We start from the raw sequence: 57,671 nt of genomic DNA on the forward strand, positions 1-57,671 counted from the left end.
CTTCATGGAATGACGTTTAGTGCTACAATGTGGTACCCGAATATTGAATCCCTTTGCATGAAGTATCGGGTTTTTGCATTAGATACAATTGGAGATGTGGGAAAAGGAAAAGTCACAAAAATAATGAAAACCCGTCAAGATACAGTTGATTGGCTTAACGATGTTCTTTACGGGCTAAAGATAACTTCTGCTCTGTTTGCTGGGCACTCAATGGGTGGTTGGCTGTCGATGAATTACGCCATTTTTGCACCAGAGAAGGTGAGAAAGCTTATTTTATTTGCTCCCGCTTCGGGAATCAGTAAAATAACTCCTAAGTTTTTTCTCAAAGTGTTTCCTGCCATTTTGTTTCCATCAGAATCAAGAATTCAGAAAGAAATTCATTGGTTTGTCAGTCCGAGCTTTCAACCGGATGAAAAGGCGGAGAAAGTTTTCCGCCAATTTACCGTTTCCGGTACGAACTGTGTGCCTTGCCAACAAGTGAAGCCCATTGTTTTCCCGGAACAAGAACTTCAAAATCTTTCGACTGAGACATTGCTTCTCGTTGGCGAAGATGAGGTCATTTATAATCCGGAAAAAATGCTAAAAAAAGCAGAACGACTGTTACCTAATGTAACAACAAAGATGATTCCGAAGGCTGGTCATGGCCTGACGATCGAACAATATGAAAAAGTGAACGAGGCTGTTATGTCGTTTTTACTTCAATGATAGAGGAAATTGAGGCTGCAAAAAATGAAATGGAGATTAGCATTTTCAATACCACAGGTTTCCCGTGATAAGCAACTTCTTTTAAAAAAACATATATTTACTGAGAACCTAAAACGATGCAAGCTTTTTGCTAGTATCGTTATTTTATTTGAAATCATCCTTATTATGATGAATTTGTCATCCGATCATGGCAAACTTCTCATCAATACATATTTAATCTTATATTTCCTTTTGTTAGGTATGAGCATCTTAATGCTTATCTATATCCACTGGTTTGAAAAAAAGTCGTCGTATACGGAGCGGCAATACAGGTGGTTTAACATTGGTATACTGAGTTTTGTCAATTTCTTTTTGGTATGGGGCGCTGCTGTAACATTGGTGGATCAAAAGAGTTATGGACATGTCATGGCTTTTGTTGTCAATTTTATGTGTGTTTCCATTCTTTTTCACGCTTCTAACCGGACAATCCTTATGATATATATTCCATCCATCCTGGTTTTACTTATTGGTTTACCTGTTTTTCAACATTCAGAAGCCATTTTACTGGGGCATTATGTCAATCTGTCCGTCTTTATATTTTTTTGCTGGCTCGCTTCTAGGATGTTGTATATTAGTAATAGCACCAATTTTTTAAATGAATGGCTCTTAACTGAGACGAATGAGAATCTTGCAGCTAAGAATGCAGAAATCGAAAGAATAAATAGGGAACTCGCAGACGTAAACATACAATTAAAGAAAATGGCTGTATTGGATGAGTTGACCAAAGTTCCAAACCGAAGAGGTTTCCAGCAATACATTCAAGAATGGCTGACCACTCATCAATCGCAACAAACTCTCACCATTATGATGCTGGATATTGATGCATTTAAATTGTTCAATGATCACTATGGTCATCTTGAAGGTGATAAAATTATTGAGTTGGTGGCACAAGCAATTCAAAACTGCATGGCATCATCAGCAGGCATTACTGCCCGCTATGGCGGTGAAGAGTTTGTCATAGCCGTATTCGACACGGCTAATGAGGATGTCTATCGACTAGCTGAAAAAATCAGAGCAACCATTTTGGAAATGGGGATTCCCCACGAATTTTCTCCGGTTGCAAACAGGGTCACTGCGAGTATTGGCTATGCCTCAGGTGAGGTAAGCAACGAGGATGAAATTCAGGAGTTAGTAGAAATGGCGGACCGTGCCCTCTATAAATCCAAGTCCAAGGGTAGAAATCGCGTGGAAGGAATTAGTGAGGGCTTGGCTTCACAGAACTGTTAGGATTTGAAAAGTTTTACGGCAAGATCGTTTAAGCTATCCCCAACAAAGATTCAACTTATTTTCATTTTTCTTAAAGGACGTGTGTCGCACCTTGGTTCAAACAGGAAATTCACTACTTAAGCAACCTTCCTTTGCAAAATATTGGATGGGACGGATTTTAACGTCAACTTCATTTCAAATGCTGTCCGTTGCAATCGGCTGGCAGATGTATGATATAACTCATGATGCATTTAGTCTTGGATTAGTTGGTCTCGCTCAGTTTATTCCGATGGTAATGCTGACATTGGTTGTCGGCCAGGCAGCCGACCATTTTGACCGCCGGAGAATTGTGTTTTTGTGCCAGCTAATAGAAGGTGCTGTGGCTGGACTATTGTTATATGGAAATTTTGCGGGCTGGATTGACCGCGAAAAAATCTTATTGGCTGCGGCAATTATCGGTGCATGTCGGGCATTCGAGGGCCCAACTTCCTCCGCTTTATTGCCGCAGCTTGTGTCAAAATCCATTCTGGCACAGGCCATATCATTAAGTACGATGGCAGGTCAGACCGCTCAAATCCTTGGGCCAACACTAGGTGGGGTTTTGTTTTCCTTTGGTCCTAACTTCGTTTACAGTACAGCAGCTGTTGCATTGTTTGCCTCGTCATTACTTACTTACCTCATACGGATTGAGCAGCCGCCTGTACGAAAAGCGGAGCCGATTAATTTACGGTCGATGCTTATGGGACTGGAATACGTTTATAAACATCCGGTAATCTTAGGTACCATTTCGCTTGACTTATTTGCTGTCTTATTGGGCGGGGCGACAGCCTTGTTACCAATCTTTGCACAGGATATTTTGCAGGTCGGTCCGTGGGGCTTGGGGTTAATGCGGACGGCACCAGCCGTAGGGGCCTTAATTGTCTCGATCTTTTTGGCTTATTTCCCACTTCAAAAAGCAGTTGGGCTTAAATTGTTTGGGGCTCTAGCCGTTTTTGGTGTGGCTACCATGCTTTTTGCCGTATCTACGAATTTGATTGTTTCGTTGTTTGCACTGCTGCTCATTGGGGGTTCGGATGTCATTAGTGTAGTCATTCGCTCATCGCTGGTACAGCTGCAGACACCTGATGAGATGAGGGGACGTGTGAATGCGGTCAATTCACTATTTATCGGGACCTCCAACCAGCTTGGTGAGTTTGAATCCGGAACATTAGCCGGTTTTCTCGGTCCGGTGCCTGCTGCGTTTATCGGAGGAATTGGGACCGTTATTATTGCTGGACTATGGATGTACCTATTTCCCTCAATTAGAAAAATTAAATCATTATCAGAAACCTAGTTTTCGATAAAATAAGACGATTCGGATGCCCGAATCGTCTTTTAATTTATGGTTATGCAGTTACCTTTGGTTTCTTTGCACCAGCATTCTTGTTGGTGAATTTACTGATGAATGGAATGACCCAGCGGTCTAAACCAATTCTTCCTGCATTGTAGCCTGCTGTTAAGATGATGAAGCCTAAGAAAATGTCTCTAGGGTTGTGAGAGACGGTTCCTGCTAAGAAGAACGCGAAGTTCATGAATAATCCGAAGAACATGGCAGCTGTTGTTAAGCAGCCTAGCAGTAATCCTAGACCAATTAATGTTTCGCCCCAAGGGACGATCGTGTTGAATACGTGGACGTTTGGCAACGCAACCCCTTTTAAGAAGCTGACATACCAGCCAAATACTACATCGCCTTCAGGCCCTTTTACAGGATTAGCGATGGCTCCTTTTAAGAAGCCAGAAGCATCGAAACCGCCAGTTAATTTGCCAAGTCCAGCTGTGAACCAAGAATAACCAAGATATAAACGTAAAATCGTAAGGATGATAGCAGCGTATTTGTTTTCTCTTAAAAATTTATTAAACATAAGTTTTGCACCCCTTAATTTCTTTTGTTTTTCTTTTTCTTTACACTATTAATATATAAGATTTAACTATAAAAAACATGGCAATAGTGATAAGTTCAAAGTTTGTTCGAAATGTTATGGCAAACTGTTGAACAAGAAGGAGTCTGGGTGCGCTTAATTGGGGGAAAGCGGCTTTAAAGGTGCCATTTCATTGGGCAATCTAGGGATATCTACAAATTTGATCGAGGTATCTACAAATTTTCCCGGATATCTACAAAATTCAAAAAGATATCAACAAATTGCCCAAGATTGTCTGCCAAGGCGTCGCAATAGCGCGTTAAAGCGCCGGGGGACAGGCCCCCTAGAAGGAAAATTCCCCCTTTATATGGAATAGATAGAGGCTGAAATTTATAAATTGATAGGAGCAAGCAAATGGTGCAGAATATGGATACAGTTAGTACGGAAGAGGAATTACGGTCCATTGTTGGATATTCTAGTGAATTAGTAAAAAACAAGGTAATTGACCATTTAGATCATCATTGCACAGATTTTATTTCCAAATCGCCATTTTTGGTTCTTTCTACATCTGATGAATTTGGAAATTGCGATGTTTCGCCAAGAGGGGATCACGTGGGTTTTGTCCAAGTATTGAATGAGAAACAATTAATCATTCCGGACCGGCCAGGGAACAAGAGAATCGATACAATGAGGAATATCTTGTCAAACCCGCGGGTCGGTCTGCTCTTTTTTATCCCAGGTTTAGGGGAGACTTTGCGAGTAAATGGAAAGGCTGTAATAGTGAAAGAAGAGAAATTGCTTGAAAATATGGCTGTTAAAGGGAAAAAGCCTCAGCTTGCGATTGGCGTGGAAGTGGAGGAGTGTTTTATTCATTGTGCAAAAGCTTTTAGACGGTCAGGGCTTTGGGAACCGCAGACCTGGGCAGATAAAGGGGAACTTCCTTCACCTTCCAAGATTCTATTCGATCACGCCAAACTGCCTGGGAGCAGTGTCGAATCGATTCAAAAAGGCCTAGAGGAGAGTTATTCAAAACGCCTTTATTAATGTCCCAGTCCCAATGTGGGTAAGAAGCATGAAAAATTGTTTTCCTGAATTGAAAGGTATACAATCAAATAGTTCCCACTAGCAGAAATTTTCGATTAACTATGCTAGTATAATGTTGAATAAACTATTGGAGGTAAAATATGGTACTCCCTAATTTTAATGAAAACTTACAAAAATATGCTCGCCTATTAGTAGCAAAAGGAATCAATGTTCAAGCAGGTGATTGGGTAAAAATGACCATTACGGTTGACCAAGCACCACTCGCCCGCTTAATTACGAAAGAAGCCTATGCATTGGGTGCTGAAAAAGTAATCGTGAAATGGTCTGACGACGAAATCACCAAACTAAATTACATAAACCAGTCTGTAGAAGTGCTGACAGACATTCCAGAATACGAAATCCAAGAATCAGAAGACCATGTCTTAAATCACCGCGTAAGCCGTTTATCAATTCTATCTAGTGACCCAGGCCTGCTGAATGAAGTTGATCCTGCCAAAATTGCGGCTTATCAAAATGTGGCCGGGAAAGCATTCAAGGCGCAGCGTGTTGCGACACAAAATGATGATTTGAAATGGACCGTCGCTGCTGCAGCAGGAGCCGGCTGGGCTGCAAAGGTATTCCCAGATTTGGCTACTACAGAAGAACAAGTCGATGCCCTATGGGATCAAATTTTCAAAACCTGCCGCGTTTACGAAGAAGATCCAGTTGCCGCATGGGATCAACACAAAGCAACATTAAATGAAAAAGCAGCAAAACTAAATGAAGTTCAATTTGATGCCCTGCATTACACAGCACCTGGAACGGATTTAACCTTGGGCTTGCCAAAGAATCATATTTGGATGAGCGCGGAAAGCAAGAATCCAAAAGGGGAAGAGTTTGTCGCCAACATGCCGACAGAGGAAGTTTATACTGCTCCTGATACCCGCCGCATGGATGGCGTGGTCCGCAGCACCAAACCGCTCAGCTATGCAGGTACATTAATTGAAGGCATTGAAGTGCATTTTGAAGATGGAAAGATAGTTGACATCTCTGCTGAAAAAGGAGACGAAACCATCAAAAAACTTGTTTTTGACAACGAAGGAGGAACTGGTTTAGGGGAAGTAGCACTAGTCCCAGATCCATCGCCAATTTCACAATCTGGCGTCATCTTCCTAAATACGCTGTTTGATGAAAATGCCTCCAACCACTTAGCAATTGGTGCAGCTTACCCTACTACCATTCAAGGTGGCACCAAAATGAGCGAAGAAGAATTACTTAAAAATGGCATGAATACATCTACAGTCCACGTCGACTTCATGATTGGTTCAGCCCAAATGAATATTGACGGTATCAAACAAGACGGCACCATAATTCCAGTCTTTCGCAATGGGGATTGGGCAATATAAATGAGACAAGGGGACGGTTCTTCTGCTTCAAAAGCTGAAGAACCGCCCCCTTTTGCTACTATAACTAATCGTTATCTTCCCACTTTGTAAATAAACTGCTGCTATTACTGTTATTGCAGCTGGTACAAAGTTGATGCTCAGCAGTGAAAAAGTCACTTCCAGAAAAAGCATGATATCCTTTTCCGCGGCAAACTGGGCATTTATTTTTTGCTTTGGCAGTTGAATTACGATTGAAAAACCCCATGAAAATCACCTCGTTACTAACTAATATGGAGCGTAAAGGTGCAATTATTCAGAGTACCAAAACAAAAAGACGATTCGAAACTTCGAACCGTCTTCGAAATGCTGTCTTTAAGCAGTTGCTTTAGATTTCTCTTGTGCTGCATTTTTGCCTGCAAATTTTCTGATGAATGGTACCACCCAACGGTCTAAACCAATTCTTCCTGCATTGTAGCCTGCAGTTAAGATAATGAAGCCTAAGAAAATGTCTCTAGGGTTGTGAGATACCGTTCCTGCTAAGAAGAACGCGAAGTTCATGAATAATCCGAAGAACATGGCAGCTGTTGTTAAGCAGCCTAGCAGCAATCCTAAACCAATTAATGTTTCGCCCCAAGGAACAATCGTGTTAAACACATGGACATTTGGCAACGCAATCCCTTTTAAGAAGCTGACATACCAGCCAAATACTACATCGCCTTCAGGCCCTTTTACTGGGTTGGCAATTGCCCCTTTCAAGAAGCCGGAAGCATCGAATCCTCCTGTTAATTTACCAAGTCCAGCTGTGAACCAAGAATAACCAAGATATAAACGTAAAGCCGTAAGAATGATAGCAGCGTATTTGTTTTCTCTTAAAAATTTGTTAAACATAAGCCTTGCACCCCTTAACTTTTCTTTTGTTTTTCTTTACACCATTAATATATAAAATTTGACGGTAAAAAACATGGCAATAGTGATATGTTCAAAGTTTGTTCGAAATGTTATGTCAAACTTTTGAACATCGGGGTAGAAACGGAAATTATGGAGGACATCTCCTAAAAAGCGCCACAACATAAACATTGTGACGCCCGAAATCAGACTGATTTTGATATTTTATTTTTTCGTTTATTAATAAAATAGATGCTGACTAAGACGATTAAAGTCAAAAGCAATACAAGATAGGGCAGCAAGGTTTGAACAGGGGATGGTCTGTCAACATTTCCGTCTTGAGACATTAAGCTCTTGCCAATGGCGTTATGGGCGGAGACTCGATAGACATATCGGCTGCCGTTTTCCAGTGGAGCTGTTTTATCGATAAAGTATGGTTCGTTAACATTCGTAGCGATTGGTTTATAATCGCTGCTAACTCCAAATATATTTACCTTTTTGCGGTAAATGGTATAGAAATCTGTGCCAAAGGAGGGATTCCATGTGATGGTAACAGAATCCTCGTTATTCCTGTCAGCTAATATCCAGTCGGGCACCTCTGGAGTGGTCGTCATTTTGGTATAAAAAGAATAGGTTCCTATTGGTGATTCCGTTTTACCAGTAATGGCGGAAACCTTCCAATAATAGCGGGAATCCGGTTCAAGGCTTTCAATATTCGTTGCCTCGGAAGGAACGGTATGATCTATGATGATATTTTTAAAATCAGGGTCTCTAGCAACCAAGAGATGATAACCGCCTGCATCGGATGCTGAATTCCATTTCAGTTCGACATGGGAGGGATTTACACCGGTCGCACCACTTTTTGGCTCCACCGTAATCGAAGAAGCCGGAATCACATGGAGCATCCGGGAGCCATGGGCGGGGAGACTCGCCGTAAAGTTTGTATATTTGGTCCCTAAATCTTGATGGCTCCACATGTCACGAACCTTAGCCGTGCCATCAATCCCTATATCTGACCAGTTCACACTCACCTCTTTTACTGTTTTGTCGGTATTGAATAGACCGATGTTATATGAACCATCTGGTAACGTTTGATAAAATACCTGGATGCCGAATTTATTGGATAAACGTTTCCCGGCCTTGCCGCTTTGGTTCGCAGCCAGTATTTCGTCATTGGTCAACAGGGCGATTCCGAAGTCGTCCAGTTTTGTCAGGTCGTTTCCAATCACAAAATGGGAAGCAGCTATGGCCCAAAGGGATACATAGGAACGTTTTTCTTCGTTTGTCAGCCCATCTTTACTTCCATTTGCGACATTTAGTGAGTCAAAGTCATTCCATCCGCCAGGACCTGCATGGGGCTGCCACTGGGCGGCATCAGAAAATCTTCTATAAACATGTTCCCAATCGGTAAGAGTAGGTTTTCCATAGCTTTCGACATCATGGTCCGTCCGCCAGCCATTCGATAATTGCTGCCAGGTAGACGAGTGTTTGATATCTAAGTTGTTAGATAGCTCTACATGGATTGACCTCCCTGTTTTCTTCAGGGCGTTTGCCCATGCCTCCACATCTGCAATATCTTGGTTGCGGACGCCGTCAATTTTTAAATAATCGACTCCGTAAGAAGCAAACAGGTTTGCCCATGAATCGATATACTCCTGCGCCCCGGGCTTTGAATAATCGATGGAATACATATTTTCAAAATTAAAATTAACTTTTTGACCTTTTCTGAAGTCGACGATATCTTTTGCATGGTAGGGTGTTCCTTGTATGGGAGTGTTATGGTCCACCGCTCCTTTAGGAATTCCAAGCGTGACGTAAAGTCCAAACCTTAAGCCCTTGCTATGGATATAATCTCCAACTGCTTTCATGCCGTTGGGAAATTTCTTGGGGTCTACCGCCCATCTGCCATATTGATCAACGGTAGTGGTCCAATCTAACATATAATAATCGTCTAGATTAACGTATTGATATCCGTGCTGTTTAAACTTCGCTGCCATGATATCTGCCGCGTCTTTGATTTTTTGTTCTGTCGGGTGCTTACGGATCGAACTCCAGCTGCTCCAGCCCATAAAAGGGCGCTCTGCCAAATCATTATAGGCGGAAGCCTCTGCTTCTTTTGGTTCTAGTATCGAATCTGGTAGATTACCACAAAGTAAAAAGGAGATTGATAACAAAGATGTAATGACTTTTTTTAGCATAGATTTTCCCCCAAAATTGATATAATCCGCTTACAACTCCAGACGGAATCACATCGTCATGAATAGGATGTGCTGTTGTTTAATAATTCTATATTAATATAGAAATCTGTTAATTTTAATGAACAATATGTTCCAGCAGAAATTCTTAATAAGAAAAAAGAGGACTGCTCCCTAAAAGCGGGTAACGAGTCCTCATTTTGATAAATATTTACTTTGTGTTGGGGATTAAACCATACTCTTTTCCCAGCCGCCTCGGATTTCAACGCCTGTTGCCTTTGCTGCTGTTTCTAATTCTTTTATTTCTGCTTCTGTTAGTTCAATATTGGAGGCAGCGACAGCTCCTTCAATGTGTTTTGGTTTGGTTACACCGATAATTGGCACTGTTCCTTTTGCAATCGACCAGGCAATCGCAATCTCAGCTGGATCTGCATCATGTTTGCTGCCGATTGTATTCATGACTTCAATTAATTGATCAAGTTTGGCTAAAACATCGGCATTGAATGCCTCTCCTCGTCTCGTACCAGCTTTAAACGGATTTTTGGAACTATAGGCCCCTGTTAAAGCGCCCTGTTCGAGTACCATATAGGAAAAGAAAACAATACCATGTTGATTACAATAATCAATTATGCCAGCTTCCTCCGATGAACGGTACAGCAGACTGTAATGGTTTTGTACAGCCGAAAGCTGCAGGCCTTCTTTTTCAAGAATGGATGATGCTAATTTTATTTCTTCCAAATTATGATTCGATACTCCAGCGTGCTTGATCTTGCCACTTTTCATCAGCGGGATGAGTTTCGCCGTCCATCTTTCCACATCGTTTGGATTGTGAATCCAATAAATGTCTGCATGGTCAACTCCTAGACGGGTTAAACTCTGGCTAAGCATGTCTTCCACTGCATGGTCTGGCAGCTCACCGCGCGGAGTAAACTTCGTAGAAATCAGGACCTCATGACTTTCTTTAATAAATTTACCTAAGATGGTTTCTGACGCTCCCATTCCATAAACAGCGGCCGTATCCCATAAATTAAATCCTGCGGCCATGGCTGCATCATAAACAGGTTTTAAATCTTCCTCCGTTAACTGGTTTCCAAAAACGGTATCGCCGCCATTTGCACCGGTTCCCCACGACCAGGTTCCAAGTGCAATGGAGGGAATTTTATCATTCTTTAACTTCACATATTTCACCTTTACTCCCACCTTCGTTAGTTTATTTCTTTATCATTATTACCATTAAAAGGATTAAGTACAAGAATGGAGCTTGATAAGTTAGAAAATGTAAAGGTGAGAGTAAAATAAAACCTTCCAATTCGAGGAGAATGGAAGGTTCACTTTTTAAAAGCTATTACGATAAACATATGCATCTTTAGGCTGACTGATTATTTTATAATCGGTTACCTTTAAAATCGGAATTCTCATTTTAAAAGGCTGGTAATACATCGTGTCTACGGTTCCGGTAACCTGGTACCACTGGTCATTTGGAATATGAACATCCTCTGGAAATTGGAGGAGCATTCCGAATACGCCAGAGTCAGCAATACAGTGAATGATACCAAACCGAAATAAGAAAATTTGATTGTTGTTCAATCTCGGGCCGTTGTATGAAAAACCCTTCATTGTCATGGTTTTATTGACAAATTCCCCAGAGTAGTTGTAGATAACCTCTAAGCCTTTTAAATAATCTTCATCTGTTAAGGTGATGTTGTCTTGTCCTTTATAGGATTTAAATTCCTTACTGACCAGCTCCAGAAATCCATCCTTGCCCAGGAATTGACTCATATCAGGGTTCAATATCTGATGCATTCCGTATTTATCAGCACCATCCTCGAGCGTTGGAAAATTAAAGCCTTTGGCATTGACTAATTTAGAGTCAAGGGTAGCCACAGGTAAAAGGACACCTGTAAGAGCGGGAATAATGACCATCGTATAGGATACAATCCTTTTAACTTTACCAAAAGAAGGCTTCCGGGATTCTTGTGTATGGTCGTGTTCGAATTCGTGACAATTTGCTTCCTTGACTGTTTTTTTATCAGACATATACCATCTGATTCCTTCGACAATGGTCAGGAAGAACAAGGCATAAATCATACTATAGGAAAGAAAGGAGTATTTCATATTGATATATTTCGAGATACTTCCAGACAGGTGCAAATAAAAAAATAAATAAGTAAATGCTAATAGAACAATGACACGGTACATTTCATTCCCCCCTTTACAATAAAAGTGATCCAATAAACACAAATGCTGAGATAAGAGATACCAGAAGAACCACAAATTTGGGTTTAAACGTTCCAAACATCATTAACAGGTTTTTGATATCCACCATGGCACCGAACACCAGGAATGTGACAATCGAGCTTTGTGAGAATGTGTTTCTGAACGAAGAAGCCACAAAGGCATCCGCTTCAGAACAAATCGATAGGATAAAAGCTAACGCCATCATGACAAGAACTGCTGCAACTTTAGTATGGCCAAGCGTAGCCAGGGTAGCGGTTGGGATATAGGTCTGCATGGCTGATGCAATTAAAGAACCCATAACCAAGAACTTCCCAACATTGAAAAACTCATCAATTGTATGGGTAATGACACTCCATAATTTTTGCTTTGTAGTTTGATTGGAATGGTCATGGACATGTGCGTGTTGGTCAGGGTTGATTTTTAATTGATTTTCTTTAATCACGAATGAAAGCACAATCCCCACTAAAATGGAAACCGCAATTGCAAAGCCTGAACGATACCAGACCATCGTCCAGCTGTTTCCGAAGGCAATATAAGTAGAGAACAAAACAATGGGATTAATAATGGGTCCCGTGAGCATAAATGAAATGGCTGCCGGGAGACCGACACCTTTTTCTACTAATCTTTTTGTAATCGGGATGATTCCACATTCACAGCCTGGAAATAATGCACCTACTAAACTAGCTGTAATGACGGAAAGAATTCGATTTTTCGGCATAATGCGCACAATCATATTTTCAGAGACAAATACTTCAATAAGCGCAGAAACAAAGGCACCAATGATAATAAAGGGGATCGCTTCTATTACGATACTGATAAATATTGTATTTAATTGCAATAATTGATCCATCGGAGTTCCTCCTGTTGTAAAAAAAGCAAACCTATTATATCAGATTTGCCATGAAAAGGAGTTATTTTTCAGTTTCCAAATCAGGAAAGAATCTTTATGTACAGAAAAAAAGGCAATTCAGGATTCCTGAATCGCCTTTTGTATGGTTACGCGGCAGCCTTTGGTTTTTCAGCGGCAGCATTCTTGTTAGTGAACTTTCTGATGAATGGAATGACCCAGCGGTCTAAACCGATTCTGCCAGCGTTGTAACCTGCAGTTAAGATGATGAAGCCTAAGAATATGTCTCTAGGGTTGTGAGATACTGTTCCGGCTAAGAAGAAAGCGAAGTTCATGAATAATCCGAAGAACATGGCAGCTGTTGTTAAGCAGCCTAAAAGCAATCCTAAACCGATTAAGGTTTCACCCCAAGGAACGATTGTGTTGAATACGTGGACGTTTGGCAACGCAATACCTTTTAAGAAGCTGACATACCAGCCGAATACTACATCGCCTTCAGGCCCTTTAACTGGGTTGGCAATGGCCCCTTTCAGGAAACCGGAAGCATCAAATCCGCCAGTTAATTTACCAAGTCCAGCTGTGAACCAAGAATAACCAAGATATAAACGTAAAACCGTAAGAATGATAGCAGCGTATTTGTTTTCTCTTAAAAATTTGTTAAACATAATTTGTTCCACCCCTTAAGTTCTTTTGTTTTTCTTTACACCATTAATATATATAATTTGACGGTAAAAAACATGGCAATAGTGATAAGTTCAAATTTTGTTCGAAATGTTATGACAAACTTTTGAACAGCTAACAGTTTTGAGATAAACTGGTAAAAAGAATGGGGAACCAACAAGAGGCAGGCGGGGAAATGAAGCAGTTGATGAAAAGGCTGATGGTTATTACTCTAGTGGTATTATCCATTATTGTATTGCTTGCAATTGGAGTCAGTATTTTTATACATAATGAATTGGAGAAGCGGACACATGAACGGATTTCTTATTATCAATCTATCAAAAGTGTTTTATTGCTAAATTTTGATAGTGATTCGGAAAACAAGCTTAAAGCAGATAGGAAAAAGTTTGATTATGGGGGAATCTCTATTTACTACCATGATAATTTTTCGGAAATCCTTCCTTTAACAAAAGAAACCATTGATTGGGCGAAAGCCAAAAATAGAGAGCTCTTTGGAGATATTAAAGAAAGACATGTAGATCTTATCGTGTTTGAGGACAGGGAGGAAATGAGTGAATTTGCGGATCTTCCGGATATATCCGGCTTTTATTCCGATTTTGATAGGTTAATGGCAATCAATTATAGTAACAAGGAATATATATTACAAAAGAATGAAACCCAATTGTATTTCTTTCAAAAGTCGATCCTGCACGAATACACTCACTATATTTTTCAACGAATGGTGGACAAATCTAAGGAAGGTATCTCAGCTTATCCAACCTGGTTTAACGAAGGAATCTCCGAATATGTCGGGAATGACCAAACAACCGTAGAGTATTCAATTTCAAAAGTAGTACCTTTTGACCAATTACATGACGGAACACAATGGCAGGAAGCAAGGAATCAAGAGGGGACAAACGTCTATGAGCAAAGTTACTTCGCTGTCAAATACCTAATAGATGCATTCGGGACAGACACCTTAAAACAAATCATTCAAACCACCAATCAAACCGGAGACTTTGAGACAAGTTTCAAAGAAGCAACAGGAATACCAACCAGCGAACTAGAAACCAAAATCACACAAATGCAGTAACGCTTTAAAGGAGTGGGGGACAGGCCCCCACTCCTTTAAAGCGTTGAAATATCTATGTTGTGGTTGTTTGTCCGTTTTTCTTGATTTTTAGTTCCAGTTTTTCGCTGATGAATGTGGAACCTAGTATGAGGATTCCACCTATTATTTGTATCCAGGTCATGCTTTCATTCAGAAATATTGCTGCGAAGATTACGGCAGAAATCGGATCGATGTAGCTAAGAACTGCTATGGTTTGCCCCTTTAATTCCTGAATGGATGTAAAGTATAAAAAGTAGGCTAATCCCGTGTGGATAATGCCAAGGATTAAAATGAAAACAATTGATGTGGAGTTTAACCCAGTAAAGTTGAGCTGACCTTTCCAACTGATATAGGGCAGCAGAACCAATGCAGCGGCCATCAATTGAATTAAGGTAATTTCAAAACCTGATAGATTTTTAATAAACTTATTCATTAAGATCACACTGGCATATAACGCGGCGGCCAATAGCCCGTAGGTGATGCCCAGCGTGTGGTTTGCCGAACTGTCCGCGCTTCCTGAACCCGGATTTACGATTAAAAATAAACCGATCATGGCTAGTATAATGCAGACAATCTTGCTTGCGGTCAGCTTTTCTTTCAGGACCCATGGAGCCAGAATCATCACGAACACCGGTGCAAAGTAATAGCTGATGGTGGCGTTAGAAATTGTCGTGTACCGATACGATTCAAATAGGAAAATCCAGTTAAGTCCAATGGCAGCGCCAGAAACCAGAAGCAAAACTGCGTTTTCTTTTAATGCTTTCATGGAAGGTTTGTGTTTAATTAGTAAACTGGCTAACAGAAGAAAGACACTTCCAATTACCCCTCGTAAAAAAGCTATTTCGCTTGAAGTTAAATCTATATTTTTAACAAAAAGTCCGATGCTCCCAAAAATGAGCATCGTTATCACCAATCTCATTTTCCCCTTCATGTTGTATCCCTCCTAATTTTTAATCCAATCATAAATTGGATTAATTCTCAACCTAATTTTTCAGTTATTCAGAAAAATAGAGAGGGCAGCCCTTATAGGCCCAATTATGAAATTTATGTTAACGGTTTCGAAAAAGCTGGATTGTTTTTTAAAACAGTAATATACTAGTATACAAGATGTTCTTGGTGTTAAATGCATCATGGGCAGGAAAACATATCTTTATTTGAAGCAAGGAATGTTTTTTATTCATATAAAAAAAGGAGAGTACATCATGGCAAACGTAGATTTAAAAGCAAAACCGTACTATCTTTCCGATTCTGATATCAAATGGGTAAAAGAAACCATTGAGTCTATGACTATTGAAGAAAAGATTGGCCAACTATTTATCAACATGGGATCCAGCCGTACTGAAGAATATCTTAAGGATGTTCTGGAAAACTATCATATCGCGGGTGTCCGCTACAATCCTGGTAAAGCAGAAGAAGTCTATGAGCAAAACAGAATTCTTCAAGAAAACAGCAAGATTCCGCTGCTTATCGCTGCCAATACAGAAGCAGGCGGGAATGGAGCTTGTACGGATGGAACGGAAGTAGGGGTGGAGGTTAAAATCGGAGCCGCCAATGATGTAAAATATGCTTACGAAATGGGCCGCGTTTCCGGCGTAGAAGCATCAGCCATCGGCTGCAACTGGAGCTTTGCCCCAATCGTGGATATTAACTACAATTGGCGCAACCCTATCATTTCAAGCCGTTCCTTTGGTTCCAATCCGGATAAAGTGCTGGAATTGAGTCTTGCTTACATGAAGGGAATTCAGGAAAGCGGAATTGCTCCTGCCGCCAAACACTGGCCGGGTGATGGAATGGATGAGCGCGACCAGCATTTATCTTTTAGTGTCAACAGCTTGTCCACCGAAGAATGGGACAAGACGTATGGCAAGGTTTATCAAGGATTAATAGACGCAGGGCTTCCTTCGATTATGGCCGGTCATATCCATATGCCTGCTTACCAGCGGTTCTTTAACCCTGATGTGAAGGATGAAGAATTATTGCCAGCCACACTTTCTAAAGAAATTACGACTGATCTGCTTCGCGGAAGGCTTGGCTTTAATGGTGTTGTTGTGACAGATGCAAGCCACATGTTAGGTCTGACTGGCGCCATGAAACGAAGCAAACTGCTTCCAACCGCCATATCTGCCGGATGTGATTTGTTCTTATTCTTTAATGATCCCGATGAAGATTTCGGATACATGATGGACGGCTATAGGGAAGGAATCATTACGGAAGACCGCTTGCAAGAAGCTTTAGAGCGAATTTTAGGCTTGAAAGCGATGCTGGGGCTTCATAAAAAGGCCAAAACAGAAATCCTCCCGCCAAAAGAAGAAGCTTTGGCCCAAATCGGTCTTCCGGAAAACAAAGCTTTATTCAAAGAAGTGGCTGACCAAGCCATTACTTTAGTAAAAGATAAACAAGATATCTGGCCGGTCACTCCTGAAAAGTTCAAACGGGTATTATTGGTGGATGTCAAAGGCGTGCAGGGCGGATTCGGCGCATTGATCGGAAGTAAAGACAAAGCTGTCGATATGATGAAAGAACTGTTAGAGGCCCAAGGTTTCGAAGTAACGGTTTGGGAATCCACAGAAGAGAGGATCATGAAGCTTCCGGAAGAAGAAAGAGGCGCAGCGATTGCCAATGTTTATGCACAAAAACGGCCGATTACGGAGTTGACGGATTATTATGATTTGATCATCAATATCGCCAATGTCAACCCAGGAACGGTTCAAAGAATCGTTTGGCCTGCAAGTAAAGGGACACCGGATATTCCATTCTATATCCATGAAGTACCAACTATTTTCATCTCTGTTCAATACCCATACCATTTGGCTGATGTGCCGCAAGTCAAGACATACATCAATGCGTACGACAGCAGAAAGCAAACGCTTGAGGTATTGGTTGAAAAATTAATGGGACGTTCTGAATTTAAAGGTGTTAGTCCTGTAGATGCGTTTTGCGGATTTGTGGATACGAGAATTTAATGCTTACTGAATTTACCGCGGGTTAACTCAAAAAAGCCCAAAATGAAAAAAGTATCATTCGTCTATATTGAGCGAATGATACTTTTTTATTTGATGTTAAAATTGGCCGCTACGAAGGAATGCTTTAAAATCTAAAATCGCCCATGTTGTAAAGCGCTTACAAACAGAAACACCCCAAGCATTCCCTCCTAGCAAAAAATGTTTACAATAACACCCAAAACATAAAGTACCGGCTCCACCTTCGCCCAATACCATGATAGCCACACACGCTATCCCCACTACCTCCACTATAAACCTCAAATATTAATAAACTATTACCGAAATATTAAGCTTTGTTTAGGGCTTGTCCCTGCTGCATCACCGCTTTACCTCGGTGGGGGCCTGTCCCCCGCCACAGTAAAGCGGTACCGTGCTGGGGGCCTGACCCCCTAGCTTAGCATTAGGCGGTCGTCGGCGAAGGGCGGTTGTTCGAGCCAGCCTTTTTTGATGATGAGTTTGCTGAAGGAGCCGAAGACGAGGAAGTCACCCATGATCGCACGTTCGCAATTGGCGGTGATATCTACTCGCATGCAGGCGGTTCCGGCTGCACCGTAATAGGTGATGGCTGCTGATATTAGGAAGCCTACATGGAAGGCAATCAGCCTGTCGGAGAACGGGCAGACAGTAGAGTTGGTAATTTCTGTGTCCAAGGTGCGGGGAGTATGGAAGTTTTCCTGTAATAGCAGGTTAGAGAAAACTCCAATATGCTTATTCTTAAGTTCTATACATTTATCCAAAAACTTATTAACATCTTTATCCTTGCAGGCTTGCCTAAAGGCAATAAAAAGAGCTTTGGATAGCCTGCTTTTCTCTAAATTGAAAAAGACGTTCCCCACTTCTATGGAGTTCATTTTCCTGCGCTCACCGAATACATCTGTCATGTACTGGAGATGGTTAATATATTGGACATTTTTTGGCGTCTCGAATAAAGGCGGTTTATCATAATAATTCTTCGCAATCAATAACTCTAGTGAGCGGTTATAAAGGTCCATTGTATCCAGATTGCATTGATAATAAAAATCCCTCATATCTTTTCGAATCGAAACGCTAAACGCAAGGCTGTATGATTGGGACCCGTGCTGGGTCATCGTATGTAGGTAAGACAAACAAAAAAGATCTGAAAGCAATGGAGGGGCATCATAGTTGGCATCCTTGTCTGTATACCCCTTAGGAACGGGGAAATTTTCTTTATTAAAAAAGTCTTGAAGTGTTTTAATATGCTGTTCAGACATTTCAAGAGCTGTCTGCAGCAGTTTATTTATCTCTTGATCCTTCACGATTCTAAGCATATATTTCGTAACGCAGACGGATAATGTTTCGCGGGCATAATGGGTCCATAGGTTTGTAATTTCAGGTGAGGTTAAACTTTTAGGATTGTTTTGCATGCGTATCCTTCCTTTACCATTACAGGCGCTTCCATTTCTGTGTTATTTTAACCTTGGAAGAATCATTTATGTGTTAAAATTGAGTTTATCGACTAAAACGTGAGATTGGAGGAAAGAGCAGGGCCATGATCGTTCCATTAAATCAAAAAACTATTCAAGATATGTGCGGCACCGTTTCCTTCAAACGCGGGGATTATTTTTACCGGAATAATAAAGTGCACTTTTACCAATACGATGAAAATCGCTTTAAAGCGATTGTAATAGGTGAAGAAGATTTCCTTGTCACCGTCCAAAGCGATGCTCGAGGTGGAATCCACACAGACTGTACCTGCCCGAAATTAGCTTCCTATCATAAAGACTGCCAGCACATTGCTGCCGTTTTGGTAGCAATTTATGACCATCAACGGAAAAAAACAACTCCTGCAATTGTTGACAAACCAGAAGTCCAACTAACAGAGGATTTCCTTACCATTTTTAAGACTTCGTCGAGGAAATCATCCGGTCCTTTGCGCCACTTTGAGCAAAGACATCAGTTAGAAACCACAATCACTTGCAAACCAGTTGAAATAGGCAAGGGTCAGTACTTGATTGGAATGGAACTAACTATTGGATTGGCCAAAGTTGAAAATATCCGGCGTTTCCTAAAGCAAATAAGCGAGGGAACGATTTCCCAAGTTGACAGTTCTTTTCAACTGGACCCTGAACAATTTTGTTTGCAAAGGGATGCCGATTTAGTGGTCCATCAGCTCATTCAAACCATGCGTGATGAACAGGTGTACGGAAGTTCAGCTGCAAACGAGGAGCGGCAAATGCTCCATGTGCCGCCATCTGCCTGGACACGGCTGTTGCCGCTGCTGCACAAGACGCAAAATGTATTCGTTGAGTACGGTGGACAGGCTTACGAAGGGCTGCAGGTCATAGATAAACTGCCCTTGCATTTTTCTCTTTTGAACACAGAGCACAAGGGATATCGATTGAACGTAAAAGGACTCGACCGCATGATACTCCTGGATTCCTATCAGGCTGTTCTATTTGAAGGGAACATTAAGCAATTCGACGTCCAAGATTTTCAGCGTCTTAAAGAAATGAAACAAATGCTCGAAGATTCCGGAACCGATCAAATACCTATACCAATTCAGCAAATCCAGTTTTTCTTAGAAACAGCAACACGGGACTTAAAAAGGATTGGACAAGTTACGGTATCTGATGCCGTATCCAAGCAGTGGCTGAAAACTCCATTGAAAGCAAAGCTATACCTCGATCGCGTGAACAACCTGTTTCTTGCCGGACTTGAATTCCATTATGAAAATTGGGTCATTAATCCATTGGAAGATAGGGACTTGCCCATAGGTAGCCTGGTAATCCGGGATGTGGATAAAGAAGAACAAATCCTAAAGCTGATGGAGGATAGTTCTTTCGCTAAGACAGATGGCGGTTATTTTTTGCATAATGAAGAGCTTGAGTATGAGTTCTTGATCCACGTGGTTCCCAAACTACAGAAACTGGTGCAAATTTATGCCACTACGGCTGTCAGAAATCGAATTGTCCGAGAAACGGCCCATCCTCGTGTACGGGTGAAGGTCATGAAGGAGCGGACAAATTGGCTCGAATTCAAGTTTGAAATGAATGGCATCTCAGATGGAGAGATTCGTGAGGTCTTACAGGCATTAGAAGAAAAACGAAAATATTATCGGCTGCCGAATGGCTCTTTACTGTCGCTGCAAACGCGGGAGTTTGCCGAAATCCAAAGATTTTTGCTTTCCCCACTCACCAAAGACCAAGATTTGGCTAATGGCCTGGATTTGCCATTAGAACAATGTTTGCAGCTTCTTGATACGGTGGAGGTAAGTGATGCGTTTAAACTAGAGGAATCTTTCCGTGAGCTGCTTGATGTTCTCCACCATCCAGGCCGTTTGCAGTTTGAGGTCCCAAAGAGTTTGGATACCATACTCAAGGATTATCAAAAAGTCGGATTCCAATGGATGAAAACACTGGCTTTTTATGGATTCGGCGGCATTTTAGCGGATGACATGGGACTTGGCAAAACCATTCAGAGTATTGCGTTTATCGTTTCGGAGCTGCCCGAAATCCGCAAAGAAAAACAGCCTGTCCTTGTGGTATGTCCATCGTCCTTGACGTATAACTGGCTTAGTGAATTATATAAGTTTGCCCCCGATTTGCAGGCGGTTGTGATCGACGGAACCAAGGCTGAACGAACAAAGCTGTTTGAAAAGGTCGGTGATGTCGATGTCATGATTATTTCCTATCCATTGGTACGGAGGGAAATTAGCTGGCTGGAGAGGCAGTCTTTCCATACAGTGTTTTTTGATGAAGCCCAAGCCTTTAAAAATCCATTGACGCAGACAGCGCGGGCAGTGAAGCGGCTGCAGTCGCGCTATCGTTTTGCGCTCACTGGCACGCCGGTTGAAAATTCACTGGAAGAGCTATGGTCAATTTATCATGTCGTCTTTCCTGAACTTTTCCTTGGACTCAAGGAATTTAGTCAGCTTACTAGGGAAAAAGTGGCCCGACGAATCCGGCCGTTTTTGTTGCGCCGGATAAAAGAGGACGTGCTGTCAGAGCTCCCTGAGAAAATCGAGTCCTTGGAATCGGTGGAATTATTTGCCGAGCAAAAGAAATTGTATGCCGCCTATTTAGCTAAGCTAAGACATGATACGTTAAAGCGTCTTGATAAAGATACAATTCGAAAAAATCGAATTAGAATTTTGGCTGGTTTGACACGCCTGCGGCAAATTTGCTGCCATCCTGGTTTGTTTGTGGATGGGTATAAAGGCAGTTCCTCCAAGTTTGAACAGCTGATGGGGATACTAGAGGAATCGCGGCAATCTGGAAGAAGGGTTCTGATTTTTTCCCAGTTTACCAAAATGTTAGGGATGATTGGCCGTGAGCTTACCGTAAAAGGCATGCCATTCTTTTATCTGGATGGGCAGACTCCTCCTGAGGAAAGGGTTCAAATTTGCGACCGATTTAATCGTGGCGAGCGGGATTTATTTCTGATTTCGTTAAAAGCAGGCGGTACCGGGCTCAATCTGATGGGGGCCGATACGGTGATTTTGTATGATACTTGGTGGAACCCAGCTGTTGAGGAGCAAGCGGCGGACCGTGCCCATCGAATGGGGCAAAAAAATACCGTTCAAGTCATAAAGCTCATTGCTCGAGGGACAATTGAAGAGAAAATGAATCAATTGCAGGAAAAAAAGCGCCGCCTTGTTGAGGAAGTTATCGACTCGGACGAGAAGGCGCTGGCAATGCTGACTGAGGAGGATATTCGGGAAATATTGATGATACCTTAAGTTAATGCTAGACGAAGAGCCGCATCACATTCGGTTCGAAGAACTTGATCATTTTGGGCGTCCGCATACAATAAGAGCATCATTAGCGTATAAATCGCTTTAAACTTTGCCGCCTTTTTCCATTCAGGTAAAACATCGCCGTACCATTGGAAAAATTCATTTCGGCCCGCGGCAGGTAAAAAACTATAAACGATTGACAAATCGATTACGGGGTGGCCGATATGTAGGTCACCCCAATCTATTACAGCTGAAATCTCCCCTTTGTCGCTTACTAGCATATTCTTAATATGCAAGTCACCATGGACCAATGCTAGTGTCTCGTCTTCAAAAGGCCCGCTTATGGTGGCAAGAAAACTATTCAGTTTTTCTACTATGAAAGAATCCAACAATCCTTGCTCCATTGCTCTTTCAATATTTTCTTCGAGCATTGGTTTTCTTTTTACTAAATTTAGTCGACCAAGTTGATCATAGGGAATGCTCAACTGCTTCGCTTTTCTAGTCGGAAAACTGTGGAGATTTTTTAAAAAAAGTGCTAGAGGTTTCGCTGATTGGGCTCGTTGTTCCTCTGTCAATCCGACGGGAGTGTTTCCCCTTAACATTTCATATCCGGCGAATGGCCAAGGATATTCATTTTCAGGTATTCCTAAAAATTGCGGATGGGGGATAGAAAATGGCAACATGGGTGCAATCAATGGAAGTATCCGGCATTCTGTTTCCATTAAGGTGGCTGCGATTTGCCGCCGCGGAAACCGAAATACATATTGGTTATTGACGAGAAAAACGGAATTATCAAATCCCTCACCTAGAATGGTTACCTGGGCAGGCTTTAGCTGGGGAAACTGTTTTTCTATCATCTCTGTTGCATTATCAATCGAAATGTCGTGCTCCGGTTCCCACGGTTTACTCATAATCCACCTCCGATTAGTGCGTTACGGCTGGAAAAATTGCCTGACTGTTCCATTGCCTTTTGCAGTCTCGACCACTGCATAGGCGCCATTAATAAACGTAATCTGCGGTGGAACGTGCCCGCAATCAATGTCATAGATAATCGGAATCTCTAACTCGTCAGCTAGTTCTTGATAAATGTCCTCTGCAGTATAGTCATCCACAGGATGATTGGCAGGACTGCGGCCGAACATCAGCCCGGAACAGTTCTCAAACCAGCCAGCGAGCTTCATTTGGACTAATGATCTGCGCAAATCAGCTGTATTTAATTCACAGTTTTCTAGATACCAAATAACAGGGTCGTCCTGGATATGCCATTCTCTAAAACGCCGCACATCTCCATAAGGGGTTCCGACCAGATGCCTGATAATGTCAATGCACCCTCCCAAGAGCCGGCCTTCAATTCTTACTTTACCACTGGGAACGGTCTTCCAAACTGACTGTTTTTTCTGTTAAATGAAAAATGTAATCCGTTGGCCGGTCGTGGTGCCATTCTTTTTGAAAAAGGGGAGAGGATTCCTGCAGGACAGCTTCTCCTGGTTTTGTTGATAACACCGATTGCCACTTGGCAGTCGTTTCGTCCGAGTATTTGCCTCTCAAGTCTATTAAGTTTGTGCCGTGAGCTGTCGCGATTCCTGTTTTTAGCGTAATTGCCAGCAGCAGCCCACTTATATCAGAGTAACCTAATACCCATTTGTTTTTCACATTTTAAAAGTCCACCTGTTCTAGAATTTCCACCATTAGCTCGCCGCCCCATGGAGGAATGATGATGTCAATCGCATCATTTCTCATCATTTCATTAAGTTCTGCGGCTCTTTTTTGGGCAGGGGCAGATTTAGCCTTTTGCTGTGTCCAAACGGTGTCCCCGCAAATCGTTGTGAATCCCTCTTGCTCCAGCCTTTGGCAAGCAAGTTTTACGAGGTTATGCAGCTCAGCAGGTACACCGGAAGATGGTGCAGTCACACCGATCGTTGCTCCTTTTTTTAAAAGGGGATAGGTAATCAAGGTAAGTTCCTCCCGTATGGTTTTTCATGATTTTACCAAAATTAATCGGGCTCAACCATATTTTTTTATAGAGATTATGGAGGTAAGCACCATTATTTGGTAGTGTAATGATAAAAGGATGGTAACGAGGTGGAAAGGAATGAAACGTTTACGGTTTGAGCGCCCCACAGACTATTATGATAATCGGTTGTTTCCCATTGATGATGAGATTTGTGCCTTGCTGAAAAAACGAAGGGAGGTATCGAACCATAACCCGGGGTTCCCGCCGGCTGATTCGCTGGCAGAATGGTCCGCAAAGTATGGTTTGTATGAGGATTTGTTAAACTCGTTATTCGGGTTGTTACGAAATGAAGAGATATTCAAGACACGAGTGGAACCAAGGAACTTTATTAAACACATTCCCGTTCTAAAGGCTGTTGAAAAAGATGGCCATTTGTATACAATTACCTTTATCCGTCAGTTTGACAATGCTAGTGTCGTTCAACTGAATTGCGATTGGCATGAAACCGAGGAGGAACACGAGGAGAGGCATTTACATCATGAACGCCCTGCCTATCTGGAACTGGATATGGGAGAAAAGTACGAATGCTGGATGGATACCGGTCGAGGCTCGGGAGGACAGTACAGCAGGAATTTTATTGTCTCGCCAAGGATACCGGAGGATTATTCCGAATTGAAGCTGACTTTTAAAGAGTATCATGACCCATTCAAGGATAAACCAACGGGGCTGGAAATTGTCTTTATTTTGGGGAAAGGAGCCGGAAAATGAAGACGAAAGCAAATTATCCTTATATCTATTTTTTCGACGAGAATAATGTGGTGTTTGTCTATAAAATTGAAGCCGAGCGATATTTAACTCTGGATGAACTTCATCATACCGGAGAGTGGCAAACCTATGAAATTGAAAGTCCGGGTGAGTTTGACCGGTTTCATCATGAAGAATACCAGCCGCTTGTTGGCAGAGGATTTGCCGTAAGACTGGATGAACATGTTGTTATGCTCGAGAACATCAATAAGCAAATCCAAAAACACCTCGTGCGTCAGGGGGATGCGCCCGTACATATTACGGTCTCGGAATCAGCAGCCGGTTCATTAAGGTTTGGGCTCGAGCGGCCGAAGACAGTCATTGGGTTTCCAGATTTCTTCGAGATAGGGCCGCTTTGGAGGCTTCAAGAGAAAGATGGACAAGATTTTCGATTCGAGTGGCTTGGCGAGAACATTAACACTGGGATGGATGATTATGAACATGAAATAAAATATTTGAATACTCTTTTAGAAATCGAGGATATACCTGAACAGGTGTCGATTTATCTATGGACTGCCAATAACGCCAAAGAGCAAACCGGAATCCGGTATATTCTAACATTGCTGGCTGGAAAGTCGAATGATATCTATTTAATCAACTCAACAGATTTCGATAATGAAATTGTAGATATGCAGGACGAATTTCACCATATTACGCATACTAGTGAAATTCATCCAGATAAATTAAAACATATATTTGAAACAGTAAAAGGTAAACCTTTATCGGATGAGGAAAAGCGCCAATATCAAAAAGAGTGGCGGGAGCTAGCTGAGGGTAAGCAGGTATTAAGGATTTGGAAAGATAGCCGTATCATCAGCGTTTCCGAAGATTATTATGATTCTCTCATTCTTGACACTATAAGAAGTTTGCAACAAAACGACGACTATATATTGACAGCAAGAGCAGTGGGCGCAACCCTAGCCCAAATGCAAGAACCCGTAAGCGACTCGTACCTAGAATACCGAATTAGACATATGGTCTATAACCAGAAACTCGAACTAAAAGGAATCCCCAAATCCATGAGACACTACTCCGTCAGACTCCCCGCTAAAGCAACGCTTTAATATGGCGGGGGACAGGCCCCCGGCGGAGTAACGCTTTAATGTAGTGGGGGACAGGCCCCCGGCGGAGTAACGCTTTAATATAGTGGGGGACAGGCCCCCGCCAAAGTAATGCATTAAAGTGATGGGGGACTGTCCCCATTCAGTACGACAGGTATAAATTGTGCGTAGCTGTTGATATGGGTGTCGGCTTGGATGTTTGGGTTTTGGAAGGCGACTGTTTGGATGTTTAGTTTTCTGGCTGGTATTAGGTCGAGGTCACGATCGCCGACGACTAAGTCGATTTGGAACTTTTCTAGGACGTATTCATAGGCGGAGGTGTGGGGTTTTCTGGTGAACCCTTGCTCCTCAACGGATACAATCTCGGTAAAGTATTTGGCCAAATCATATTTATTCAACAGGTAGCGTGTCGATTCTTTGTCACGGTGAGTAACAATCACATTATGTTCTGCAGAAGCTAAAGCTTCCTCCAGGTAATCGAATGGCTTGCTGGTTAGTCTGGAGTAATGGTTATACAATTCTTGATATTTTCTTCGTTGGCTTTCATCGATCCCATAGTGCCTAAACGTTGTTTTGGAGTCCTTTTTCAGCCAGCTAAGTACTTCCTCTGGATCAAGGTCTTGCCCGCTTAATTCAATAAAACCTTGGACAAGCGCCGGGTAGGTATCAAACAGCGTCCCATCAAAATCCCACAATATATTCAAAAGTATCCCTCTTTTCCAACCATGTTGACTATTTAACATGATGTTATTATAAGCATTGTCCTATCTTCACTGCAATTTTCCGTCATTCATAATTGTATGGCATCGGCCATTATTATTTGGCTAGGAGAATTCGGCAGCTGGTTGAAGGCGGGCGAAGTTTATTTTATAACATATCTCAGTATTGAGAATCTTGGATTTGACACATAGCTTCTTTAGGTACTACACTGTTGGTATTTCAACGACAGTAAGGTATGCAACCATCCCTTCTGTAGAAAAATAACAAAAAACGTTAATAGGAAAAGATCCTTTTCGTGCAGCAACTGAAAGAAGGGAAAGTAATATTGAAAAAATATCGAATAGATCCAAGTAAGGGCCTGGAGTTCGGCCTCTACACACTAGGTGACCATCTACCTAACCCGCTAACCGGAGAAAGTATTACCGCCCAGCAGCGTCTCAATGAAATTATCGAGTTAGCAAAACTGGCCGAGCAAGCGGGGATTGATTTTATCAGTGTGGGAGAAAGCCATCAAGACTATTTTGCTACTCAGGCACATACAGTCGTGTTGTCAGCCATTGCCCAGGCAACCGAAAAAATCAAAATTGCCAGCTCCTCCACAATTATCAGCACATCTGACCCAGTTCGCGTGTACGAGGATTTCGCGACAATTGACTTAATTTCAAACGGTCGCGCTGAAATAATTGCTGGAAGGGCATCGCGGGTCGGCTTGTTTGACTTGCTAGGATATAATCTTCGCAATTATGAAGAACTTTTCGAAGAAAAATTTGATTTGCTGCTGATGATTAATGAACAGGAAGTCGTCAATTGGAGTGGAGAATTTCGTGCTCCATTAAGAAATGCCCGGGTGCTTCCACGCCCATTAAATGGTTCCCTTCCGATTTGGCGTGCGGTTGGAGGGACCCCTGCAAGTGCCATCAAAGCCGGGTTTGCAGGGGTCCCCATGTTTCTCGCTCATTTAGGCGGACCGGCTACTGTTTTTAAACGGTCGATTGATGCCTACCGGGAAGCAGCAAGAGAAAGAGGATTTGATCCGTCTGAACTCCCTGTCGCAACAGCCGGTTTCTTTTATGCCGCAGAAACAACACAGCAGGCTCAGAGAGAATATTATCCGTTTATTAACGAAGGGATGAAGCTGACCAATGGTCGCGGATATCCAAAGCAGGCATTCGCTTTGGGAGCAGATCCCCGCGATATTATGAACATTGGCAGTCCGCAGCAAATTATCGAAAAAATCCTCTACCAGCACGAATTGTTTGGTCATCAACGTTATATCGCCCAAATGGATTTTGGCGGAGTCCCATTTGAAAAACTAGTCAAAAATATTGAAATCATTGGGACAGAAATTTTACCGGCCATCAGAAAATATATAGCAAAGAAACAGGAGGAATCACAATGAGGGTTGTCGGGTTATCTGGCTCTATCGTTGGCTCGAAAACAAGAACCGCAATGGACTATACATTGAAGGTGCTGAAAGAAAGATATCCAGATGCAGAGGCTACATTAATTGACTTGGCCGACTATAATGTGCAATTTAGTGATGGACGCAATTATCTGGAATATGAAGGTGATACTGGGTTTGTGGCTAACACCATCATGGATGCGGATGCAATCATCATTGGTACGCCGATTTTCCAGGCTTCGATACCGGCTACGTTAAAGAATATCTTTGATCTGCTGCCTATCCATGCTTTTCAGGATAAGGTAGTCAGCATGCTCGTGACGGCTGGTTCCCCCAAGCACTTCTTAATTGCTGAACAGCATTTAAAACCGATTTTGTCTTATATGAAAGCCCAAATTGTTCAGACCTATGTATTCATTGAAGAAAAGGATTACCACAGGAAGCAAATCATCAATGATGATGTTTTAATCAGGCTGGACCGGTTAGTGGAAGATACCATGATGTTGACGGAAACTTATACTAAGATTCGTGAGGCAAAGGAAGCCGAATATGATTTCTAATAGAACCACCTTTTAAAAATCACAGTCAAACTGTGGTTTTTTTTATGAGAAATTTCTCTTTAAAAATTACTTTCAAATAGTATAACAGGTTCTCCTCATTCTTTTTTCCTATAAGATAGGATAAAAGTTTGTAGTTTAAAAAACGATGTTAGATTATATCACAAGTTAATTGAACAGTCTGATAAATCCAATTATTATGTTACCTATATTAACATGACATGATAGACGGAGGGGAAGACGTGACAAAGCAGAAGCTAGTGTTAGTAGGTAATGGAATGGCAGGCGTCCGCTGTATTGAAGAAATCATCAAGCTGGAACCAGCTCAATATGAAATCACCATTTTCGGGAGCGAGCCCTATCCCAACTATAATCGGATTCAATTATCAAAGGTTCTCCAAGGGGATACAACCATAAAGGATATCACCATTAATGACTGGAACTGGTATGAGGAGAATCATATTCTTTTATATCCTGGAGAGACTGTTGTCCGAATCGACCCTAAAGGACAAATGGTGTTAACAGACAAAGGACGTCAGGTGGATTATGACAAATTAATCCTGGCTACAGGTTCCCTGCCGTTTATGCTGCCAATCCCAGGTGCTGAGAAGCCAGGGGTTTCAGCTTTCCGTGATATCAAAGACTGTGAAAAAATGATTGATTATGCAAAATCCTATAAAAAGGCCGCTGTCATCGGTGGAGGTTTGTTAGGACTCGAAGCCGCCAGGGGACTGCTGAACCTGGGAATGGAAGTCAGTGTGGTTCACCTCTCTGATTATTTGATGGAAAGACAGCTGGATCAAACAGCCGGACAGTTATTGCAAAAGGAACTGGAACTGCAGGGAATGAATTTTTACCTTGAAAAACAAACAAAGGAAATTATCGGTGATGGCAAAGTCGAAGGGCTGCTCTTCAGTGATGGAGAAGTCGTGCCGGCTGATTTGGTTGTCATGGCTGTTGGCATCAGGCCGAATGTCCAATTGGCAAAAGACAGCGGAATTCCCGTCAATCGCGGCATTCTGGTCAATGATTTTATGGAAACGGAAATAGCCAATGTCTATGCAGTAGGCGAATGCGCCGAGCATCGGGGGACTGTTTATGGTTTAGTTGCCCCTCTGTATGAACAGGGCAAAGTCTTGGCGAAAGCTATTTGCGGCCAAGAGACGAAGGCTTATTTAGGCTCTACCGTTTCTACGCAATTAAAGGTGTCGGGGGTGGATGTTTTTTCTGCCGGCGAAATCTTTGAGAATGAGCCAATCAAAACGATGAAAGTGTTTGACGATTACCGGGGGATGTATAAAAAAATCCTGATTCGGGATGGGAAAATCATCGGGGCCGTGTTGTTTGGAGACACCAGTGAAGGAAACAAGCTGCTCCGGCTCATAAAAAAAGGCGCAGACATTTTTGAGTACACCGAGAGCGCCCAGAGTGAACAAACGGGGACCAGTTTCGTAGCTTCCTTGCCGGATGAGGAAATCATCTGTGGCTGTAATGGCGTTACCAAAGGCACAATTGTCAACGCCATTCAAACACAAGGGCTGACCAGTGCTGAACAAGTGAAAGGGTGCACAAATGCCTGCCGATCCTGCGGCGGATGCAAACCGCTGGTAACCGATTTGCTCGAATACACCTTAGGGGATAAGCTCAACAAAGCCGATCAAAAGGAACCGATTTGCGGCTGTACCACCTTAACAAGAGATGAAGTGGTCGAGGCCATCCGTGAAAAGGGGCTCAGCCACACAAGAGAAGTCATGAATGTTCTTGGCTGGAAGACGGAAGATGGCTGTTCTAAATGCAGGCCGGCGCTCAACTATTATTTAGGCATGCTCGATCCGATAAAGTATCACGATGAACGAGAATCCCGGTTTGTAAACGAAAGGATGCATGCCAACATTCAGAAGGATGGTACCTATTCGGTTGTCCCTAGAATGTACGGCGGTGTAACGAATGCAGAAGAATTGAGAAAAATTGCCGATGTGGCAGAGAAGTATGCTGTCCCGTTAATTAAACTGACCGGCGGGCAGCGGATTGACCTATTGGGCGTGAAGAAAGAGGATCTGCCGAAAATGTGGGCCGACCTTGACATGCCGTCCGGATATGCCTACGGAAAATCGCTTCGCACGGTAAAAACCTGCGTGGGCGAAAGTTTCTGCCGATTTGGAACCCAAGATTCTATCGGGATGGGCATTAGGATGGAAAAGAAATTTGAGCGCTTAAGTACCCCGCATAAGGTGAAAATGGCCGTGTCAGCTTGTCCGAGAAACTGTGCCGAATCCGGCATAAAAGACCTTGGGGTGGTCGGTGTTGATGGGGCATGGGAACTCTACGTCGGCGGAAATGGCGGAACCCATTTAAGAGCGGCAGACCTTCTCTGTAAGGTGAAAACCCAAGATGAGGTCATGGAAATGACGGGTGCGTACATTCAATATTACCGGGAGACGGCAAACTATTTAGAGCGGACTTCCAAATGGGTAGAAAGAATGGGATTGGACCAGATCAAATCCGTATTAGAGGACAAAGAAACCAGGGATGTGTTGAATCGACGTATGGACGAAGCACTGACAGTGTTGAAAGATCCATGGCAGGAGGCGATCAACAGCAGCGATATTCGCAAGGAGCTTTATGAAACGGTAAAAGTGCCTGTGGATATGAAATAAGGGGGGATTAGGTGGTGGAAGCGATCCGTTACCGTATTAAAGTGGGAGAAGTCAATGAAATTCCGAAAGAAATAGGCAAAACCGTTAAGATTGGACCGCTGGAAATTGCCCTTTTCCGCCTAGCATCCGGAGAGATCCGAGCAATTGAAAACCGCTGTCCGCATAAAGGCGGTGTGTTAGCGGAAGGTATGGTCAGCGGAGACCATGTCTTCTGTCCCATGCATGATTGGAAAATAAATGTAACCGATGGAAAGGTTCAAGCACCGGATGTCGGCTGTGTGAAAACTTATGAGGCGGTCATTGAAGATGGGGAAGTCATCATTATTCTATAAGAAACATTTTTTTAAGAGCTGGCTAGCAAATACACAGAAAAAAATTCAAAGGAACAACGCAGCTTAACGGTTGTTCCTGTTTTTATTTGGAGGTGGAACCATGGAAGGAAATAATCCTTATCAAGGGAATAAAAGAATTTTGCTGTTAACCACATTTGCTTTCTTTCTCTCTTTTGTTGTGTGGTTCAATATGGCTCCGTTTACGACGACCATCATGGAAAAACTCCATTTAACTAAGACGGAAGTCGGAATCCTAATGAGCTTTAACGTGGCTTTAACCATACCGGCCCGAATTGTGATTGGTATGCTGGTTGACCGATTTGGCCCGAGAAGGACTTATTCGGCCTTATTAATCGTCATGAGCATCCCTTGTTTCTTTTTTGCTTTTGGAACTAGCTTTTGGCAGTTATTTATTTCTAGGATCTTTTTGGGGATTATTGGGGCTGGATTTGTGATTGGGATTCGCATGGTATCTGAATGGTTTCCTCAAAAACAAATTGGACTTGCCGAGGGCATCTACGGAGGCTGGGGGAACTTTGGATCCGCGGCTGCTGCTTTTTCGCTTCCGCTTATTGCCCTTTGGATTGGCGGGGAGAACGGTTGGCGGTATGCCATCTGCCTTTCAGGGGTGATTTCTTTTGTTTATGGTATTGTGTATTACTTATCTGTTCAAGATGCACCGAAAGGAAAGTACTACAAACGTGCTAAACGCATGGGAGCGTTGGAGGTTACTTCTCAGCGGGATTTATTCGGATTGATGATGATGACCTTTCCGATATATGGGATATTGGGAGTTCTTACGTGGAAGCTGGAAACCGCCTCGATTATTTCTTTAAAAATTGCTGCCCTGATCTATGGGGTTCTTGCGGTTTTATACTTGTGGAATCTTGCGAAAATCTGGTCAGATAACTCCGATGTTTTTGAAAAAGACATCCCTGAAGAAGAGAAGTTTTCATTCCGGCAGGTGGCGATTCTGGATTTGGCTTACCTGATAACATTTGGTTCAGAACTGGCCGTTGTTTCGATGCTGCCAATGTTTTTTGAGGAAACCTTTGATTTAACAGTAGCCAAGTCAGGCGTGATTGCGGCAAGCTTCGCTTTCACGAATTTGGCAGCGAGGCCGTTAGGGGGCTGGATGGGGGACCGGTTTGGCAGGAAAAAAACATTGCTGACCATGCTATTGGGTTTAAGCTTATCCTACATCGGAATGTCGTTTATCACATCAGGCTGGTCATTACCCGCTGCAATTGCCCTGACGATGCTCTGTTCTTTTTTTGTTCAAGCAGGCGCGGGGGCTGTTTTTTCCATCGTTCCGCTGATAAAAAAGCGAATCACGGGGCAAGTAAGCGGCATGGTCGGCGCTTATGGGAATATTGGCGGTGTGGCCTTTTTAACGGTTCTCGGTTTTGTCAGTTCTTCCATTTTCTTTAAAGTAATCGGTATAACCGCCTTCCTCTGTTTTGCAGCGGCGTTCTTCCTCAAAGAGCCAAAACAGGAAGAAACGGAGGAAGCCGAAACATTTCCGCAGTCGAAGGGAATGGAAAAGAAAATCATCGTCAAACCAGCAGCAGGAGGACTCGATCAGGCATGAAAGACTTTCTGTCCAACTTTCAGACCAAATATAAAGAATTGAATAAAGAGGAGATTTATGATGCCAGATGCCCTTACTGCAGCGTTCAATGCACGATGCAGGTAATGGAGGAGAGGATCGTAAGCAGGCGGGTGTTTAAGGTAAAACCCAATAAAGAGGATCCTTCCTCCGAAGGCCGGCTGTGCATCAAGGGGGTTAATGCTCATGAGCATGTCGTCAATGGGCAGCGGGTTTTATTTCCTTTAATAAAAATAGATGGAGAGTTTCACCGCGTATCTTGGGGTCTGGCCCTCGATTATATGAAAGACAAGTTTACCAAGCTCCAAGCGGAGTATGGCAATGACGCATTGGGGGTGTATGGTGGAGGTTCATTGACAAATGAGGAAGCCTACCTGCTTGGAAAGTTTGCTAGAGTGGCCCTAAAGACTAAATATATCGATTATAATGGCAGGTTTTGCATGTCTTCAGCCGCAACGGCAGCCAATCAGGCGTTTGGGATGGACCGGGGGTTAACCTGCACGCTTTCCGATATCCCAATAGCAGAGTGCATTATTTTGGCGGGAACCAACATCGCGGAGTGCCAGCCTGTTTTGATGCCGTATTTTTTAAAAGCAAAGAAGCGGGGGAGTTATATTATGGTCATTGACCCGAGAGAGACACCAACGACGAAACTGGCGGACTTGCATATTAAGATCAAGCCTGGCATGGATGCGAATTTAGTCAATGGATTACTAAAAGAGATTATAGAACAAGGATATGCCGACCACAGCTTTATTAAGGAGCGGACAAAAGGCTTTACCGAACTTCAAGCGTATTTACAATCTATTGATTTGCAGGAAATCTCGGAGCTGACCGATGTCCCTGCCTCCATCATTCAATTAGCCGCGGAGCGTTTTGGCAAGGCGGAAACGGGTATTGTCTTCACGGCAAGAGGGGTGGAGCAGCATGCCAGTGGAGTGGAAACCGTCAAGAATTTTATTAATCTGGCATTAGTGACGGGGAAAATCGGAAGGCCGGGCTGCGGCTATGGGGCAATTACCGGGCAGGCGAACGGCCAGGGAGGAAGAGAGCATGGACAGAAGGCCGACCAGCTTCCGGGTTATCGGTCGCTGAGTAATCCTGAGCACCGGCAGCACATTGCCGGCATTTGGGGAATCGATGACATAGAATTGCCGGAAAAAGGCGTGTCGGCATATGAAATGATGGAAAAAATAGCTGCCGAGGAGATTAAGGGTTTGTTTATTATGGGCTCCAATCCCGTTGTCTCCAATCCAAATGCTATTTTTGTAGAAAAGGCACTAAAGGAATTGGACTTTTTAGTGGTGGCTGACATGTATATTTCCGAAACGGCCCGGCTGGCCGACGTAATTTTACCGACGACGTCTTATTTAGAAGATACCGGTACGTTAACCAATCTTGAGGGCCGGGTGGTGCTTCGGGAGGGAAACCGCCGGAAACCCGGAGAAACCAAGCATGACTGGGAAATCCTTTGTGACCTGGCGGTGGCGCTAGGTCAAGGAGAATACTTTCCTTTTTCCAGTGCGGAGGAAATCTTTGAGGAACTACGGGCAGCAAGCAAAGGCGGTATGGCCGATTATTATGGGATTACCTACCAACGGCTGCAGGAGGAGCAAGGTGTGTTGTGGCCCTGTCCTGACATCAGTCATCCTGGAACGGGGCGTTTATTTGAAATGACATTTGCCCATGAAGATGGAAAAGCCGTCATTTCTGCAGTGGCAAGGCAGGAGCCGAGGGAGGAGGTAAGTCATGAGTTTCCGTTGTACTTAACGACAGGGCGCATCATGCATCATTATTTATCTGGTGTGCAGACCAGGAAAAGCCCCAAACTAAACGGGCTGTATTCAGAGCCATCCATAGCCATTCATCCAAATACTGCTCAAAAATACCAACTAGAAGAAGGGGACCTGGTAAAAATCCGTTCCAAACGGGGCAATGCTGTCATGAAGGCATCCATTACCCCTTCTATCCGGGAGGACACTCTGTTCACCTCCTTCCACTGGAGCGACCTCCAAAGCATCAACCGAGTCACCAATCCCGCCTTGGACCCGCAATCCAAAATGCCCGAATTCAAAGTCTGCGTCGTCAACATTTCACCACTTTAGCAGGGTGGGGGCCTGTCCCCCACCCTGTTAGTGCGTTAAAGCGGCGATGAAGTGGGGGACAGGCCCCAATTAATTGTTAAGTTTTTGTATAGTTATTTGCTAAACGGTTAAAGTAGCTTATCATATTAATAACAGTAGAAATATTTCAAAAGATTGGATAAACCGGGGAGGGGGATTTCATGACTGCTGGAATTATTGTGGGTGTTATTGTGGTTGCAGGGATTGTTGCGGGTATTACTTCAAAGACGAAGAAAAACCGGCCTCAATTATCGAAGGAGAATATTCCGGAAAGGCTCGGGGTGCTTGAGGGTGTTCCAGTCCAGCCTTTGCTTGATAAGTTGAACGCTGCACTGGATGAGGAATATATTCAGCAAGTCAAACAGAGGTTTCTTAAAGAAAATCCTAAACTGAGTGAGGATGAGTTTGAATGGCGGCTGTTTGAGTTAAAACGCTATTTCCTGCTAGCCCATTTGTTGAAGAAGGCTCCTATGTTTAGTGATGAGGTGGATGAAGTCTGGCATACCATGCTCCTGTTTACGAAGAATTACCAAACCTTCTCTGAGCGGTTTTTAGGGAAAATGCTTCACCATAACCCTAACACGAATCCAGAACCGGAGCCTCAGGAACGGGCATTTTTTGACTGGGTGTTTTCTCAGTTGTTTGAACTAACTAATTTCACATGGAAGTCATGGGGAAGTTTTTTCAAGAGTCCCATAGATATGAAGGTATTAAAGGAGTTTAAAGATGGGAACGAAGATTACCTAATAGATAAATACTTTAATAACGATACCGAAAACAAGGCCCTAACTGAATATTTACTGTTTCAAATGAAATACCAATTAAGCGAAGCTGAGAAAATCTATCGATCGGACAAAAAAGGCAGCTTTACCAGGCCGCGCCATTTTGGTGAAATGTCTACCTTGTCGCTGGCAATGATCTTTTATTCATATTATTATTTTGATGATTATTGGGCCCATGCGAAAGCCTATGCCTTTGCTGATACAATTAAATATACAAGTGGGTGCACGACCACCGTTTTTTGTGGTTATGCCTCCTCAGAAAAGCACGATTCAGATTCAGGGGATTCAGGAGGCTGGGACAGCGGCGGTCATCATGGCGGCGGAGATTCTGGGGGGTCAAGCTGTTCTAGTTGCTCTAGTTGCTCAAGCTGCGGCAGCGGCTGCTCATCATAGTTCCGACTGAAATCATTCGCAAATCAAGCTTGGGGTTAGCCCCAAGCTTAAGTTGCGAATAAATGTAAAATAGTGGTCCCCTTTACTTTTGCTTTAAAGGAATCCAAATTTCTGAATAATAATCAGGTTTCCACGGGTCACCAGCAGGATATACTTCTAATTCAGGTCCTTCCGCCTGCTCATATTGGTTGGACGGGAACCATTCTGTAAAAATTTGTTTCCACACTTTTTGCATGGCATCCGGCATGGCGCCATGAACCTCAAAAACTCCCCATTTGGCTGCAGGTATTTCTAGTTTGAGTAAGCCTTCAGGAACCTCTCCTTGATAATCGGTTGCAATCCAATAGTCCATCATATCTGCCTGCATATGACGTTTATCAACGCATACACCAAGGACCCCTTTGATTTCCCCATTATTCAGACCAAACAAAAAATCGTTAGTTCCATCCTCATGAACATCCTCCCACATTTTCGGAATCCCTCTCTGGTTCTCTCCATTGACCAGGGATAACTCCCTTTTGATCCCGACCACTTGAAAACTGTCTCTTTCCATCACTTTGTAATTCATTGGTTCTGCTCCTTTCAGATTCACCTGAATGACCAGGCAATTATAGGATTTGAGCATGCCGCCAAAACTTCTTACCTGACTTGGCGCAATGCCATGCTGCCGGCGGAATGCTTTTGTAAAAGCTTCCGGAGTTTCATAGCCATACTTCAGGGCGACATCGATGACTTTGCTGTTTGTGTTCGATAATTCCTGGGCAGCAAGCGTTAGGCGCCTGTGCCGGATGTATTCACCTACGGAGACATCGGTTAAAATTGAAAACATGCGCTGAAAGTGAAATCCCGAGACGTTGGCTTGCTTCGCAATATCTTCTATTAATAAAGGTTTCAGTAAATGTTCTTCCATGTAATCAATTGCCCTCTGTAATGAGTCCACCCATCCCATATTGCTGCCTCCTTGATTCTATATTAAATGCAAACTGATTATCATTCCTGTCAATTCATGCTTTGTCTGGACAGTTCTTCCTGTTATTATTGTTCATGCAATTTAATGAGATGTCTAGTGAAGTGAATAGAAATTGAGAAAAGAATATGATTTTTGTGCATCGATCCTAGTTTGATAAGAGGTCTCCTAGATGATAAAAAGCAGCCGTTCCAATCAACGGCTGCTTTAATCCTTTATTTGATCCTGGTATAAATCAATATATAAGTTGCCTTTGGAGCCCACAACAGCATAAGAAACCTCTGAAACTTGAAGGTTTCGTTTTTGCAGTTCGGACTTAAGCCACTGTTCATTAACATAAGCTTCTGATAAGTTATCCATTTGGATTTCTCCGTCAAGGATTAATTCTACCGGATACCTTGTTTGTTCGGAGTGGTCAGCTTTTATTGCTAAATCTTTCTTAGTGATCGATTGATTCTCTGTTTTTTTTAGTACAGATAGCGTTTCATTTGTTTCTAAGATGGCTAACTCGACTTCGTCTATGAAAAATATGTCTTTACCCCGCAGAGCCTGCTGGAGTTCCTCTAAGGTGTAGCCTAATTTGCGCATTGACTGTTCTAAAATTTTTCCTTTTTCAATCAGGACCACAGGTTTACCGGTAATCCATTTCCTCAGCCGGTGACTTTTAATCGCCATCAGATTCAAAATGTAGATAATCAAACCCATGATAATAAATGACAGAATAAAGTATTGAAATTTAATTCGGGTATTGAAGGCAAGATTTCCGGCAATCGTCCCCATCGTAATCGAAGCGATGAATAGGTGATAGGATTTATGGGCAAGTGTTTGTTTCCCGAGGATATGAAAAAATCCCCATAACAAAACAAAAGCGGTAATCGTCCGAATGAAAATTTCCTGGTATCCTGACATTCTTTTTCTCCCTTTATACTCTCAATAGCAGCTTTAAAATACTATGCCAAAGAAGAGGAAAACATCCATGGTTATTTTTTGCTAGCTTTTTCCTTTTTATGTACAGGGTAAGCAGCTTCGTTTAAATAAAAAAGAGCCATATGGGCTCTTTTTCAATCTGTGGAAAGGATTGCTAACTTTATACACCTAGGAAATTGACCGACTGGCGGAGACCCTCTAAAGCAAATCTGCTTAGAAATCGGTAGACAAAAAGCGCAATAATCGGTGAAAAATCAATAGCCCCAAATGGGGGAATAAACCTCCTGAAAATGCCTAAGTACGGTTCCACCAGTTTGGAAATCCAGATACCAACCTTTGTTGAATGAAACGAAGGAAACCAAGAACCCAAAATCGAAATAAGGATCAACCAATAATAACCTTCAACAATATACATACCAATTTGCAAAATACTATATCCCAAATTCAATCTCCCCGTCTATAAATAAATTTTAAAACCGAGACACCTGTCATTATATACGGACAAAACCAAATAAGGTTTCATATTGGGAACAGTTCTCCACTAAGGTAAAGTGTTAATAAGGCGGGGGACAGGCCCCCAGTGTGGCAATGCGTTAATAGAGTGGGGGACAGGCCCCCATTACGGTGATGTGTTAATAAGATAGCCTTCTAGGCCAACGGCTATTATTATCCTCTAGAATACAAAATGTGAGAATAATAGAATCCTCAATACTATTAAACTTCTTGTGGAACAGGTAAACCAAGGCCCTCGGCGATACGGGTGCCGTATTCTGGATCCGCTTTGTAGAAATGCTGAATTTGGCGAAGTTTGATTTCATTTATTGTAACTGGCTTCATCGCTGCAACTATTGTATTTACAAGCCGGGTCCGCTCTTCTTCTGACATTAACCGGTAAAGGTCGCCTGCTTGAGTGTAATGGTCATCAGAGTCATAAGCGACACTGTCAGCCTGTCCGGTAACAGCAAATGCTGTTTGTTTGTGTTGAGAACCTTCTTTAGGGCCTCCGAAGCTATTTGGCTCGTAATAAACTGAACCGCCGACGTTGCCGTCAAACCGCATTTGTCCATCGCGTTGATAGTTTTGAACTTCGACTCTAGGGCGATTAATTGGCAATTGATTATGGTTCACGCCAACACGATAACGATGGGCATCTGCATAGGCGAATAAGCGTCCTTGAAGCATTTTATCTGGTGAAGCCTCAATTCCAGGCACAAAGTTGCCAGGAGAAAACGTAGCTTGTTCCACTTCGGCAAAGTAGTTTTCTGGATTTTGGTTCAATACCATGCGCCCGACTTCAACTAGCGGATAGTCTTTGTGGGACCACACCTTTGTTACATCAAATGGATCGAAACGGTACGTATTGGCATCTTCTAAAGGCATGATTTGTACAAAAAGCTTCCATGCGGGGAAGTCGCCTTTTTCGATAGCATTAAATAAATCTTCAGTGTGATAATCAGGGTTTTCACCGGCAAGCTTGTCTGCTACATCCGCAGTCATGTTTTTCACACCTTGTTCAGAAATAAAGTGATATTTCACCCAAACAGCTTCTCCCTCAGGATTGACCCATTTGAAGGTATGGCTTCCGTAGCCATTCATATGGCGAAGCGTCGCAGGTATGCCGCGGTCGCCCATCAGATAAGTCACTTGGTGCAGCGATTCGGGTGATAGCGACCAGAAATCCCATACCGCTGTTGGGTTTTTTAAGTGAGTTCGTGGATCTCTTTTTTGCGTATGAATAAAATCAGGGAATTTAATCGCATCCCGAATGAAGAAAATGGGTGTGTTGTTTCCTACCAAATCATAGTTTCCTTCTTCGGTATAAAATTTCACTGCGAACCCACGTGGGTCACGAACCGTATCAGCAGAACCAAGTTCCCCAGCAACAGTTGAGAAACGGATAAACATTGGTGTACGTTTGCCAACACCGTTAAAAACTTTTGCTTTGGTGTAGTCGGACATATCATTTGTTACTTCAAAATAACCATGCGCACCGGCACCTTTTGCATGAACAACGCGCTCTGGCACACGTTCACGGTTGAAATGGGCCAATTTTTCGAGCAAATGGACGTCTTGGATTAATGTAGGACCGCGATGGCCGGCTGTCATTGAGTTTTGGTTATCACCAACAGGTGCACCCCAGCTAGTTGTAAGATTATTAGAATTACTCATGAATATAATCACCTCATAGAAAAATTATTTAAGTAGATGATAACATTTCTCACTCGAAAATCAATACTTTTTTATAATTATTTTAATTTAATATATAATACTAATTAAAATTTAATTTTAAAAAACTGCTTAAACAAAGAAAAATGAGGGTATATAATGGTTTGATTTACTAATAAGGCAGAATCACTTTTCCATTAAAAGTAGTAGTTTCCTCGATTGTGAAAAAGCAACACCATTCTTATGTAGCAAAAAATATCGTGGCTAAATGAGAAATACAATAAGTTAAAATGTAGGACAGGTCCCCGTCGCTTTAAAGAGAAAAAGTTATTTTCTCCCGATACATAAACACTGTAACAAATGGAAAACTATTGAAAAAAGTGGGTGGTCCGAGTGCGTAAGAAGAGGATTATTAAGCCGCTCATGACGAGATTATTTAGAGAACCACATTTTGAAGAGATGACCAATGAAGATGAGATGGACTTAAAGAAACAGGATATTAGCAGATCTTATCATCAAAATCTAGAGACCTTTAAGTCAATCTACAGTATTCCTAAAAATACCGATATCAAATTACGGGAGTTTACGGTCCGTTCACTGAACCGCCGTGCCTTCATTATTTATATCGGAACAATGGTGGACATAAAAAATATTCAGGAAGGCATCGTAGAGAAACTCATTCAATCACAGCAGCCTTCAAGTAAGATTCAAGATATTGTCTCTTACCCCATTGAAAAGACTGCCAGTAACATCGGTGATATTATTGGCTTTATAAATGGCGGAATTACTGCTCTATTTGTCGATGGAGACTCTACTTGCTATTTGTTCGAAACTACGAAAACTCGGGGACGATCCATTGAAAAGTCCATTAATGAGGTTCTGGTAAAGGGAGCAAAAGAGGCGTTTAACGAGAAGGTTATTGACAATATCGCCTTAATCCGAAAAAAAATTAAAAATGAAAATTTAATTGTTGAATCCCAAACGATTACCAAACGCTCCAAAAACGATATCTTTCTTGTCTATCAAAAAGACCTTGTGAATAATGAACTACTGCAAGAGGTAAAAGACAGGTTAGATTCAATTGATTCTGATAAGGTGCTTGAATTAAGTATCTTGGAACAATATCTCGAGGAACGGCCGAAATCGTTATTTCCAACAATTCTTTATACGGAACGGCCTGACCGGGCTGCAGCATTTATAGAGGAAGGCCATGTGGTGCTGTTAATGCCCAACTCGCCAAGCTGTTTGGTCCTGCCAGCCACCTTCTGGGCATTAATGCACTCCCCGGAAGATCATTACATGAGGGTCCCATATGGAAACTTCATTCGGTTATTACGTTTTTTGGCAGTGTTTGTCGCCGCCTTCACGTCGGCCATCTATATAGCGATTACCAATTACCATGTTGGGATGATTCCGCCTGATCTGTTAATGGCGATTGCGGGTACAAGAGAACGGGTGCCTTTTCCGTCGATAGTGGAAATCTTAATGATGGAACTGGCCTTTGAACTGATACGGGAGGCGGGACTGCGGGTCCCTTCTCCGATTGGCCCGACGATAGGCATCGTCGGAGCGTTGATTTTAGGGCAGGCGGCCGTTCAGGCAAATATTATCAGTCCCATTGTAATTATTGTGATTGCTGTCAGTGGCTTGAGCTCGTTTATCATCGCGGATGTAAGTATGAATTTTGCCATCCGATTGACACGGTTTCTGTTTATTTTTTCCGCCGGTTTTCTTGGCATTTACGGGGCCAGTGCTTTATTTATCGTCGGATTATTTTATCTTGTTTCCCTAAAATCATTTGGGACGCCGTACTTTGCTCCAATGACACCCTATAATTTCTCAGCAAAGGATTTACTGATCCGTCACGTCCCGATAAAAGAAAAACTTCGTCCTGGATATTTAAAGCCAAAAGATATGGTCAGACAGAGAAAGGGATAACATTTATGAAACAGCCGCCTGGAAAACTAGGGATACGTGAGTTTATAGCTATCGGTATTTTAATGGTTGGCATGAAGGCGACCGAAGACACACCAGCCATTATTTATCAACATGTCCAAAATGCCTCATGGATGATTCCTATCCTATCAGCGGGTATCTTTTCCGTGCCGCTGTTTTTATTATTAAAGACGATGTCCCTGTATCACGAAAAAAACCTGTTTGCTGTAATCCAAACCCTATTTGGCAAATATATTGGCTTTTTCGTCTGCCTGGGCATTTTCCTTATCAGTTCTTTGACCATTTCCATTGATACCAGGACGTATACCAACATCATCAGGACGTTTTATTTTACGACGACTCCCAATCTTGTGATTTATGCTTTACTAATGGCTGTTTGTGCGTATGGGGCTAAGAAAGGCATTCACCATGTTGGATCGGCAGCTTATTTGATTGTTTACTATACCCTCGCTGCACTTTATTTGGCATTGTTGTTAAGTACGCAGGACACAACCATTCAATCCATTTTTCCCATTTTGGGGCCGGGGCCGTTTGAAATTATCAAACAAAGTACGCTGAAAATGACTCTATTCGGCGACTTTTTTCTATTAACTCTTATTCTGCCAAATGTAAAGTCCAGCAGGGGCTTTAGAAAAGGGACTTGGATTGCTTTAGTTTTTATCAGTTTGCAATCGTGCATTATTTTGCTGACATATATCTGTCTATTCGATACGTCGTTAGGTTCCAATGGTTATCCGTTCCATGCTACGATTCGGTATCTGTCTCTTGGAATTTATTTGCCAAATATTGAAATATTCTTTTTCGTCATTTGGATTTTATCTGCGTTTATCCGATTCACAGCGTTTTTATATATAAATGCCCTAATGTTTGGCAATCTCTTTAAAATCAAAGACTTTGAATATCTCATCCCGGCCCTCGCGACCGTGTATTTATTAATCGGTTCCATACCTGAGGCCCCCATCGATGTCAGCAAAAATTATAAGGCTTTGATGTTAAATTCGACAGGTTCCTTTTATGCCGGGATCGCAATCCTGCTCTGGCTGACTGCCTTGTTGAAAGGAGAATTTAAGGATGAAAAAAGTAAAAATAGTGTTTAAGATATTTTTGATGCTCATCCTTCTTATGCCGTTGGCAGGATGCTGGGACCGGGAAGAACTTGAGGACCGTTCGTATGTAATTGGACTTGGACTGGATAAATCAAAGCATAAGGGGAAAATACGAGTGACGATGCTGCTTGCTAATCCAGAAGTAGGAAGTTTGCAGGGCGGGGGAGGCTCTACGGAAAAGCCGCGGGAAATCATTACTTTTGATGCGAATGATTTCATTGCTGCCAAAGGCACAGCCAATACCATTATTTCTAGGGATATTAGCTATGATTTGCTCAGAATCATTGTGGTTTCAGAGGAATTTGCCAAAACGCCCATCTTTGTTAACGCTTTATCGGATTCATTAAAAGACAAAGAGATTCGCCAAAGCACTTATTTGGCCGTTTCAAAGGAAAAAGCAAGCCAGTATTTTGTGAAAAACAAGCCAAAAATGGAAACTAGGCCGCATAAGTATTTTCAATATATGATTGACCATGGGATTGAAAATGGACTAATCCCCGATTCCACTCTATTTCGGTTTTTTAAAACATTAGAGCGAGGGACCGACCTTTTCTTGGCCATGTATACCACAGCTAGCAAGGACAAAAATCCAAAGAGCAAACAGGAAGATGAATACATGGCAGGAGAATTGAACGCTGCAGGAGAACTTGATGAAACAGAATTTATCGGCTCGGCAGTATTTAAAAATGGCAGAATGATTGGGAAGTTGACGGGGCAGGAAACAAGAACGGTCAATATCCTTGACGATACCACCAACATTAAGGATATATTGATGGATGTCCCTGATCCGTTTACCAAAAACAAACAAAGGCAGTTTGCTGTCAGGATCATGAAAAACGAAAATAACAAAGTCAAGATGAATGTAATAGGGGAAAGGACAAGAATTTTTATCACGATACCTTTAAAAGTTGAGATTATGACAAACCCGTCAATGGTCAATTATACTGTTGAAAGGAACCAAAAAAAAATAAAGAATGAAATAGCCAATCATATTAAAATAATGAACGAGCATTTATTTGAAAAATCACAAAAGGAGCTAAAGGGTATTCCTTATCCGCTCTCCTATTTTGCTCGGAAATACTTTTGGACCAACCAAGAATATAGAGAGTTTAATTGGGTGAAATCTTTTATCGCTGCTGATATTGTTATTAAACCCAAGATAGATATTGTGGATTATGGAAAACAGTCAACAAAACCGGCAAAGGCGGCGAAGTAGATGGACATGTTTTTCAAATTGGTTTTGGCCATCATCATCCTTTATACATTTGGCTTTGCGGTGACCTTGTGGAAAGGAAAACAAAGACTAAGTGCCATTGCAGTCTGTTTTCTTACCCTCGCCATTATAGTGCTTCCTTTCTTTATAACCTTTTGATTCTCCGCATGCGGGGGCAGCGCTATACCATTTCTGCAAACGGAGAATCAAATAGTTCTCATACGTGATATAATAGAAATAAGTAACGGAGGATTTCCTTCTATCTGAAAGGGGCCAAACAATATGGACCAAGAATTAATTCAACCAACTGTACTCACCATTAAAGACAAAAAACAGCTAGTTACAGGCCAGGTCACCCGTTTTGCGGTATATTCAAGAAGTAAAGTGGTAGAGGTAACGTCTGAGGATAGGGGATGTTATTATCTAATTTATTATAAAAAACATATCGTTTACGGCGGTATCTTGGAACAAATCCCAAATAACTCTTTTATCAGCAAGGCATTTGAAAAAGGCATTGTCCTTCATTCACCCCATCCGCTTTTAAGGACAGTCATTCCTCAATTATCTGTTACCATTCCTAATAAAAACAAATTGTTATCCCAGCTGCAAATAGATTATTCTTTACAAGAATCTGCCTATATAGCCGCAACTCTAGATGCTTTTTTTAAAAAGGACCAGTTAGCTGCCTTTATGGATCAGGTCTTTTATCAATTAAGAAGAAGTGGGAAATTTTTCAAATCATATCAAATACTAATGCTGCTGAGTTTGTTCGCTCCTGAATATTCTCAGAAACATCCGCTCAATTCCCAGGAATTTATCTCTTACCACGACTTTTATGATTCCTCCAATTTGCCGAAAATCGTTAGCAAGGATCCTCTATATGCAGAAATTTATTGTTTCATTAATCGTTCCCAGGACAAATGCTGGACATTTCTATCCCATTTATTAATCGACGTTGATGGATGGACTACTTTGCTGCTGTGGCTGGAAAATGCAGAACAGCGTTCGGACACCGCTGTGATAGAAAAGTATACCGCTATCGCTTTACAATTTGTAACAAGGGAAGAATGGATCCTTATTTTGGGTATGGCCAATCTTAACCCATATCGTGTATTTGACGACGCAAAAGCGATTATAGAAACGATGATTAAGAAAGACAACTATCAAGAGGCCGCTTTGTACTTATTTAATTTTATTGATGAACTGCCGGATGACTACAATGATATCCTCCAAACCATATGGAAAAAATCTGAAACAAACTTTATCCTCTCATACTTTGACCACTATATAAGGTTATTAAATCGTCTACCAGATAATGGTGAATCTCCGGAGTATGAACACAAACTCCTTCAGCTTGCCTTCAATTTGCTTGAACAGTATGATTTGGACACAGCTTATCAAAAGTTGTTTCCTATTAAAAAAATAAATCCCAATTCAAAAGTGATAGAAAAAATAAAATTGATGCAGGACTTGGCAGAGGATCCGGACAGAATGATGGAGCTTGGGGATTACTATGCGGAGTTTAGGCAATTTGATAAGGCAATCGATTGCTTCTTCTGGGAAATGGAACTAGACCCACAGAATCCTTCTCCCGTTCAAAAAATCAGTAAAATGTATCAATATAAAGGAATGGTTAAAGAAGCTGCAGCCTATCAAAAGGTGTATGCACAATTAAAGAGCAATCAGGAAGCCGGATGAGGGGCTGACTGACTTCATAAAAAAGGAGACTAGTTACGGTGTTAAACCGATGATTAGTCTCCTTAACTCTTTCGTCAAAGAGCTTCTTTTATTACCTTTTTATAATACTGAATCGAGAGAATGCCGAATATCGAGTACAAGGCAACATAGATGACCATGACAATCAGCATCGGCGTCCAGAGTTCTGCCCCGAATAAAAACCAACCGGATTGGACGGCAAAGTAACTATGCGATAAACCGATCACCAAAGGAATACCAAAACTAAACAGCTGCTTGCCGCGTATGCCTTTAACCAAGTCTTCTTGGGTGAATCCAAGCTTCCGTAATATCGTGTAACCTGGTTTTTCTTCTTCGCTTTCCCCCATCTGCTTAAAGTAAAGAATACAGCCTGAGGTGATTAAGAAAGTTAGACCTAAGAACCCGACAATAAACATCATTAACCCCATGTTGCTTTTTTGTTGATTAGAATTGTCAAGACGGGAGTCGCTATTCCGGTCCTCTCCGAAGTTCATCTTTTTAAATAATTGATTCGCCTTTTCCAGCTCTTTCTCATCTGATAAATGGAGCCCGAAAAATACGGATGATTCTGTTTGTATCGAAGGATCTAAATCATTTTTTAATTGATTAAAAACTGTCTGATCCACGATGGCAACCGGGATGCCGCCAGCCGTGAAATACCATGAAATATAATACTCCTTTTTTAACCCCAAAAATGTTTGGGGTATGGCCAGTTTTTTTCCTTTTAATTCAATCTTGCCAGAATTCTTAAGCGGCATGAATTTCTGCAGCAAATCGTTATATCCTGTAAAAACAGTTTCGTTAGGGGAAATATCCCACTTCTCAATATCCCGGTCACTGACAACAGGAAGCTGCATCTTGTTTGGATTACTGTTTATCCCTTGCAAGTTCTGTTCCATGACATGGCTTAAATTGGCTTTCGCTTGAATCACTTCAATCTTTTTTTCACTATATTTTATATGTTGCTCATGTAGAGCATTTTTAAATTTTTCCACTTCATCTGGTTTCACAAAGGCAAAATCAGCCGCCACATAATTTGCTGCTGTCTTTTCAGCAGAATAATAGGAAATGTAGCTTAATGATAATAAACCGATGGCCAACGCTGATACTGTTGTAATAATCGTCAGCAGCAAGGCATTGGACTTCATCCGGAACATAATCGAGGTTAATGATAACACCTCATTAATGTTTAAATAACCGCCCTTCTTTTTACGAATCAGATGAAAGATAAAGCTCACGGACCCCTTGTAGAACAAATAGGTACCAATAATAACAGAACCTAAAATGGAAGCCATGGCTAAAAACAGCTCGTTCATTGTCAGAAAATCCCCGCCAAATAACTTCGTGGAGATATAGTAGCCAAAACCAATCAACAGAATTCCGGTTAACCCTATGATGATTTCCCAGACGGACAATTTCTTTACCCTTTCCTCAGTTGACGAGAGGACTCTGAATAACCCTAAAATGGTTTGCTTTTTAATAAACATATAGTTGACCAGCATAATGAGGAGGTAGATGGCACCAAACACAATAAGCGTTTGTACCAATGCCTCTCTTGAAAAGTGCAGTGTGGCGATGGCGTCCACCTTCGTTATTTTAAACAAAATCATCATGATGAATCTCGAAACTGAAAATCCCAGAAAGATTCCGACCAGTAAAGAACTAAAATATAAAATAAAGTTCTCTGTGCTTAAGATCCGAAAGATCCGGCTTTTGGTCATCCCGATTAATTGAAACAAACCAATTTCCTTGCTTCGCCGCTTAATAAAAATGTTATTGGCGTAAAGCAAAAAGATGGAAACAATAGCGACAAGCAGGATAGAAGCGGCACGCAGTGAAGCAGCTCCTTTAATGGTCGATTTCGCTTCAGCTGTAGATGGGTCATACTGTATAGTCACAAATGCAAAATAAAGCGCCACACTAAAAATTAACGCGAAAACATAAAGGTAATAATTCTTTAGGTTCTTTTTTAAATTGCGGAGAATCAGCTGATTAATGCTCATTTTGCACCCCGCCTAAGACGCCTTGCGTTTTCATAATATCTTTAAAAAATGCCTGACGGGATTGCTCGCCTTTATTCAGCTGCGTGTAAATCTGGCCATCCTTGATAAATATCACTCTACTGCTGTAACTGGCTGCTGCCGGGTCGTGAGTAACCATGACAATGGTTGCGTTCCGCTTTTGATTTAATTGGCTTAACTTGTTCAATAAATCGGAGGCGGATTTAGAATCGAGTGCACCAGTTGGTTCGTCGGCAAAAATGATGCTAGGCTGGTGAATAAACGCACGTGCTGCGGAAGTTCTCTGTTTCTGCCCGCCTGAAATTTCATTGGGGTATTTGTTTGCAACCTCTGTAATTCCCAACTCATTTGCAACTTCCAGAAATCTATGGTCTGCTTCCTGTTTCGATACCTTTGTAATCGATAGTGGTAAAAGGATATTCTCTTTAACCGTTAGTGTATCAAGTAAGTTATATTCTTGAAAAATAAACCCTAAGTGATGTTTGCGGAACTCTGCCAGTTGTTTTTCCTTCATCCTGGTAATTTCCTTGCCATCTATTTGGATGGATCCGCCGCTGACATGGTCGATGGAGGAAAGGACATTTAATAGAGTGGTTTTTCCGGAACCGGAGGGTCCCATAATACTGACAAATTCCCCTTGCTCAATCTCTAGATTTATCGCTTTGAGTACTTCTTGCTTATTTAATTTGCTGCCGTAGCTTTTATAAATGCTATTGGCCTGTAAAATGATCATCATGACACACTCCTTTGTTCGATAGCTTTATTATAAAAAGCCACGTCAAATACTTCCTGCGATTGTGCGAACAAAACAAGAAAAGCATGTGACAATTTTGTCACACGCCTGTTATATGGACAAACTCATTTCGCTTGGGAAACGTTAATGTAAATGTCGTACCTTTTCCCAATTGGGAGGAAACGTTAAACTTGAGCAGTAATGGCTTAGCTGCTTTTTTCGCGAGATATAACCCCATTCCGGTTGCGGCTCTGTCTTGGTGTTTGGCTGTTGAAGTAAAGCCTTTTTCGAAGATACGGGGCAGGTCTTTAGGATCAATGCCACGCCCGCAATCTGTTACATCTAGGCAGGTATGCCCGTCCTTTTGATAACTTTTTATCACAATATCAGTATCCTTACTATATTTCACAGCGTTTGTTATAAGCTGCCTCAGGATAAACCCAAGCCATTTAGCATCTGTCAAAACTTCCGGTACACCTAAGTCCACGTCAAACCCAATTCTCTTCTGCATACACCATGATTGCAGTGTCTTAAGTTCTTGAAAAATGAGCGGCTGTAATGATGTTTTTTCTATGTATAAATCATTTTCCATAAAAGGGAGGCGTTTTTGATGAAGCTGTTGGTCTAGCAACAGATGAATCCGCAGCCATTCATAACGCAACTCCGATTTTATTTGTTGGTCTTCCAAACGGTCGATGATTAAACTCATGGCGGTTAACGGTGTTTTTACTTCATGAATCCAAGACAGAATTTCATCTTTTTCCTGTTCTAAAGAGGTAAATTGGTGATTCGCCTCCTGTTTAAAAAACTCAGTTTGGCGGGTGAGTGTGTTTTCTGCTATTTTCTCAAACGGCAATTCACCATGAACAAGATTGGTAATATCCAGGTCCTTTTCCCAATCTTTAAGACTTCTGTAGAACTTTGTTTCCTTTTGATACCGAACAATAAAAAATAGGACAAAGATAATCGCTGATAAAAAAACAATATATAAAATCGGCATAAATGGTATTGTCGCATCCAAATAAGAGACAAGTACAATCAGGAGTTCAAGACTTACAATTAAAAGAATCCAACTGCGCCGTTCTTTCAAATACTCTTTCATCATGATAATGCAGCCTCTTCAACGGCCATATAGCCTTGTCCCACTTTGGTCTCAATCCAGTGCCCTAAGCCAATCTCATCCAGTCTTTTTCGCAGCCGGTTCACATTGACGGTAAGCGTATTATCACTGACAAACCGCTCGTCGTCCCACAAACTTTTGATTAATGCCTCACGGGTGACGATTTTATTTTTTTGCTCAATCAGCTCGCGCAGGATAAAGATTTCGTTTTTAGTCAGTTCGATCGAGCCAGTTTCATTCGTTACAGTGTTTTTCTGGTAATCTACCGCGGCTCCGTTCCAGGTCTTCATCTCGATTTGATCGTTACTGTAATTGTATACACGGCGAAGGAGAGCCTGGATTTTCGCAATCAAGACATCAAAATGAAACGGCTTTTGCATAAAATCATCGGCTCCAAGCTGCATTGACATCACCATATCGGATGGATGGTCCCGTGATGATAGAAATAAAATCGGCACATTGGAATGGGAACGAATCATCCGGCACCAATGAAATCCATCAAATTTGGGGAGCTGGATATCTATGATGACTAAATCTGGTTTCACCTCAGTGTATTCTTGCATCACTTGGCTAAAATCTGTTATTCCATATACTTCATATGACCAGCCTATTAAACGTTCTTTGATTTCATGAAATAGCGTTGCATCATCTTCTATTAGCATTAATTTAAACAAAGGAATCACCACTCATTTGTCATACTCATCTTGATTGTATAGCAAAAATTATCAATCAGCCATCATATTATTTCCTTATTTCGGTAAAACACTATCTTGCAATACAAGATAGTGTGGGTTATTATAATATATATCTTGCATTACAAGGTATTGAAAGGGGTATACTTTGTGGCTGATACAACACAAATGTTAAAAGGCATATTGGACGGCTGCCTGTTAGCGATTATTAATGAAGGGGAAACCTATGGCTACGAACTGGCGGCGAAGCTGGAATCCTACGGTTTTCAATCCTTTAGTGAAGGCACGATTTATCCTTTGCTGCTGAGAATGCAAAGAGAAAAGTTAGTCACAGCAACATTACGGAAATCGACAGCAGGACCAAAACGAAAATATTACACACTAACGGAAAAAGGGAGGCATGAGCTGGGAGAATTTATTCAGCGCTGGGAGCAATTAAGTGCTTCTGTTGAGCATGTGTTAAACAAAGGGGAGATTGACAGATGATGCTTTCGAAACAGTCTGAGCAATTTTTAATAGAGCTTCGCATGTACTTAATATCCAAAGGGAAAAATGACGAGGAAATTAATGAAATTACAGAAGAGCTTGAGGATCATTTGCTCGAGGCACAAGCAGCCGGAAAGGATATAAGCCATATTATCGGCAAGAGTCCAAAAGAATATATGAAGAGTATCGGAAACTCTATGAAAACAGACTTCCGGCAAATGATGGTAATCATTCCAATGATGATTTTCTTAGTGGCTGCTTATTTCAGCATTGGACCGGCCATTGAAGGGAAATTTGCCTTGTCGGGAACCATTCTATGGCTGGCTTTTGCTGGCGGTGTGATGGGCATCCTCGCCTATGGCATCCTCCTATTCAAAGTCATACCAAAATTCTATCACTCAGTATGGGGTTACGTAATTGCTGGTGTCATTGCTTTATTAGTGACCGGTGCAGGAGTCGTTCTTTTACTATGGTATCGAGATCAAGAAGCAACAACGGTATTTGTGGCCAGTTCATTGCAGAATAACCTGATCGTAGCTGCTTGTATCATTATTTTTATCGCCTCGGCTCTATACAGCAAATCATGGGTTTCTATTGTTATTCCTATATTTGTGGCAATTGGACCGCTGGCAAATAGATTTTTGCCTAAGGAAATCAATGAGGATCCCGTTTTTATGATTATGACCGTCATCGTACTAGTACTCGTAAGCGCACTGGGAAGCTATTTTATTTGGAGAAAGTATAGAAAAACAAGCAGTCAATAGTAACCTTTTGAATGTTTTAACTAGATTGTAAGCCTCGTCATGATACTGAAATCATTGTAAAAAAGAACGAGAAAACTAAAAACTGTCAACCCATTTTTCTAATATAAAAAATGGAAGTATTGTAAGATCCTATTAAAATACGGAATAGTGAAAATATGCTGTAAAAAGCTTACAAAATCTGCGTCGAGTGATAAGTGACAGATTGATTAGAATGGACTTGTTAAATCCTTCCTGAAATATGACAAAAATCCCGTGATATGATGATGGTGCAAAGCAACGGCATGAATTTTTCAGGGAGGATGAGAAAGTATGAAGAAAAAGGCAATCCTAACAGTAGCTGCAGCAGCAGCGGTTATCTTGGCAAATCCTGTGATCGCACCTGCTCATGCAGCAACACTCAACACACAAACTGTACAGCAAAAGGTATACACCTATAAAGTTTCTAATTCTGAAGAGATTAATAAAATACTAGCGGATTTTTATGCGAAATGGGGAGTGAAAGCCCCAACACAAACGGTCACTCAGCCGTCACAGCCAACTGCAGCACCAACAACACAAACACAGCAGCCTACACAAACAGCACAGCAGCCGCAGCAAACAACTGCAGCTCCAGCTACACAGAAGACTGCAACTGAGCCGCAGCCAGCTGCAGCTGAAACGACAACTGCTTTAAGTGCTTATGAGCAAAAGGTTGTCGATTTAACCAATCAAGAACGGGCAAAAAATGGACTTCCTGCGCTAAAGGTTGATTTGACACTCAGCAAAATGGCCCATGAGAAATCACGCGATATGTCTGCGAATAACTATTTCAGCCATACGAGCCCAACCTATGGTTCACCGTTTGATATGATGAAAAAATACGGCATTTCTTACCGTTATGCCGGTGAAAATATCGCTATGGGGCAAAGAACACCTGAAGAAGTAGTGACTGCCTGGATGAATAGTGAAGGCCACCGCGCCAATATTTTAAACTCGAATTATAATTATATTGGTGTTGGATATGTGTCTCAAGGTAATTATTGGACACAGGAGTTTATTGGCAGATAACTTCAAGCATGAGAAACACTGGAGCTTAAGTGGGCTCCAGTGTTTTTTTGCATTTACCACAGAAGGTTTGCTTGCTCACCATAATCGCTTTTCCTTTACTTTTTAAACATTTATGTATAAAAATAGGTTTGTGGCACTTTAAAGTTTATTCATCCTTTTTGCACAGGGATGATAATAATAGAGAAAACCGGAAATGCTGATGAATATCGGCTAGCTTTGGTATACAATTGATTTTTAGAGAGGGGTGTTTGACCATTGGGATTGTTGTAGTTGAAATTTGCGATTCAAACCTGATGAGCCTGATTGATTTGGAAGCCATACTGGAAAGCGAGTATCCCGAAGTGGCGGTCATCCGGAATGAATGCATGTCTTTTTGCGGTATGTGTGCAAAACGGCCGTATGCCATTGTCAATGGGAAACGTATATTTGCCAAAACCCAAGAAGAATGCTTAACATTAATCAGAGAAAAAATTGAAGAGGAATTATCGATTTATCGGTAACATAAAAATAAACCTGAAATACGGAGGATAAAATAATGGGGATCGTTTCCTCCTTTGTAAACAGCTTGATGCTGCCCAAAAAAAAGGCGGTATTAAAAATAAATAAAATTAAAATCAGCACGTCCGTTATCTATTTTGCACTGCTCATGTTAGTGATTACTTTACCGGATTTGCTGAAGTTAACATCGTCCTATGATACACAATTTAATGATTTGCCACGCAGTGTGTTTATGTTTCAGATTGTGATTTTTTATCCGTTTCAAAGTATTTTTACGGGGATTTTAGGCATTTCTTTGGTAGCAGCTGCTGGATTGTTAATGAATAAATTAACCCATAGAAAAATAAAATACGCGCTTCTATGGAAGATGTCTCTCCATGCTTCCACGACTCCGTTAATCCTCTATGCTTTAATCAGGAATTTTTTCTTCGTCAATTTCGTAATTTCATTATTGTTAATACTTTTAGTTCTTTATTTCCTATATAAAATGATTACGGTATTTCCAAAGCCGAAGAAAATATAAAACATGCTGACCAGTTAAACTTGGCCAGCATGTTTTTATTTAAGCCTCTATTAAGAATCTGCAGTGGTCTTCGTTTTCGGTCTTGCAGGTAATTCTTTTGACATGTTCTGTACCTAATACCTGTTTAAACATATTGGTTTCACAGGTACATGCTTGTTTATATTCAGAAGCAACTGTGAATATCGGACAATTGTACTCTATTAATTCGAACTGGTGGTTTCCTAATTTCTTCAATTCAGCCATATAGCCTTTATGGACTTGAATATTTTTTAGTTCTTCCACTTTTTCTTCTAAACTCTTATTTTCTAGTTTCGGCAAATATTCCTTTTTTTGCCGCTCACTTCGTTTTTCTAATAAATAATCAATAATCTCCATGCCGTGCAGCTCTTGCAGGTCATGAAGAAACTCAACCGTCATTGTTTCATAGTTTTTTGGGAACAGATCATCCGCTCTTGACGAAAGGGAATAAACCTGAATCGGCCTCCCCATCGGCTGTCTCACCTCATTAATAGTAAGAAGAGAATCACGCTCCAATATATTTAAATGCTTCCTAACCGCCATCTCAGTAATACCCAAAAACCCAGCCAACTCACTCACCGTCAAACTCGTCTCTCTCTTCAACAACTCAAGAATCCGATCCTTCGTAGAAAACCTCGATGCCAATATCTCTCACCTGCCTAGAGGGGGTCAATCCCCCACTGAATTAACGCTTTATCGTAATGGGGGACAGGCCCCCAGCAAATTAACGCTTTACTGCGATGGGGGACAGGCCCCCATTTTGAAACCAAAAGGTATAAAAACATTTTTATTTTATCATATATGTCAATTTGATTGTTTGACAAAACTTTCATTTAAATATAAATTGACCGAGAAGAAGTTATTTATGTTGAATAGATTGGTTTAGGATAACTAAACATAAGTAGTAGACTGCACAATATCTTTTGATATTTGTTTGATGGAGGACGAGGTTATGGAGATTGTTATCACGGAGCAGGCATTGAAATGGTTTAAAGAAGATATTGGCTATAAGAGTGGAGATAAGGTTCGGTTTTTTGTGAAAATTTATGGCTCAAGTCCTGTTCAGGAAGGGTATTCGCTCGCCTTTGCAAAGGATGACCCGCTTGATATTGCTGTCAGCGTCGAGTCAGAGGGAATTTTATTCTTTGTTGAAGAAACCGATTTATGGTTTTTTGATGGACATGATTTACATGTGAATTACGATGAACAAGAAGATGAACTAGAGTATAATTATATCAAGCCTTAATAACAAAAAATTCAGAATGGCCCATTGTCCTAGAGGGAGAGGTAGTAAATGGAGAAAATCAAGCATATCTCAGCTGAGTTCAAAGATTGGATTTTGAATACTTTAAAAAGCGGTGCATCTCCTGAGGCAATTGCTGCCGCTATGATTAAAAAAGGATTTGATGAAACATTTGCTTATCAAACCCTTTTGCGTATTGTTGGAAATCAATCGGTTAAAACGGCAGAACGCTCCCAAGCTCCTTTTGTATATGAAGTTCCGGAAATCGGTCAAAAGGGAAATATAATCGCAACCAGTGACAGGGATATAAAAGTACTCTCCCGAGTGGACCACCCGTTTATTCTTCATTTAGACAATCTATTAAGCTATGAAGAGTGTGATGAACTGATTAACTTATCTAAGGACAGGCTGCAGCCCTCCGAAATCATCGATTCGGAAACTGGTGAAAAGAAAGCCGCATCCGGCAGAACTAGCAAAGGGATGTATTTTACCCTGGGTGAAAATTGGCTAGTTACCGCCATTGAAAAAAGAATTGCGGAATTGACCAATTACCCAGTTGAGAATGGGGAAGGACTTCAAGTATTGAATTACAAAATTGGTGAAGAGTATAAACCACATTTTGATTATTTTCCTTCGACCAGGGTGAATCCAGAACAGGGAGGTCAACGGATTGGCACTCTATTAATCTATTTAAATGATGTTCCAGCAGGCGGCGAAACTGTTTTTCCAAAGGCTGGAGTCACCATTGTGCCGAAAAAAGGAACCGCGGTCTACTTCCACTATGGAAACAGTAAAAATCAAGTCGACCGGATGTCCTTGCACACCAGTATTCCAGTTGCACAGGGTGAAAAATGGGTTGCAACCAAATGGATTAGACAGGCAAAAATCTACTAATGAATTCTTGCACCAAACAGGCATTGGAAATAAAAGGTTCAATACCCAAAGCATTTAACAAGATTGTTTTTAAAAAACATGTTATAATAATGCTTGGTTTTTATACCTTTAAGTTTAATAAATAGAGAAAACAACGTTTGAATATCGAGTACAAAGGGAAAGGTGTGTAAAAGCGTGGAAAACAAGGTAACCCTTTTTAAAGAAGTAATGGGCAACTATCCAACCGGAGTTACGGTTGTTACAACGGTTGATGAGAACAATCAGCCGATAGGCCTTACCGTTAATTCATTTGCGTCCGTTTCAATTGATCCTTTGTTAATTTTATGGTCGATTGATAAGCGGGTTGGAACGTATGAGTTATTTGCTAAAACCGAAAAATTTGCCGTAAATGTCCTTGCAGGAGATCAGAGCGATGTATGTTCTCTGTTTGCAACAAAAGGTACCGATCGGTTTAGCAATTGTGAATGGAAGCTATCGGAAAACAAATTGCCGATTATTTCCGGGGCTGCCGGTGTTCTCGAATGTAAGACGTTTAAAACTGTTGAAGCCGGTGACCATATGATTCTAATTGGTGAGGTAATCGATATTCAGAGCGCCAACAGTGACCCGCTTTTATATCACCGCCGGAAATTCGGAAAAATTCCGGGACAGTTTTACTTATAAAAAATTATACATTTGTAAGAGAAATGTGGCTCATAGATTAACCCAGCCTAATGGTATATCTTGCAAATATAACAGAAGGTGGAAAAAGTGATGACAGAAACGAAACCATATCGTGTATTACTATATTACATGTATACTGCGATTGATAACCCAGAAGAATTTACAGCTGAGCATCTACAGTTTTGTAAAGAGCTTGAATTGAAAGGCCGAATTCTGGTCGCTGCCGAAGGCATTAACGGAACGGTATCCGGTACCATTGAACAAACGGATAAATATATGGAAACGATGCATGCGGACCCTCGATTTGCTGACATGGTATTTAAAATCGATGAAGCAGAAGGCCATGCCTTTAAAAAGATGCATGTCCGCCACCGTCCAGAGCTCGTGACGCTCCGCTTGGAAGACGATATTAATCCAAATGAAGTTACCGGTAAACATTTAAGTCCAAAAGAGTTCTATGAAGCAATGCAAGATCCCAATGCGGTTGTCATTGATGCCAGAAATGACTATGAATATGATTTAGGTCATTTTAGAGGGGCAGTCCGCCCAGATATCAAGGCTTTCCGTGATCTTCCTGAATGGATTCGGGAAAACAAAGACCAATTCGAAGGAAAAAAAGTGCTGACTTATTGTA

Annotated in this window: 51 protein-coding genes and 1 pseudogene (2 of these 52 cut by a window edge); 30 read left to right on the forward strand and 22 right to left on the reverse strand. The window is 41.7% G+C overall.

Annotation, left to right across the window (positions count from 1 at the left end; genetic code table 11):
* From BN2425_RS13060 to BN2425_RS13070, 3 genes are all read left to right on the forward strand, one after another.
* Positions 1-705, forward strand: partial view of an alpha/beta fold hydrolase gene (locus tag BN2425_RS13060; protein WP_042460103.1) — the 3' portion only. Its footprint begins 177 nt before the window's first position; the window shows 705 of its 882 coding nt (coding positions 178-882); its start codon lies off the left edge, out of view; it ends in the stop codon at positions 703-705.
* A 24-nt stretch (positions 706-729) separates the two neighbouring features.
* The gene (locus tag BN2425_RS13065) at positions 730-1,971 is read left to right on the forward strand and encodes a GGDEF domain-containing protein (RefSeq protein ID WP_052352863.1); all 1,242 of its coding nucleotides are present in this window, start codon (positions 730-732) and stop codon (positions 1,969-1,971) included.
* Between the two features lie 91 nt (positions 1,972-2,062).
* Positions 2,063-3,283, forward strand: coding sequence for an MFS transporter (locus BN2425_RS13070; protein WP_042460106.1), 1,221 nt, complete (start codon positions 2,063-2,065; stop codon positions 3,281-3,283).
* Positions 3,284-3,335: 52 nt separating this feature from the next.
* Here the strand turns inward: BN2425_RS13070 and BN2425_RS13075 are convergent, their stop codons facing one another.
* The gene (locus BN2425_RS13075) at positions 3,336-3,851 is read right to left on the reverse strand and encodes a DoxX family membrane protein (protein WP_042460109.1); all 516 of its coding nucleotides are present in this window, start codon (positions 3,849-3,851) and stop codon (positions 3,336-3,338) included.
* A 411-nt stretch (positions 3,852-4,262) separates the two neighbouring features.
* Between BN2425_RS13075 and BN2425_RS13085 the strand changes: the two genes are divergently transcribed.
* Positions 4,263-4,892, forward strand: a complete 630-nt coding sequence (locus tag BN2425_RS13085) for a pyridoxamine 5'-phosphate oxidase family protein (RefSeq protein ID WP_042460115.1) — start codon at positions 4,263-4,265, stop codon at positions 4,890-4,892.
* A gap of 140 nt (positions 4,893-5,032) precedes the next feature.
* Positions 5,033-6,277, forward strand: a complete 1,245-nt coding sequence (locus BN2425_RS13090; RefSeq protein ID WP_042460118.1) for an aminopeptidase — start codon at positions 5,033-5,035, stop codon at positions 6,275-6,277.
* Between the two features lie 64 nt (positions 6,278-6,341).
* On the opposite strand, the gene BN2425_RS13095 is transcribed toward BN2425_RS13090, so the two are convergent.
* The 7 genes from BN2425_RS13095 to BN2425_RS13125 all read right to left on the reverse strand — a co-directional run bounded on the left by BN2425_RS13095 (position 6,342) and on the right by BN2425_RS13125 (position 13,086).
* The gene (locus BN2425_RS13095) at positions 6,342-6,521 is read right to left on the reverse strand and encodes a hypothetical protein (protein ID WP_042460121.1); all 180 of its coding nucleotides are present in this window, start codon (positions 6,519-6,521) and stop codon (positions 6,342-6,344) included.
* 107 nt (positions 6,522-6,628) lie between these two features.
* Positions 6,629-7,144 carry a DoxX family membrane protein gene (locus tag BN2425_RS13100; RefSeq protein ID WP_042460124.1) on the reverse strand — a complete coding sequence of 172 codons (516 nt, stop codon included), beginning with the start codon at positions 7,142-7,144 and terminating at the stop codon, positions 6,629-6,631.
* 203 nt (positions 7,145-7,347) lie between these two features.
* The gene (locus BN2425_RS13105) at positions 7,348-9,339 is read right to left on the reverse strand and encodes an alpha-galactosidase (protein WP_052352864.1); all 1,992 of its coding nucleotides are present in this window, start codon (positions 9,337-9,339) and stop codon (positions 7,348-7,350) included.
* A gap of 225 nt (positions 9,340-9,564) precedes the next feature.
* Positions 9,565-10,524, reverse strand: a complete 960-nt coding sequence (locus BN2425_RS13110) for an aldo/keto reductase (protein WP_042460130.1) — start codon at positions 10,522-10,524, stop codon at positions 9,565-9,567.
* A gap of 147 nt (positions 10,525-10,671) precedes the next feature.
* A complete protein-coding gene (locus BN2425_RS13115; RefSeq protein ID WP_042460133.1) occupies positions 10,672-11,535 on the reverse strand; it encodes a TIGR03943 family putative permease subunit in 864 nt (287 codons plus the stop codon).
* A gap of 13 nt (positions 11,536-11,548) precedes the next feature.
* A complete protein-coding gene (locus BN2425_RS13120; RefSeq protein ID WP_042460136.1) occupies positions 11,549-12,424 on the reverse strand; it encodes a permease in 876 nt (291 codons plus the stop codon).
* Positions 12,425-12,570: 146 nt separating this feature from the next.
* The gene (locus tag BN2425_RS13125; protein ID WP_042460139.1) at positions 12,571-13,086 is read right to left on the reverse strand and encodes a DoxX family membrane protein; all 516 of its coding nucleotides are present in this window, start codon (positions 13,084-13,086) and stop codon (positions 12,571-12,573) included.
* Positions 13,087-13,247: 161 nt separating this feature from the next.
* Between BN2425_RS13125 and BN2425_RS13130 the strand changes: the two genes are divergently transcribed.
* Positions 13,248-14,174 (forward strand): peptidase MA family metallohydrolase, encoded by a 927-nt coding sequence (locus BN2425_RS13130; RefSeq protein WP_042460142.1) that lies wholly within the window; start codon positions 13,248-13,250, stop codon positions 14,172-14,174.
* A gap of 52 nt (positions 14,175-14,226) precedes the next feature.
* Here the strand turns inward: BN2425_RS13130 and BN2425_RS13135 are convergent, their stop codons facing one another.
* Complete coding sequence (locus BN2425_RS13135; RefSeq protein WP_042460145.1) at positions 14,227-15,123, reverse strand: DMT family transporter; 897 nt, start codon at positions 15,121-15,123, stop codon at positions 14,227-14,229.
* A gap of 271 nt (positions 15,124-15,394) precedes the next feature.
* On the opposite strand from BN2425_RS13135, the gene BN2425_RS13140 reads away from it, so the two are divergent.
* The gene (locus tag BN2425_RS13140; RefSeq protein WP_042460497.1) at positions 15,395-17,155 is read left to right on the forward strand and encodes a glycoside hydrolase family 3 protein; all 1,761 of its coding nucleotides are present in this window, start codon (positions 15,395-15,397) and stop codon (positions 17,153-17,155) included.
* A gap of 428 nt (positions 17,156-17,583) precedes the next feature.
* On the opposite strand, the gene BN2425_RS13145 is transcribed toward BN2425_RS13140, so the two are convergent.
* Positions 17,584-18,579, reverse strand: a complete 996-nt coding sequence (locus BN2425_RS13145) for a DUF3231 family protein (protein WP_042460148.1) — start codon at positions 18,577-18,579, stop codon at positions 17,584-17,586.
* Between the two features lie 125 nt (positions 18,580-18,704).
* On the opposite strand from BN2425_RS13145, the gene BN2425_RS13150 reads away from it, so the two are divergent.
* Positions 18,705-21,893 (forward strand): DEAD/DEAH box helicase, encoded by a 3,189-nt coding sequence (locus tag BN2425_RS13150; protein WP_042460151.1) that lies wholly within the window; start codon positions 18,705-18,707, stop codon positions 21,891-21,893.
* Here BN2425_RS13150 and BN2425_RS13155 read toward each other — a convergent pair.
* Positions 21,890-22,801 carry a phosphotransferase gene (locus BN2425_RS13155; protein ID WP_042460154.1) on the reverse strand — a complete coding sequence of 304 codons (912 nt, stop codon included), beginning with the start codon at positions 22,799-22,801 and terminating at the stop codon, positions 21,890-21,892. The two genes, BN2425_RS13150 and BN2425_RS13155, sit on opposite strands and share 4 nt — an antisense overlap.
* A gap of 21 nt (positions 22,802-22,822) precedes the next feature.
* Positions 22,823-23,843 (reverse strand): annotated as a pseudogene (locus tag BN2425_RS13160) (S66 family peptidase).
* 139 nt (positions 23,844-23,982) lie between these two features.
* Here BN2425_RS13160 and BN2425_RS13165 point away from each other — a divergent pair.
* Both BN2425_RS13165 and BN2425_RS13170 read left to right on the forward strand, forming a co-directional pair.
* Positions 23,983-24,612, forward strand: coding sequence for a hypothetical protein (locus BN2425_RS13165; protein ID WP_042460157.1), 630 nt, complete (start codon positions 23,983-23,985; stop codon positions 24,610-24,612).
* Positions 24,609-25,712 (forward strand): DUF1835 domain-containing protein, encoded by a 1,104-nt coding sequence (locus BN2425_RS13170; protein WP_042460159.1) that lies wholly within the window; start codon positions 24,609-24,611, stop codon positions 25,710-25,712. The genes BN2425_RS13165 and BN2425_RS13170 overlap by 4 nt, the downstream gene beginning before the upstream one ends.
* A gap of 113 nt (positions 25,713-25,825) precedes the next feature.
* On the opposite strand, the gene BN2425_RS13175 is transcribed toward BN2425_RS13170, so the two are convergent.
* Positions 25,826-26,413: an HAD-IA family hydrolase gene (locus tag BN2425_RS13175; protein ID WP_042460162.1), complete on the reverse strand. Its 588-nt coding sequence runs from the start codon at positions 26,411-26,413 to the stop codon at positions 25,826-25,828.
* Positions 26,414-26,754: 341 nt separating this feature from the next.
* Here BN2425_RS13175 and BN2425_RS13180 point away from each other — a divergent pair, with 341 nt between their 5' ends.
* The 7 genes from BN2425_RS13180 (at position 26,755) to BN2425_RS13210 (ending at position 36,284) form a co-directional block, all read left to right on the forward strand.
* Positions 26,755-27,828 carry an LLM class flavin-dependent oxidoreductase gene (locus tag BN2425_RS13180; protein ID WP_042460500.1) on the forward strand — a complete coding sequence of 358 codons (1,074 nt, stop codon included), beginning with the start codon at positions 26,755-26,757 and terminating at the stop codon, positions 27,826-27,828.
* On the forward strand, positions 27,825-28,391 hold the full coding sequence (locus BN2425_RS13185; protein ID WP_042460165.1) for an NADPH-dependent FMN reductase: 567 nt from the start codon (positions 27,825-27,827) through the stop codon (positions 28,389-28,391). Before BN2425_RS13180 ends, BN2425_RS13185 begins: the two co-directional genes overlap by 4 nt.
* A 239-nt stretch (positions 28,392-28,630) precedes the next feature.
* Entirely contained in the window at positions 28,631-31,045 is a 2,415-nt protein-coding gene (gene nirB / locus BN2425_RS13190; RefSeq protein ID WP_042460168.1) for a nitrite reductase large subunit NirB, read from the forward strand.
* Between the two features lie 11 nt (positions 31,046-31,056).
* Entirely contained in the window at positions 31,057-31,377 is a 321-nt protein-coding gene (nirD, locus tag BN2425_RS13195; protein ID WP_154663505.1) for a nitrite reductase small subunit NirD, read from the forward strand.
* 100 nt (positions 31,378-31,477) lie between these two features.
* Entirely contained in the window at positions 31,478-32,968 is a 1,491-nt protein-coding gene (locus tag BN2425_RS13200; RefSeq protein WP_042460171.1) for a NarK family nitrate/nitrite MFS transporter, read from the forward strand.
* Positions 32,965-35,091: an assimilatory nitrate reductase catalytic subunit NasC gene (gene nasC / locus BN2425_RS13205; RefSeq protein ID WP_042460174.1), complete on the forward strand. Its 2,127-nt coding sequence runs from the start codon at positions 32,965-32,967 to the stop codon at positions 35,089-35,091. The genes BN2425_RS13200 and nasC overlap by 4 nt, the downstream gene beginning before the upstream one ends.
* Before the next feature lie 179 nt (positions 35,092-35,270).
* Positions 35,271-36,284: a glycine-rich domain-containing protein gene (locus tag BN2425_RS13210; protein ID WP_042460177.1), complete on the forward strand. Its 1,014-nt coding sequence runs from the start codon at positions 35,271-35,273 to the stop codon at positions 36,282-36,284.
* A gap of 82 nt (positions 36,285-36,366) precedes the next feature.
* Here BN2425_RS13210 and BN2425_RS13215 read toward each other — a convergent pair whose 3' ends face one another.
* The 4 genes from BN2425_RS13215 to katA form a co-directional block, all read right to left on the reverse strand.
* Positions 36,367-37,233, reverse strand: coding sequence for an AraC family transcriptional regulator (locus tag BN2425_RS13215; protein ID WP_042460179.1), 867 nt, complete (start codon positions 37,231-37,233; stop codon positions 36,367-36,369).
* A 225-nt stretch (positions 37,234-37,458) separates the two neighbouring features.
* Complete coding sequence (locus BN2425_RS13220; protein ID WP_042460182.1) at positions 37,459-38,160, reverse strand: DUF421 domain-containing protein; 702 nt, start codon at positions 38,158-38,160, stop codon at positions 37,459-37,461.
* A gap of 178 nt (positions 38,161-38,338) precedes the next feature.
* Entirely contained in the window at positions 38,339-38,620 is a 282-nt protein-coding gene (locus tag BN2425_RS13225) for a YggT family protein (protein ID WP_319922078.1), read from the reverse strand.
* Positions 38,621-38,892: 272 nt separating this feature from the next.
* Positions 38,893-40,347 carry a catalase KatA gene (katA, locus tag BN2425_RS13230; RefSeq protein ID WP_042460185.1) on the reverse strand — a complete coding sequence of 485 codons (1,455 nt, stop codon included), beginning with the start codon at positions 40,345-40,347 and terminating at the stop codon, positions 38,893-38,895.
* A gap of 390 nt (positions 40,348-40,737) precedes the next feature.
* On the opposite strand from katA, the gene BN2425_RS13235 reads away from it, so the two are divergent.
* From BN2425_RS13235 to BN2425_RS13250, 4 genes are all read left to right on the forward strand, one after another.
* Positions 40,738-42,282 (forward strand): spore germination protein, encoded by a 1,545-nt coding sequence (locus tag BN2425_RS13235; protein ID WP_235714632.1) that lies wholly within the window; start codon positions 40,738-40,740, stop codon positions 42,280-42,282.
* Positions 42,283-42,287: 5 nt separating this feature from the next.
* A complete protein-coding gene (locus BN2425_RS13240; RefSeq protein WP_042460188.1) occupies positions 42,288-43,397 on the forward strand; it encodes a GerAB/ArcD/ProY family transporter in 1,110 nt (369 codons plus the stop codon).
* Positions 43,372-44,622: a Ger(x)C family spore germination protein gene (locus BN2425_RS13245; RefSeq protein ID WP_042460191.1), complete on the forward strand. Its 1,251-nt coding sequence runs from the start codon at positions 43,372-43,374 to the stop codon at positions 44,620-44,622. The genes BN2425_RS13240 and BN2425_RS13245 overlap by 26 nt, the downstream gene beginning before the upstream one ends.
* Before the next feature lie 279 nt (positions 44,623-44,901).
* Entirely contained in the window at positions 44,902-46,317 is a 1,416-nt protein-coding gene (locus tag BN2425_RS13250) for a hypothetical protein (protein WP_042460194.1), read from the forward strand.
* A gap of 74 nt (positions 46,318-46,391) precedes the next feature.
* Here BN2425_RS13250 and BN2425_RS13255 read toward each other — a convergent pair whose 3' ends face one another.
* The 4 genes from BN2425_RS13255 to BN2425_RS13270 form a co-directional block, all read right to left on the reverse strand.
* Positions 46,392-48,338 (reverse strand): FtsX-like permease family protein, encoded by a 1,947-nt coding sequence (locus BN2425_RS13255; protein WP_042460197.1) that lies wholly within the window; start codon positions 48,336-48,338, stop codon positions 46,392-46,394.
* Positions 48,328-49,089: an ABC transporter ATP-binding protein gene (locus BN2425_RS13260; protein WP_042460200.1), complete on the reverse strand. Its 762-nt coding sequence runs from the start codon at positions 49,087-49,089 to the stop codon at positions 48,328-48,330. Before BN2425_RS13260 ends, BN2425_RS13255 begins: the two co-directional genes overlap by 11 nt.
* Before the next feature lie 100 nt (positions 49,090-49,189).
* On the reverse strand, positions 49,190-50,194 hold the full coding sequence (locus tag BN2425_RS13265) for a sensor histidine kinase (RefSeq protein ID WP_042460203.1): 1,005 nt from the start codon (positions 50,192-50,194) through the stop codon (positions 49,190-49,192).
* A complete protein-coding gene (locus BN2425_RS13270; protein ID WP_042460510.1) occupies positions 50,191-50,883 on the reverse strand; it encodes a response regulator transcription factor in 693 nt (230 codons plus the stop codon). The genes BN2425_RS13265 and BN2425_RS13270 overlap by 4 nt, the downstream gene beginning before the upstream one ends.
* 168 nt (positions 50,884-51,051) lie before the next feature.
* Between BN2425_RS13270 and BN2425_RS13275 the strand changes: the two genes are divergently transcribed.
* From BN2425_RS13275 to BN2425_RS13295, 5 genes are all read left to right on the forward strand, one after another.
* On the forward strand, positions 51,052-51,387 hold the full coding sequence (locus BN2425_RS13275) for a PadR family transcriptional regulator (RefSeq protein WP_042460206.1): 336 nt from the start codon (positions 51,052-51,054) through the stop codon (positions 51,385-51,387).
* Complete coding sequence (locus BN2425_RS13280; RefSeq protein WP_052352866.1) at positions 51,384-52,151, forward strand: hypothetical protein; 768 nt, start codon at positions 51,384-51,386, stop codon at positions 52,149-52,151. Before BN2425_RS13275 ends, BN2425_RS13280 begins: the two co-directional genes overlap by 4 nt.
* Positions 52,152-52,460: 309 nt before the next feature.
* On the forward strand, positions 52,461-53,198 hold the full coding sequence (locus BN2425_RS13285) for a CAP domain-containing protein (protein WP_042460209.1): 738 nt from the start codon (positions 52,461-52,463) through the stop codon (positions 53,196-53,198).
* Between the two features lie 254 nt (positions 53,199-53,452).
* Positions 53,453-53,698, forward strand: coding sequence for a DUF1450 domain-containing protein (locus BN2425_RS13290; protein ID WP_042460514.1), 246 nt, complete (start codon positions 53,453-53,455; stop codon positions 53,696-53,698).
* Between the two features lie 35 nt (positions 53,699-53,733).
* On the forward strand, positions 53,734-54,219 hold the full coding sequence (locus BN2425_RS13295) for a DUF1189 family protein (RefSeq protein ID WP_042460212.1): 486 nt from the start codon (positions 53,734-53,736) through the stop codon (positions 54,217-54,219).
* Between the two features lie 39 nt (positions 54,220-54,258).
* Here BN2425_RS13295 and BN2425_RS13300 read toward each other — a convergent pair whose 3' ends face one another.
* Complete coding sequence (locus BN2425_RS13300; protein WP_042460215.1) at positions 54,259-54,882, reverse strand: helix-turn-helix transcriptional regulator; 624 nt, start codon at positions 54,880-54,882, stop codon at positions 54,259-54,261.
* Positions 54,883-55,189: 307 nt separating this feature from the next.
* On the opposite strand from BN2425_RS13300, the gene BN2425_RS13305 reads away from it, so the two are divergent.
* From BN2425_RS13305 to trhO, 4 genes are all read left to right on the forward strand, one after another.
* On the forward strand, positions 55,190-55,483 hold the full coding sequence (locus BN2425_RS13305) for a HesB/YadR/YfhF family protein (protein ID WP_042460218.1): 294 nt from the start codon (positions 55,190-55,192) through the stop codon (positions 55,481-55,483).
* Between the two features lie 48 nt (positions 55,484-55,531).
* Entirely contained in the window at positions 55,532-56,374 is an 843-nt protein-coding gene (locus tag BN2425_RS13310) for a 2OG-Fe(II) oxygenase (protein ID WP_042460222.1), read from the forward strand.
* A 207-nt stretch (positions 56,375-56,581) separates the two neighbouring features.
* The gene (locus tag BN2425_RS13315; protein WP_042460516.1) at positions 56,582-57,037 is read left to right on the forward strand and encodes a flavin reductase family protein; all 456 of its coding nucleotides are present in this window, start codon (positions 56,582-56,584) and stop codon (positions 57,035-57,037) included.
* A 90-nt stretch (positions 57,038-57,127) separates the two neighbouring features.
* Positions 57,128-57,671 carry the 5' portion of an oxygen-dependent tRNA uridine(34) hydroxylase TrhO gene (trhO, locus tag BN2425_RS13320; RefSeq protein ID WP_042460225.1) on the forward strand. 431 nt of this gene lie beyond the right edge of the window, so the window shows 544 of its 975 coding nt (coding positions 1-544); it begins with the start codon at positions 57,128-57,130; its stop codon lies off the right edge, out of view.

It is taken from the genome of Neobacillus dielmonensis (genome assembly GCF_000612665.1).
GTDB lineage: Bacteria > Bacillota > Bacilli > Bacillales > Cytobacillaceae > Neobacillus > Neobacillus dielmonensis.

Bases quoted from the DNA above. Each gene is read 5' to 3' on its own strand.
- BN2425_RS13310 (WP_042460222.1), top strand. From the start codon at position 55,532: ATGGAGAAAATCAAGCATATCTCAGCTGAGTTCAAAGATTGGATTTTG.
- BN2425_RS13150 (WP_042460151.1), top strand. From the start codon at position 18,705: ATGATCGTTCCATTAAATCAAAAAACTATTCAAGATATGTGCGGCACC.
- BN2425_RS13280 (WP_052352866.1), top strand. From the start codon at position 51,384: ATGATGCTTTCGAAACAGTCTGAGCAATTTTTAATAGAGCTTCGCATG.
- BN2425_RS13130 (WP_042460142.1), top strand. From the start codon at position 13,248: ATGGGGAACCAACAAGAGGCAGGCGGGGAAATGAAGCAGTTGATGAAA.
- BN2425_RS13240 (WP_042460188.1), top strand. From the start codon at position 42,288: ATGAAACAGCCGCCTGGAAAACTAGGGATACGTGAGTTTATAGCTATC.
- BN2425_RS13165 (WP_042460157.1), top strand. From the start codon at position 23,983: ATGAAACGTTTACGGTTTGAGCGCCCCACAGACTATTATGATAATCGG.
- BN2425_RS13125 (WP_042460139.1), bottom strand. From the start codon at position 13,086: ATGTTTAACAAATTTTTAAGAGAAAACAAATACGCTGCTATCATTCTT.
- BN2425_RS13085 (WP_042460115.1), top strand. From the start codon at position 4,263: ATGGTGCAGAATATGGATACAGTTAGTACGGAAGAGGAATTACGGTCC.
- BN2425_RS13250 (WP_042460194.1), top strand. From the start codon at position 44,902: ATGGACCAAGAATTAATTCAACCAACTGTACTCACCATTAAAGACAAA.
- BN2425_RS13220 (WP_042460182.1), bottom strand. From the start codon at position 38,160: ATGTCAGGATACCAGGAAATTTTCATTCGGACGATTACCGCTTTTGTT.
- nasC (WP_042460174.1), top strand. From the start codon at position 32,965: ATGAAAGACTTTCTGTCCAACTTTCAGACCAAATATAAAGAATTGAAT.
- BN2425_RS13090 (WP_042460118.1), top strand. From the start codon at position 5,033: ATGGTACTCCCTAATTTTAATGAAAACTTACAAAAATATGCTCGCCTA.
- BN2425_RS13265 (WP_042460203.1), bottom strand. From the start codon at position 50,194: ATGATGAAAGAGTATTTGAAAGAACGGCGCAGTTGGATTCTTTTAATT.
- BN2425_RS13200 (WP_042460171.1), top strand. From the start codon at position 31,478: ATGGAAGGAAATAATCCTTATCAAGGGAATAAAAGAATTTTGCTGTTA.
- BN2425_RS13095 (WP_042460121.1), bottom strand. From the start codon at position 6,521: ATGGGGTTTTTCAATCGTAATTCAACTGCCAAAGCAAAAAATAAATGC.
- BN2425_RS13075 (WP_042460109.1), bottom strand. From the start codon at position 3,851: ATGTTTAATAAATTTTTAAGAGAAAACAAATACGCTGCTATCATCCTT.
- BN2425_RS13170 (WP_042460159.1), top strand. From the start codon at position 24,609: ATGAAGACGAAAGCAAATTATCCTTATATCTATTTTTTCGACGAGAAT.
- BN2425_RS13185 (WP_042460165.1), top strand. From the start codon at position 27,825: ATGAGGGTTGTCGGGTTATCTGGCTCTATCGTTGGCTCGAAAACAAGA.
- BN2425_RS13295 (WP_042460212.1), top strand. From the start codon at position 53,734: ATGGGGATCGTTTCCTCCTTTGTAAACAGCTTGATGCTGCCCAAAAAA.
- BN2425_RS13135 (WP_042460145.1), bottom strand. From the start codon at position 15,123: ATGAAGGGGAAAATGAGATTGGTGATAACGATGCTCATTTTTGGGAGC.
- BN2425_RS13115 (WP_042460133.1), bottom strand. From the start codon at position 11,535: ATGTACCGTGTCATTGTTCTATTAGCATTTACTTATTTATTTTTTTAT.
- BN2425_RS13255 (WP_042460197.1), bottom strand. From the start codon at position 48,338: ATGAGCATTAATCAGCTGATTCTCCGCAATTTAAAAAAGAACCTAAAG.
- BN2425_RS13215 (WP_042460179.1), bottom strand. From the start codon at position 37,233: ATGGGATGGGTGGACTCATTACAGAGGGCAATTGATTACATGGAAGAA.
- BN2425_RS13245 (WP_042460191.1), top strand. From the start codon at position 43,372: ATGAAAAAAGTAAAAATAGTGTTTAAGATATTTTTGATGCTCATCCTT.
- BN2425_RS13140 (WP_042460497.1), top strand. From the start codon at position 15,395: ATGGCAAACGTAGATTTAAAAGCAAAACCGTACTATCTTTCCGATTCT.
- BN2425_RS13120 (WP_042460136.1), bottom strand. From the start codon at position 12,424: ATGGATCAATTATTGCAATTAAATACAATATTTATCAGTATCGTAATA.
- BN2425_RS13315 (WP_042460516.1), top strand. From the start codon at position 56,582: ATGGGCAACTATCCAACCGGAGTTACGGTTGTTACAACGGTTGATGAG.
- BN2425_RS13305 (WP_042460218.1), top strand. From the start codon at position 55,190: ATGGAGATTGTTATCACGGAGCAGGCATTGAAATGGTTTAAAGAAGAT.
- BN2425_RS13145 (WP_042460148.1), bottom strand. From the start codon at position 18,579: ATGCAAAACAATCCTAAAAGTTTAACCTCACCTGAAATTACAAACCTA.
- katA (WP_042460185.1), bottom strand. From the start codon at position 40,347: ATGAGTAATTCTAATAATCTTACAACTAGCTGGGGTGCACCTGTTGGT.
- BN2425_RS13100 (WP_042460124.1), bottom strand. From the start codon at position 7,144: ATGTTTAACAAATTTTTAAGAGAAAACAAATACGCTGCTATCATTCTT.
- BN2425_RS13260 (WP_042460200.1), bottom strand. From the start codon at position 49,089: ATGATCATTTTACAGGCCAATAGCATTTATAAAAGCTACGGCAGCAAA.
- BN2425_RS13285 (WP_042460209.1), top strand. From the start codon at position 52,461: ATGAAGAAAAAGGCAATCCTAACAGTAGCTGCAGCAGCAGCGGTTATC.
- BN2425_RS13065 (WP_052352863.1), top strand. From the start codon at position 730: ATGAAATGGAGATTAGCATTTTCAATACCACAGGTTTCCCGTGATAAG.
- BN2425_RS13105 (WP_052352864.1), bottom strand. From the start codon at position 9,339: ATGCTAAAAAAAGTCATTACATCTTTGTTATCAATCTCCTTTTTACTT.
- BN2425_RS13155 (WP_042460154.1), bottom strand. From the start codon at position 22,801: ATGAGTAAACCGTGGGAACCGGAGCACGACATTTCGATTGATAATGCA.
- BN2425_RS13210 (WP_042460177.1), top strand. From the start codon at position 35,271: ATGACTGCTGGAATTATTGTGGGTGTTATTGTGGTTGCAGGGATTGTT.